Source organism: Kitasatospora sp. NPDC048545, assembly GCF_040651155.1.
Classification (GTDB): domain Bacteria; phylum Actinomycetota; class Actinomycetes; order Streptomycetales; family Streptomycetaceae; genus Kitasatospora.
Genome location: NZ_JBEZIQ010000018.1, coordinates 111,796 through 161,229 on the forward strand (window position 1 = coordinate 111,796; position 49,434 = coordinate 161,229).

A 49,434-nucleotide genomic window follows, 5' to 3' on the forward strand; every position below is an offset into this window, starting at 1 on the left:
GTTCGCATGACGGTCATTCCTCGTGGCGGTGTGCGGGACGGGCGCGGGAAGCGGGGGCGCCGGGCCCGGCCGCCTCGGGAGGGAGGACGGCCGGACCCGGCGTGGGAACCGAACGGTTCAGGTCGTGCGGCTCGCGGTCGTGACGCTCGGCGGTCGTGACGCTCGACGGTCGCAGTGATGACGGTCGCAACGGTCACGGCGGTCGCAACGGTCACGGCGGTCGTGACGCGCGACTGCCGCAGCGCCCCGCGGACTCGCGGACCTACCGGCTCACGAGGTCTTCAGCAGCGACCAGGTCTGGTACGGCCGGCCGTTCGCCTGCTGCAGCTCCAGCAGCCAACCGCCGTAGTACCAACGGTCGCTGAGCCCCAGCACCATCGAACCACCGTTCGCGGTGACGGTGAACCCGCCGTCCGCGGCAGTGAGCTGCCACTTCTGCGCGGCCGCGTCGGAACACGGCTGCTGGGCCACGTACTGGCCGGCGACCGGGGCACCGCCGAGCTGCAGGCACTTGTTGGAGCGAGCCGACTTGATCCGCACCGCGCCGTCGCCGGCGTCCTCGAACTGCCACTTCTGGTTGGCGTAGCCGGTGCGCTGGTAGGCGATGGCCACGGTGCCGTCGTTCATCGAGCTGCCCCACAGGTCGGCCGCCTGGCCGGTGAGGCCGTTGACCATGGTGTAGTTCGCGCCGGGCTGCGGACGACCGGCGTCGGAGACCGTACGGAAGGTGGCGGCGCGGCCGGGCTTGCCGACGGCGCCGGCGGCGTCGCGGACGGCGACCGCCACGGTGTACGAGGTGCCGGGGGCGAGGCGGACCAGGCCGACCACGGTCGAGCGGACGGTGCCGATCGCCTGGCCGTTCAGCAGCACGTCGTAGCCGGCCGCCGACGGAGCGGCCTTCCAGCTCAGCATGACGGAGTTCTGGGTGATCTGGCTGACCGCCACGTCAGGACCGGTGTTGCCCGCAGTCGGGGTCGCGGTCGGCGACGGGGAGCCGGTCGGCGTGGCGGTGGGGCTGCCGGTGGGCGTCGGGGACGGCGAGGGCGTGCGGGTGGGCGAGGTCGTCGAAGTCGGGGTCGGGGTCGGCGTGGGGGTCGGGGTCGGGGTCGGGGTCGGAGTGGGGTTCGGACCGGTGCCGCCGCCGGAGATGAGGAAGCGGTTGTTGGCGACGTTCCAGTGCGTGGTGAGGTAACTGCCCGGCGCAGGAGACGTGTTGTAGTAGTCGTCGTGGTTGCAGTCGAGCCGGTCGTCATGGGCGCGGTCCGGGCAGACGGTCCGCATCTGCGGGTAGTTGGGGGCGTCCGAGTAGCACATGATGTCCCACTCGTCGACGCAGTGCCCGGCCTTGCTGGAGTTGGGCGCGCTGTTGTTCACCGCGCCCAGGTTGTGCCCGAGTTCGTGGGCGGCGGTGCTGCCGCTCCAGCAGCCGGAGTCGGTCCGGCCGTACGAGGGGCCGAAGTTGCTCAGGTTGTCCTGGCTGGGGCGCTCGTCCCCGGCGAAGGTGCCGATCCCGCAGTACACCTTGGCGTCGGTGAACATCATGTACTTGCGGTCCTTGCGGTTGAACCCCTGCGCGGCGAGGGCCCGGTTGCTCGCGTTGAAGTCCTGGATCTCGGAGTCGGAGATCTGCACGTTCAGCACCGAGGCCGTGCAGTCGCCCTCGGTGACGAAGCGGACGTGCCGCTCGCCGCCGGTCTCCGCGGCGCTCGCGTTGTAGATGACGTCGACGTCGGCGGCCCACTTCTTGAACGAGGGCAGGTACTGGGCGAACCGGTCGCTGCCCGGGGCGTGGACGTACACCACCTGGACGCGGTTGCCGCTGCTGCCGTCACCGTCGCAGATCAGCTTCGACCCGGCGGGCGCGGCCCCGGCAGGCTCTGCGGCAGCGGTGCCGGAGCCGCCGAGCAGCGCCTTCTGCGTGGCGTCCAGGACGGGCGCGGAGCCCTTCAGCAGGTCGGCGGCGGCGGGCGGCTGGGCACCGGCCGCGGGGGTGAGCGCGGGTGCCTGCGCGGCCGGGGCCGCGACCGGCGCGACGTCCTGGTGGATGTCGACGCCCTTGGGCGGAACGTCCGGGCCGTGGCTGCACTGGGTGCTGCCGGTGACCTCCAGTGTGCCGCCACAGCGGTCGCTGCCCGGCAGGCTCAGTCCCGCGTAGACCAGGCCGCGATCGGGCTGGTCCTTGGGTATCGCCTTGAGCGGCACGGCCTTCTCGTCCCGCTTCGGCGCGGGCGCCTGGGTGGCGCCCTCGGCGGTGCCGGTCTCCCCCGGCCCGCCGTCGTCGCCGATCAACCCGGCCTGCGAGCCCGAGTTGTCGGCCACGTCCGCCGCGGCCGTGACGGCGCCGTGCACGCCCGCCGGCTCCAGCGCGGTGCGGATGCCGAGCGTCCCCGCCACCAGCCCTGCCGCCACGGCTGCGGCGACCAGGACGCTCCTGCGGGTGAGCCTGCGGCGCTTTCGCCGACGAAGCTCGCTGCTCCGGTGTCCCATCGCGTTCCTTTCCTCGTGCGACGACCCGCGCCCTGTGGTGAATGAGCGGCGCAGGCCTTCCGACACTCCGGAGAGCGGAAGGGACCCCAGGGAATAACAGAAACCTCTTGCGAAACTTTTCGATCCGTTCGATCGGGCGGCGTCGGCCGACGGCACGGGAGAACCGTCCGTGGACCGAGGAAACGGCACAGGAGGGCCGAAGACGCACCCGGAAGTGTGCGCACCGTCCGGACCGTGGCGCTCCGTCAGCGACGGACGAGAGTCAGGCCGCAGCCCCCACGGCACGTGCCCCCACGGCCCGCGCCCCGGCAGACACCGCCACGGCTGCGGCGCCGCAGCCGCCGTGCAGTCGGGCCAGCGCACCCGCCAGGGCGACGCGGTCCCCGGCGAGCCAGAGCCGCAGGGCGGCGGAGAGCGCGGCGCTGGCCGGCCCGGCCGACGGGCCGCCGGCACGGACGAGCCGCTCGCCGAGCAGCGGCAGCAGGTCCGCGACCGGGGCGGGCAGCCACAGGGTGAGGGCGAAGGGCGCGGGCCGGGCCAGGACCCGCATCAGCGGCAGCACGGACGCGTCGTCGTGCAGGGCGGGGATGACCTCCAGCAGGCCGTCCACCGCCACGTCGGACACGTCGCCGCCGTGCCCGCGCGCGAGTTCGCGCAGCAGTGCCCGTTCGGCTGCGGTGATCCGGACGGTCAGCATGACCTCGTCGCAGTCCATGGTCCCGGCCCCTCGTCGTGGAGTTCGTGGAGTTCGTGGAGTACTGGTGCTTCGTGCGGCACCGGCGTTCCGCGGAGCACCGGGGCCCCTTGGCCGCCGGGAGCACCGGAGTGCCGGGGTACCGGAGTTCGTGGAGCATCCGTGTGCGGTCGTGTCATCGCCGTGTCAGTCCCGTGCCGACTGGGTTCCTGCCCCGTTCCGGCGGCCCGACACCGGTTCGATCAAGCCGTAATGGCCGTCGTAGCGGCGGTAGAGCACGCGCAGTCGCTCGTCGGCGATGTCGGTGTACCCGACGAACGGGCGGCCGGTGAGCCAGAGCCGGCGGGCCGCCTCGGCGAGGTCGAGCGGCGGCACGGCGTCGCTGCCGACGGCGCACGGCTCCACGACACCGCTGAGCGGGCAGCGGTGCACCAGGCTGTCGCGTCCGGTCGCGGCGTCCGCGAAGAGGTGGAACCGCCGGTCCAGCGCCAGCAGTTCGCGTGCGGCCTGCCCGGGGGTGCGGGTGGCGAGCACCACCGTCTTGTGCCGGGCGATCCGCCGCCGGGCCAGCGGACGGTCGACGTACTGCGGGCGGTAGGCGCTCTCGTACGTGGCGGCGAAGCCGATGTCGCCCTGCTCGCGCAGCCGGACGACCCGTCCCGTGAGCGTTCCCAGCACCAGGTCGACGGACTCCCGTGCGGTCCCGGTGGCCAGTTGCACCCGGACCGGCCCGGCGTCCTCCAGTTCGACGTCCACCTGGACCAGCGCGGGCCGGCTGAGCCACCGGTCCCCGCTCACCGTCCGGGTGAGCCGCAGCCGCAGCGCGTGCGTGTCCGGCCCGAGCGCCGTGGCTGTGACCAGCGCCCGGGCCCTGGCATACTCGGCGTCCTCGCGCGGCAGCTCGCCGCGGATCTCCACCCGGACGTCGAGCGCGGGCCGGTGGCGCAAACGGGTCATCAGAGCCCTCCTTCTCCGCCACCATGCTGGCCTTCGGGCGGCCGCGCGGCGAGGGTCCAAAGACCCTGCGGTCGGGCCTCGCGGGGGGCCTTCGGGACCAGCACATCGGCGCAGGTCAACCCGGATCTCCCGGGCAGGCACGGAAGGGTCAGGGAGATCGGCCGTTGGAGTGATCCCCGCGCGTTCGGCGCAACGCCCGTGGAACGGGCGCGTTTGCCATGGCGTGCGCCCTCCAGCGGGGGTGCGCGCGGGGACCGCGCTGGCCGGTCCCCCGCCTCGCGGCCGACCCGCCGGTGCCCCTCCCGGCACCGTCCGCGCCGGCCCCTCTGTGAGAGGTAGTGTCATGACCCTGATGACCGAGACACGGAAACGGATCGTCCCCCCGAGAACCGCGCCGCGCCCGTCCCCCCTGGCCCGCGCGGCCGTCCCGCCGCTCGCCCCCGGCGCCCTCCCCGGCCTCGGGCACGCCGCCGCCCTGCTGCGCGACCCGCTCGGCTTCCTCGGCTCCCTCGCCCGCCACGGCGGCGTGGTCCGCATCCGGCTCGGACCACGCACCGTCTGCGTGGTCACCGACGCCCGGCTCGTCCACACCCTGCTCGTCGCGCTCGCCCACGACTGCCCGCGCGGCGCCGTCCAGGACACCCTCAAGACGGCCTTCGGCGACGGCCTGCTGATGTCCGAGGGACAGGCCCACCGTGACCGGCGCCGGATCATCCAGCCCGCCTTCGGCCCGGACCGGATGGCCGAGTACCTGGCCGTGATGCACCAGGTCACCGAGGAACGCGTCGGACGCTGGCGCCCCGGTCAGGTCCTCGACGTCGCCAAGGAGATGAACCACCTCGCACTGGAGATCGTCACCCGCTCCCTGTTCGGCGCCCGCCTCAGCGAGAACGCCACCCTCGCCTTCCACCGGGCGCTGCCGGACCTGGTGAAGGGCCAGATCGTCCAGTCCCTCTACCCGCACCCGTCGCTCGCCCGACTGCCCCTGCCCGTCAACCGGCGCTTCGACGCCGCCGTGCGGGTGCTCAACCGGGTCGTCGACCAGGCCGTCAACGGCCCTGCGGCGAAGGCCCGTTCCGCCGAGGGCCGGGGCACCCTGCCCGCCCTGCTGCGCGCCGCGACCGACCCGGCCACCGGCCGGCCGCTCACCGAGGCCGACGTCCGGTCCGAGGCGATCACCATGTTCGGCGCGGGCACCGAGACCGTCTCCACCACCCTGACCTGGCTGCTCGACGAACTGCTGCGCCACCCCGAGGTGGAGGCCCGCGTCCTGGCCGAGCTGGACGAGCACCTGCCCGCCGGCACCGTCCCCACCCCCGAGGCACTGGCCCGACTAACCTACACCCGCGGCGTCACCCAGGAGGTGGTGCGGCTGCACGCGCCCAACGCCTTCCTGATGCGCACCGCCCGGGTCCCCGTCGAACTCGGCCCGTACCGGATCCCGGCCGGCACCGAACTGCTCTACAGCCTCACCGCGTTGCACCGCGACCCCGTGCGCTACCCCGAACCGCTCGACTTCCGCCCCGAGCGCTGGCAGGACGGCGGTGGCGCCGGCCGGCCCTCCTTCCTGCCGTTCGGGGCGGGCAAGCACAAGTGCATCGGCGAGGCTTTCGCCTGGGCGGAACTGACCGTCGCGGCAGCCGGCGTTCTGCGCCGCTGGCGGCCGGTCGCCGAGCCGGGATCGCGTGCCCGGGAGGTGGTCTGGACCACGGTCCAGGCGCAGGGGCTGTGCGTCCGGCCGGTCCCGCGCGACCAGCGGACGTCCGGCGGGACACGGGCCCCCAGGACCGCTCGCGCCGAACGGCCGGCGCCCGGGAGCGGCGTGACGCCCTCGCCCGACGAGCCCGCCGCACCGGGCGGCTGCCCGTTCACCGCCGCCCCCGCAGCCGCACTGCCACCGCGCCCGCCCGGCGACCTGCGCGCCGCCGCCGACCGGCACGCCGACTGGGCGGTCCGCCGCGGCCTGCTCACCCCCGCGGAGCTGCCCGGCTACCGGGCCTACGCCCTGCACGAGCTGATCGGCCACGCCTTCCCCCGCACCCGGGGCACCGAACTCGACCTGCTGGTGGACGTACTGGGCTGGTTCACCATCCTCGACGACCGCTTCGACGGCACCCCCGGTCGCCGCCCGGCCGAGGCCCACGCCCTCGTCGACCCGCTGATCGCCCTCCTCGACGGCGACGACACCCCGCCGGACTCCCCGCTCCTCGACTCCTGGCGGGAACTGTGGAACCGCCAGAGCGCGTCGATGTCCCCCGCCTGGTGCGCCCGCGCGGCCCGCGAGTGGCGGGCGTGCCTGGCCACCTTCCCCGCCGAAGCCGACCACCGCGCCCGCGGCACCGTGCCCGCCCGCGGCCTCGGCCTGGCCGACACCATGCGGCTGCGCCGGCACGGCAGTTGCCTCTACCCGTTCATGAACATACTGGAACGGGTCCACGGCACCGAAGCCCCCGCCGCCCTCCACGCGGAACCCGCGCTGCACCGGCTGCGAGCCAACACCGCCGACGCCGCCACCCTGATCAACGACCTCTACTCACTGGAGCGGGAGGAACGGCAGGCCGCGGCCGCCTTCAACACCGTACTCACCCTGCAGCGGGCCCGCGGCTGCACCCGCAGCCGGGCCGTCCGCGCGGTCCGCGACCGGGTCGCACTGCTGCGCCGGGAGAGCGAGGAGCTGCGCCGCGACCTGCAGCGCCGCCACCCGGCGGGCCGCTGGTACCTGGACGGCACCCGGGAGCTGGTCGCCGGCGTGCAGGCCTGGACCAGCACCACCGACCGCTACCTGGTGCGGGACGGCAGGCAGCGGCGCCGGTGAACGGACGGGCGCCTGCGGCGGACCGACCTCCCCGGCCACGGGCGGACAGGGCCTACTTCCGGCCGCCGAGTGCGAACAGCAGCAACACGAAACCGGCGAACAGGTGCGTGGCGAAGATGTAGATGCCCGCGCGGATCAGCATCGCCTTGCGGCGCCGCTTCTCCTCGCTCGTGCTGTCGCTCGTGCTGTCGCTCATGGCGGACGGTTCTCCTCGGGTCGGCGGACGGGCCGGGTGCGGCTCAGCGGGGCTGCCGGACGCCGGACGCGCGCAGCTCGGTGAGCAGCGCGCCCTGGTCGGTGATCAGCTCGGTCAGGATCCGGCGTGCCGCGCGCAGCAGGTCGGCGACGTCCGGGGTGCTGAGCGCGTACACCACCGTGTTGCCCTCACGGGTGGCCGTGACCAGCTGGGTGCGCCGCAGCACCGCGAGCTGCTGGGAGAGGTTGGACGGCTCGACCTCGATCTCCGCCAGCAGCTCGCGCACCGGCCGGGGTCCGTCCTGGAGCAGTTCCAGGACCCGGATCCGCACGGGGTGGCCGAGGGTGCGGAAGAAGTCCGCCTTGGCCTGGTACAGCGGGACCGGCATCGTCCGCGCGCCTCCCTCGGGTCCGGCTCGGGCCGGCTCGGTGATCGTCCTGACCGGGCGGGTCCGTGCCGCGGCCGGTAGGCATCATCGCGGACAGATGAAGATTTCTTCAAGTCGTCACAGCCCGGCGGCTTCCCGTCGACGCGCGGGAGTGACCCACGCCACACCTGCAACCGCGCCCGGGCACGCCGACGCCGAGCCCGGGACGCTGCCAACTCCCGGGCTCGGCAGTCACGGTGACGAGCCGTCAGCAGACTACAGGCACATCGACCGTCACCGGGGCCGGTCCGCGCCAGATCGCCTCCACCGAGAAGGACGCGTGCACGGTCGAACCGCACGGCACGGTCGTGGAGATGCCGTCGACCCGCACGGTGCTGACCGTGAACACGGTGCGGCCGTTCACGGCGCCGAGCGAGGTGCCACCGGCCACGTCGGCCGACAGCCGGGTGAGCAGCTCCTGCGGCGCCGGCGGCCACGGGGTGCCCGGCGACGGCGGGCCGGCCAGGCCGATCTGCCCGTACAGCACGACACTGTCGCCGGTGACGTCGGCGCAGACCTTGGTCGACAGCCCGGCCTGCAGGCCGGACCACCCGCAGGTGGTGACGGTCGTCGCAGGGGCGGCGGCCGTCACGGCCGAGGCGAACGCCGGCACGGGCGCCGCGAAGAGGGCGACGGCACCGGCGGTGCCCGCCGCGATCCTGGCGATGCGGTTCATTGACTGCTCCTTGGGAGGCATGAGGACGATCAGGGACAGGTGGCGTGGCACATATGACATTTCATAGGTCCACGACAGAAACTCTGCCATGCGATTCCTATGCTCCGGACGCTTTTACCCTTGGAACGGCCGCCTCGACCGAAACCAGACCTTCGATGGCGTGATCACCCTCGACCGGCCGAACGACCACAACCTTCCAGGCGACGGCAGCGTTGACCCCAGGTGAACCGCTTCCGCACCGCCGCCGCGGGCCTCCTCACCCTCCCCGCCCTCCTCGCCCTGACGGCCGCCGGCCCACCGGCCGCCACGCCGACCGCCACACCAGCGGCACCACCGGCATCCGCCACACCGCCCGCCCCACCACCCGCCGCCCGGTCGGCCTCACCCCCGGCGTCCCTTCTGGGCACCGAGATCCGCCGGATCCCGACCGAGGAACGCGTCCTCGTCCTCACCTTCAACGCCGCCTGGGACGAGACCGGACTCGACACCGTCCTCGACGTCCTGCGCGACCGCGCCGCCCCGGCCGCGTTCTTCCCCACCGGCGACTTCGCCGACCGGCACCCCGGGGCGATCCGCGCGATCGCCGCCGCCGGCCACGGCCTGGGCAACCACTCCTACAGTCACCCGGACTTCTCCGCCCTCACCGCCGACCGGGCCCGCACCGAGGTACGGCGCGCCGACACCGCGATCCGCCGCGCCGCCCCCGGAACCGACCCGCTGCCGTTCTTCCGCTTCCCGTACAGCGAGACCACCCCGCAGGCCATCGCCACCGTCAACGAACTCGGCTACGCAGACCTGGAGTTCACCGCCGACACCAACGGCTACCTGGGCCCCGGCCACGGCATGACGGCGGACCGCGCGGTCGAACGCGCCCTTGCCGCCCTCACCCCGGGCGCCGTCCTCCAGCTCCACGTCGGCGCCACCGACGAGGGCGGACCCGACACCTGCCTCGACGCCGAAGCCCTCCCCCGCATCATCGACGGCGCCCGGGCACGCGGCTACCGCGTCATCGACCCGCGCACACTGCTCGACCCGTGACCGTCCGGCCCGGGGAGCAGCCCCGCGCGCCGGGGCAGTCGGCGGCGGCGCGTCCGCGCATCGCCGTCGGGTTCCCGCACCGGGCCGACGCCCGCCTGCTCCGCCGCCCACCCGCCGGCCGACCGCTCCGCTGCCCGGCCCGTCAGTCGAGGGCGGCGCGCAGGGCGTCGACGCGGGAGACGGCGGTGGCGAAGGCGTGGCGGTCGAGCCGGCCGGAGTCGAGAGCGGCGGCCAGGGCCTCGGCGGCGTCCTCGCCCTGCCGGGGGTCACGGGCGGAGCAGAGCAGCAGGTCCATGCCGGCTTCCGCGGCAGCCACCGCGCGGTCGCCGGTGTCGCCGTAGGGGACGAGCGCGCCGGCTTCCATCGCGTCGGTGACGGTGACGCCGTCGAAGCCGAGGCGGCCGCGGAGTTCGCCCTGGATGACGGCGGGAGACAGCCCGGCCGGGCGTTCCGGGTCCAGCGCCGGGTACACCGCCCAGGAGGCCATGACGAGCCCCACGCCCGCCGCGATGGCGGCCCGGTAGGGGGCCTCGTCCCGCGCCCGGATCTCCTGCAGCGGCGCGGTGAGGGTGACCGGGCGCTCGTCGGTGTTTCCGTCGAGCGGGGCGGCGCCCAGACCCGGGAAGTGCTTGGCGGTCGCGGCCACGCCGAGGCCCTGCTGGGCGGCGAGGAAGGCGCTGCCCAAGCGCCCGACCGTGGCGGGGTCCTGGCCGAAGGAACGCTCGTGGTGGTCGATGAAGTTGTCCGGGGTGTCGTAGACGTCGAGCACCGGGGCGAGGTTGACGTTGAGCCCGGCGTCGGTGAGGGTCCGGGCGGCGCCGGTGCCGGAGTCCACCGCGGCGGCGCGCGGGTTCGTCGCCGACCCGACGCGGCGGGCGGAGAGTTCGGGCGCACCGGGCAGCCGGCGGATCTTGCCGCCTTCCTGGTCGGTCATCAGCAGCAGCGTGCGGGGCTTCGGTGCCTCGGCCGCCGCCTGCTTCAACGCGTCGACCGCTTCGGCGAGTTGTTCCGGCCCGGTGATGTTCTCGCCGAACAGGATCACTCCGGCCGCCCGGCCTTCCCGGATCGTCTGCAGCACCTCGGGCGGTGGGGTCGGGCCCGCGTACGAGAGGACGATCCGCCGGCCGGCGAGCACGCGGGAGTCCTCCTGCTCCTGGGCGTCCATCGCTACGGTCCTCTCGGGGTGGATGAGGCGCGGCCCGGGCGCGGCCCCGGTCGGCACGGACCCGGGCGCGGCCCCGGTCGGCACGGGCCCGAGTGCGGCCCCCAGGACCGCCAGCATGGCCCCGAACTGGGCGACTCGCCGGAAGGGAGCCATCACGCCTCCTGGGTCGACAGCGGACTACGGCCCGTCAGCGTACCCAGGGCCCGGTTCCACCAGTCCGCCCTGCATCAGATTCATCCGATAATCCGACAGCTGCTTCACCGCAGGAACGCGGGGTGCCCGGATGCCCTTCCGGCCGGGACCAGAACGCTCCGCCGCGCCCGCGCGTCCCCGCCCCAATCCGGTACCGGTCAACGGAGAGGACCTCGTCGCCGGGCGGCCGGGCCGAGCTCACCCTGCGTGGCGGACCAGCCGCCCCAGGACGGCGATGCCCTCGGCGATCTCCGGTGGTGCGCCCGCCGCGTAGCCGAGGACCAGTCCGGGCGGGGCCGGGAGGCGGGTGTGCCAGGAGAGGGGCTGGACCTTCACGCCGCGGGCGAGGGCGGCGGTGGCCAGTTCGGTGTCGGTGCAGCCGAGGTCCTCCGGCAGGGTGAGCATCAGGTGGAGGCCGGCCGCCGCGCCGTGGACGGTGGCGCCGGGGAGGTGGCTGCGGATGGCGGCGATCATGGCGTCCCGGCGACGGCGGTGACGGCGGCGCAGCAGCCGTAGGTGGCGGTCGAGTTCGCCGGATTCCATCAGGCGGGCGAGGACCAGCTGGGGCAGGACGGGGTTGCCGAGGTCGGCGAAGCGCTTGGCGTCGAGGACGGCGTCGCGGAGCCGGGCCGGCACCAGCAGCCAGCCGGTGCGCAGCGCGGGGGCGAGCAGTTTGGAGACGCTGCCCGCGTAGCAGACCCGGTCCGGCAGGGCGGCCCGCAGGGCGGGGACGGGCGGCCGGTCGTAGCGGTGTTCGGCGTCGTAGTCGTCCTCGATGACCAGGCCGCCCTCGGCCGCCCAGTGCAGCAGCTCGCGGCGGCGGTCGCCGCCGAGGACGACGCCGGTCGGGTACTGGTGGGCGGGGGTGAGCAGGACGGCGGGGGCGCCGGTGGCGCGCAGGGCGTCGACCCGGATGCCCTCGGCGTCGACCGGGACGGGCGGGGTGGCGGCGAGCCAGTGGGCGAGGTGGCGGCGGGCGCCGAGGGAGCCCGGGTCCTCGACCGCGACCACGGTGATGCCGGTCCGCTCGAAGGCCCGGCCGAGCAGGGCGAGGGCCTGGGCCGTCCCGGCGACGATCAGGACCTCGTCGGGGTCGGCGCGGATGCCCCGGTTGCGGGCGAGCCAGTGGGCGACGGCCCGGCGCAGGGCGGGGGTGCCGCGGATGTCGCCGTAGCCGAGGTCGTGGGCGGCGAGGCCGTCCAGGACGGCGCGTTCGGCCCGCAACCAGGCGGTGCGGGGGAAGGCGGCGAGGTCGGGCATGCCGGGGGTGAGATCGATCCGGGCGGGGGTGCCGCGCAGCCGGTCGAACACCTCGGCGTCGGGGTCGTCCCCGAAGAGCTCGGGTGCCACCGCAGGGGGGTGGGGCGGCTCGGGTACGGGCGGGGCGGCAGGTGCGGCCGGGGCCCCGACCACGACGGTGCCGCCGCGCCCGCGCCCGGAGAGCTGCCCCTCTTCGGCGAGCCGCCGGTAGGCGTCGGTGACCACCCCGCGGGAGACGCCGAGTTCGGCCGCCAGCACCCGGCCGGCGGGCAGTCGGCTGCCGGCCGGAAGCCGGCCGTCGGCGACGGCCTCACGCAGTCGGCGCGCGAGCCAGTCGGTGAGGCCGCCGGGCGGGGCGTCCGCGGTGTCGAGCTGGAGGAAGTCGGCACCGGCCTCTTTGGACCTGTCGGACACGGCACGTTTGGACCTGTTCACCGGACCATAGTGGCGCGAGGGTGGGGCCCATGACCACGGAAACGGCACGGCCCGAGAACACGAACTACGTCCACGGCTACTCGGACACCGAGGCGCAGCGCCTCGGGGACCAGGCGGACACCCTCGCCGACCTGCTGCACGCGGGCACGGCGTACCCGGCCGGGAGCCGGGTGCTGGAGGCGGGCTGCGGGGTGGGGGCGCAGACGGTGCACCTGCTGGCCTCCGGCCCCGGCGTCCTGCTCACCGCGATGGACCTGTCGGCGGAGTCGCTCGCACAGGCCCGCGCCCGGGTGGCGGCGCAGGCGCCCGACGCGGAGGTCACCTGGCACCACGGCGACCTGCACCGGATGCCCTTCCCGGACGGCGCGTTCGACCACGTCTTCCTCTGCTTCGTGCTGGAGCACCTGCCCGACCCGGCGGCCGGGCTGGCGGCGTTGCGGCGGGTCCTGCGGCCGGGCGGCACGATCACGGTGATCGAGGGCGACCACGGTTCGGCCTTCTTCCACCCGCAGAGCCCGGCGGCCCGGCGCACGATCGACCACCTGGTCCGCCTCCAGGCGGAGGCGGGCGGCGACGGGCTGCTCGGCCGCCGCCTCCACCCGCTGCTGTCGGACGCGGGCTTCACCGACGTGGCGGTCCGCCCGCGGACGGTCTACGCCGACGACGGCCGCCCGGCCCTGGCGGAGGGCTTCACCCTGCGGACCTTCGTCGCGATGGTCGAGGCCGTCCGGGCGGAGGCGGTGGCCGCCGGGCTGAGCACGCCGGACGACTTCGACCGGGGCATCGCGGAGCTGCGCCGCGCGGCCGGGCCGGGCGGGACGTTCCACTACACCTTCTTCAAGGCGGTCGCGGTCAACCCGTGAGGCCGCGCCGCGGCGGACGGCCGCCCGGGCCGCGGCAGCGGGTGGTCCCCTCGGGACGGAATCGCCCGGCTACTCCTCGCCGTCCCCGAGGGTGGCCAGCAGGGTGCGCATCGCGTCGACCAGTGCGGCGGTGCGGACGTCGTCCAGCCCCTGGAGGAGGCCGAACTCGGTGGCGAGGTGGTCGGGCAGAGCGCGTTCGATCAGGGCGTGCCCCTCGGGGGTGAGGGCGACCTCGCGGCTGCGGCCGTCCTGGTCGCTGCGGGTCCGGGTGACCAGGCCGCGGGCCTCCAGGCGGTCGAGGCGCTGGGTGATGGCACCGGAGGTGACCATGGCGGACTGCATCAGGCCGGTGGGGGTGAGGCGGTAGGGCGGGCCGCTGCGTTTGAGGGTGGCGAGGACGTCGAAGGAGGCGGCGTCGAGGCCGTGCTCGGCGAAGGTGCGGTTGAGCGCCGCGTCCACCAGGCGGTAGAGGCGCTTGAGCCGGCCGAACACTTCCATCGGGGAGACGTCCAGGTCGGGGCGCTCGGCGGCCCACTGCGCGACGACGCGGTCCACATGATCTGCCACGGCTCCAGGGTAGGCGATGCGGAGCAGGTTCCTTAGCGGTGAGGTAGCTGTGAGCCACGTCACCGCGACGGCCGCGAAGAATGCCTTAGCGCTGAGATACATTGGCTTAGTGCTAAGACATCGCCTCGCCGTCGTGCTGGTGACCGCCCTCGCCCCCGCCGTCTGGGGGACGACCTACCTCGTCACCACCGAGTTGCTCCCGCCCCACCGTCCGCTCCTCGCCGCCGTCCTGCGCTGCCTGCCCGCCGGGCTGCTGCTGATCGCCCTCACCCGCCGACTGCCCCAGGGCAGCTGGTGGTGGCGCGCGCTGGTCCTCGGCGCGCTCAACATCGGGGCGTTCCAGGCGCTCCTCTTCATCGCGGCCTACCGCCTGCCCGGCGGCATCGCGGCCACCGTCGGCGCCGTCCAGCCGCTGATCACCGCCGGACTGTCGGCCGCCGTCCTCGGCGACCGGCTCACCCTGCGCACCGTGCTCTCCGGCATCGCGGGCGTGGCGGGCGTCAGCCTGCTGGTCCTGCGGGCCGGTGCGACATTGGACGCGCTCGGGGTGGCCGCCGCCCTCGGCGGCGCGGTGGTCATGGCCGCCGGCGTCGTCCTCTCCAAGCGCTGGGCGTCCCCCGCCCCGCTGCTCGCCACCACCGGCTGGCAGCTCACCGCCGGCGGACTGCTGCTGGTGCCGGTCACGCTGCTCACCGAGGGCGCGCCGCCGACCCACTACACCGGCGCCAACCTGCTCGGCTACGCCTACCTCTGCCTGATCGGCGCGGCGTTCACCTACGTGCTCTGGTTCCGCGGTCTGCGGGCGCTCACACCGACCTCGGTCTCCTTCCTCGCCCTGCTCAGCCCGGTGGTCGCCACCGTGATCGGCTGGCTGGCGCTCGGACAGGACCTCAGCCCGCTGCAGGCGCTCGGCGCGCTGATCGTGCTCGGCTCGCTCGTCGTCGCCCAGACCCAGCGGCCCCGCACGACCGGTCCGTCCGCGCCGGGGGCCCGGTCGGCCTCCGCACCACCGGTGCGCGAGAACGCCTGACCCCGCGCGGCCACCCCGGCCCCCGCTCCCGCAGACCCCGTCCCGCCCCCTCATCGCGCATCACGCGTCCCGCACGACGCGTCCCGCATCACACGTCCCGCATCACGTCCAAGGAGAACTCCCCATGCGCATCACCGTGTTCGGCGCCACCGGCAACGTCGGCGGCCGGGTCGTCGCCGAGGCACTCGCCCGCGGCCACCAGGTCACCGCCGTACTCCGGGACCCGGCCAAGCCGCACGGCCTGCCGTCCGCCGCCGCCATCGCGGTCGGCGACGCCCGCAACCCCGCGGACGTCGCCCGGATAGCCGCCGGGCAGGACGCGGTGGTCACCGCGACCCGCCCGATGCCCGGCAGCGAGCACGAACTGGCCGCCGCCACCACCGGACTGCTCGCGGGCATCGCCGGCACCGGCGTACGGCTGCTGGCCGTCGGCGGCGCGGGCAGCCTCACCGTCCCGGGCTCCGACGGGACGACCCTCGTGGAGTCCCCCGGCTTCCCCGCCGAGATCCGGCCGATCGCGCTGGCCTGCAACGAGCAGCTCGACCTCTACCGCGCGGCCGACGCCGAGGTCGACTGGACGTACCTGAGCCCGGCCGCGCTGCTGGAACCCGGCGCGCGCACCGGCCGGTTCCGGCTCGGCCTTGACGAGCTGCTGGTCGACGCCGACGGCAACTCGGCGATCTCCATGGAGGACCTCGCCATCGCACTCCTCGACGAGGTCGAGCGGCCCGCACACCGCCGCGCCCGGTTCACCGCCGGGTACTGAGGGGCCGCGGGCGACGGCCCCGGCGTCCCGCCGCCGGAGGGATCCCGGGGCCGGCACCCGGCCGGGGGTGTAGCCAGCACCACCCCGAAGACGGAAGCCCGGGTGATCGATCGTCAGGACGAACCGGGACAGGATCGTTCCCGTGACGAACACCGCATCGACCGACACCGCATCGAACGGCACCACCTCGAACGGCACCGAAGCGCCCGGCGCGGCTTCGGCCGGCACCGCTCCGAGCGCCGGCCCCCGCGTCCGGCGCGCCGCGCTGGTCGTGGCCGCCGCCCTCCTCGCCGGCCTCGCCGCCCCGGCCACCGCCGGTGCGGACACCGCCCGCGACCCGGGCGACGCCGACCCGGCACCCGCCCGGTACACCCACCAGACCCTGAACTGGCAGCCCTGCGCGAAGCAGCCCGCCCTGGACTGCGCCACCATGGCCGCCCCGCGCGACTGGCACCACCCGGGCACCGGGGCCGACCTGACCATCGCCGTCTCCCGACACCGCGCCACCGACCCGACCCGGCGCAAGGGCACCCTGCTGATGGCGGCGGGCGGCCCGGGCGGGTCGGGACTGCTGCGCCCGGCCACCCTGGCCGGCGCGGCCCCGGCCGTCGCCGCCGCCTACGACATCGTGGGCTTCGACCAGCGCGGGGTCGGCGCGAGCACCAAGGCCGTCTGCCAGACGCCGGAGGAGTTGCAGGAGTTCCTGGCCGGCGACTACCGGGACCAGTCCCCCGCCGCGACCGACCGCGTCCTCGCCAACGCCGAGAAGCTGGTGGCCGGTTGCCAGGAGCGCAGCGGCGACCTGATCCCCTACCTGACCACCGAGCAGACCGCCCACGACATCGACCTGTTCCGCACCCTGCTGGGCGAGCGCAAGCTCAGCTACTACGGCCCGTCCTACGCCACCATGATCGGTGCCTACTACGGGACGCTCTTCCCGCACCGGGTCGAGCGGATGGTGCTGGACAGCAACATCGGCTTCGAGGGCAGCTGGGAGAAGTTCCAACTGGGCCAGCCGATGAGCTTCCAGCGCCGCTTCGACGAGGACTTCGTGCCCTGGCTGGCGGCCCGGGACGCCACCTACCACTGGGGCTCGACACCGGAGCAGGTACGGGCACAGTGGGAGCAACGGCGCGCCGCGCTGCACGACGCGCCCATCGTCGAGGGCTCGCTGACGATCGGCCCCAACCAGCTGGACGACCTGGCGATCTCGGGGCTCTACAGCGCCTCCTACTTCCCGGACGTCGCCCGGCTCCTGACCACCGTCGACCACTGGGACGGTGCCGACGCCGCCACCAGGACGGCCACCGCGACCGCGTTCAACAGTTACCTCAGCCCCGACTTCCTCGCCGAGTACTTCTCGGTGACCTGCAACGACACCCCGTGGACCAAGGACCTGGACACCTGGGTCCGGCTCGGCGCCGAGAACACCGCCCGGTGGCCGCTGGTGGGCGCCCGGACGCTCGCCTTCAGCGCGGTCTGCGCCGACTGGCCGGTCGCCCCGGCGCCCGCGGTCACGGTCACCGGTGCCCACCTGCCGACCACGCTGATGCTCAACTCGGTCCACGACCCGGCGACGTACTACGAGGCGGCGGTCGGCGCCCACCGCGCACTGCGCGGCTCGAAGCTGGTCACCGTCACCGGGAACGGCGACCACGGCCAGTACCCCGGGCCGAACGCCTGCGTCACCGACGTGGTCGAGCGCTACCTGCTCGACGACCGGGCGCCCGCACGCGACCTCACCTGCGCCTCGCCGCAGGCGGGTTGAGGCTGCCCCTCACCGCGGACGGGTCGAGGCGGCGCCTCACCGCAGGCGGGTCGAGGTGCTCCTCGGTCAGCTCCGGGGCCGGGCCGACAGCCTGGCCCGGAGCCAGGCGAGGCCGACCGCCAGCCCGGCGAAGCCGCCGACGGCGAGCTTGATCCCCGCCTTGGCGACGATCCAGCCGACCCCGGGGGCGCTCCACCCCAGCCAGTGGAAGACCGCAAGCATGACGGCCGCGCCGCACACCACAGCCAGCACGGTGGCGCCGACGGCGGCGGCCCGCGAGAGTTCCTGCGGGTCGTCGCCCCGGGGCTCCGGCCCGGCCCCGTCCGCACCCTCGGCGGTCTCGTTCACCATGTCGTTCGCACTCCCCTCAGCCATGGGGTGATGATACGACCTTCAGCGCCGGGCCCGGTGGGTGTCCCCGAGGTGCTCACCGGTCTCGTCGTCGGGGAAGCTGACAGCCATGGTGACGCGGTACTCGTGGACGTCCTCCCGGTGCCCCGGCACCAGGGCCCAGGCCAGCGAGTGCACTTCGGCCTCGGGGGCCTGGCGGCACCAGGCGGCCGCCTCCTCCAGGGCGCGGGCGGCCGACAGGCCCGTGCACACCACGGCGGTGTAGGCGGCGACCGCGACGTCGCCACCGGAGCGACAGGTCCGCGACACCGCCCGGACGGCGGCGGCGGCCTGGGTCAGGTCACGGGCCAGGTCGTCCACCACCCGAGGGGGCGCCGGCAGGACGACCGCCCCCTCGACGACGGTCTCCGGCAGGTTCGCGCTCACGGTCCGGACCTCCATCCGCATCATCACGCGGCACAGCATGCCGGGCGGTGATTCCTGGCATGCCCACTTTCACCGGAACGTCACCCGTCCAGGGCCGAGTCGGGGGCGCACCCTGGCGTCCGGGGGCCCGCCCTGCTAGGGAGGCGGCCTCGCGCGCCGGACGACGTGGCAGGTCAGAGGGGTCGCTCGCGGGCGCTGCCGGGGAGCCCGAAACACCGGGCACGTACCACCCCCGTGCTCCGAACCGCCGGTCCGGCGCCGGGGCGCCCGTCCGACCGCCGTTGGGCCCTTGGTCAACTCCCGGTACCGGAAGGGAAGATGCCGCCGGAAGCCGGTGGAACAACCGCAGGCCGGCGGCCCCGGGCAACACCCCCGGGAGCGGCCGCACCCCCGCTGAAGTGCCGAGTCAACCCCTCGGTGGGCCCCGGGTCCCCTCCGGGTCACCCTGTCCCTGTCAGATCGTCGTGATACTAATCGTCCGGTCTGCGGGTGCGGGCGCCTGGCGGACGGGCACGATGACGACGGCTCAACCGTTCCGGGATCGTCCGGACGGCGATGGGGAGGGGACACGGATGACGGCGAGGTTCGGCAGCAGCGGGGGCGGGCGGAAGCTCCGGATCGGCAAGCGGGTCACGGGGACGGCGGCGGCCTTCGCCGCGCTGGCCGCCCTGACCGGCTCCCAGGTGACGGGCTTCGGGCTCGCGCCGGCCGCAGCCGCGGACACCGGTCCCAACGGCGGCGCCAGCGCCCAGGACACCGACCACGGGCAGGCCGCCGGCTCCCCGTTCGGCACCCCCGCGCCCGGCACCGCCGGCACGGGCGTCCCGGCCGACGGCGGCGGCACCCTCCAGTTCCCGCTGCCGCCCGGCGCGCTGCCCGGCGCACCCGTCGCCGGCCCGTTCGCGGCCACCGGGCCCGCGCTGCCCTCCACGGTGCTCGCCGCCTACCGCCAGGCCGAGGCCTCACTGGCGCAGCGCTCCCCCGGCTGCCACCTCCCCTGGCAACTGCTGGCGGCGATCGGCCAGGTCGAGTCCGGACAGGCCAACGGCGGCCAGGTGGACGCCTCCGGCACGACCCTGACCCCGATCCTCGGCCCGGCACTGGACGGCAACGGCTTCGCCGCGATACCCGACACCGACGGCGGCCGCTACGACGGCGACGCCCGCTGGGACCGCGCCGTCGGACCGATGCAGTTCATCCCCTCCACCTGGGCCTCCTGGGGCGTGGACGCCAACGGCGACGGCAAGGCCGACCCTAACAACGTCTTCGACGCCGCCGAGACCGCCGGACGCTACCTGTGCGCAGGCGGCCGCGACCTCGCCGACCCGGCCCAGCTCGACCGGGCGGTGCTCAGCTACAACAACTCGGGCGAGTACCTGCGGACCGTCCGCAACTGGATGGCCCACTACGGCAGTGGCACGGTGACCACCGTCCCGAACAGCCCGGGGTCCTCGCTCCCGACGTCCTCGCTGCCCTCGCCGTTCCTCCCGGTCCTCGGTGGCGGTGCGGGCAGTGGCACCACCGGCGGCGGCAGCGCCACGACCCCGCCGCCCGCGCCGACGCCGACCCAGGCACCGACCACGCCGACCACGCCGGTCACGCCCGCGCCGAACCCGTCGCCGACGGCGGAGCCGACGACGGCCCCCACCACGACGCCCACGCCCACCGGTTCGCCGTCGCCCACCGCGACGCCGACGTCCACTCCGACCGGCACCCCGACCGGGACGCCGACGACGACCCCGAGCGGCACGCCCACGGGCACCCCGACCGGTACGCCCACGGCCTGCCCGGACCCCACGGCCACGGCCACCCCGACCGGGGCGCCCACCGGAACTCCCACGGGCACGCCCACCCCGACGGGCAGCCCGTCCCCCACCGCCACGCCCACCGGCACCCCGACGGCGACGCCCACCGGCGCCCCCGGCTGCCCGACCCCCGCCCCTACGGCGACGGGCACCCCGAGCGCGGCGCCCAGCACCACCCCCAGCGCCTCGGTCTCACCGTCGGCCGCCGCGAAGAAGTGAACCGAGAGGGGCGCGGTTCCCGCACCGGGAACCGCGCCCCTCTCCGGGGCGGGTGCCGCCCCCGCCCGGACTCCTCGCGGAGCCCGGGGTCTCAGAGGTGCTTGACCAGCTCCGGCATCAGGTCCTGGAAGGTCCGCCCGCCGGCCGGCTGGCCGATCGCGGTCATCTGCCAACCCGCCGCCGTGCGCTGCACCTTGGCCATGATCTGCGCGGTGTACGGGCCGCCGCCGGTGAGCGTGTAGCGGGCCAGCTCCGCGCCGGTGCTCTCGTCCACGAGCCGGCAGAAGGCCGCCTCGACCTCCTGGAACGTCTGCCCCGTGAAGGAGTTGACGGTGAAGAGGATCTGGTCGACCTCGGCCGACACCGCCGTCAGGTCGACCGTGATCGACTCGTCGTCGGTCGCGCCGCCGGAACCGCCGACCAGGTTGTCCCCGCTGTGCCGGACCGAGCCGTCGTTGCTGGTGAGGTGCTGGAAGAAGACCACGTCCACCGGCCTCCCCTGGGCGAACAGCACCGCCGAGGCGTCCAGGTCGATCTCCCGGCCGGCGGCGAGCAGCTTGGCGAAGAAGCCCTTGCGCTCCGCCGCCTTCCAGCCGAGCCCCATCCGGACCACGCTCAGCTGCCCACCGCCCGGCTTCTCCAGGCTGATCTTCTGCCCCTTGGCCAGCGAAACGCTCATCGCGTCCTCCTCGTTCTGCACCGCCGCGTGCCGCGAATCTACAGCACTGTAGAAAAATTTCTGATCATCCGACGGCGTCTTGCGAGCACACCTACCCCGCGCTCCCCCGTGACTCACCCCCGACAACGGTCCGCACACTGAGGGAACCGGTGGTCCGACGTCTGACGTAGCCGTGGACCGGGACCGAACGACCGGGGCAGCCCACGGTCTAGGGTCGGCCCCGAGGCACCGCCGGTCGCGACGGCGGGCCGTTCGCACACCGTTCGTTCCGCCTCCACCACGCTCCGCTCGCCACCGTTCCCGGGTACGACTCACGCTGGGGGGACCACCATGCCCGAGCAGCACGAAGGAACCGAACAACGCACCGCCGCCGACCACCACGCCGCCGCCGACCGTGCCACGGGCCACCACACCGCGGCAGCGCCCACGAGCGCCGCCACCGCCACCCGCCTGGGCCGCCGACGACTGCTGCGGGCCGGCCTCGGCGCGGGCGGCGCCCTGGCCGCCCTCCGCCTGCTGCCCGGCGGCCGGGCCTGGGCCGCGACACCGGCCCCCGGGCCCGCTCTCGCGGCCGCACCGGCGCCCGCACCCGGCGCGGCCGCGGCACCCGGCGCAGCCGCGAGAGCCGCGCAGCCGGCCGCCGCCCAGGCCTGGCCCGACTGGGCCCGCTACGCCCGGATCGCCGACGGCACCTTCAACGAACCGGCCGACATGCAGAGCGCCGTCGACGCCCTGAAGGCGCAGGAGGTCAGCGTCGTCGAGCTGGACACCCTGCTCTCGAACTGGCTGACCGACGCCGAGTTCGCTGCCCACATGGCCGAGGTGAAGACCTTCACCGGCCTGGCCCACGCCGCCGGGATGAAGGTCGTCATGTACTACCCGTCGCTGGAGCTGATCTCCCCCGGCGGCGAGAAGGGCCGTTCCTTCTACAAGAACGACCAGGGCAGGAACTGGGTCCAGCGCGACCTCGCCGGCAAGCCCAACGTGTTCTACGGGAGCGTGGTGGTCTGGGTCGACCCGGGCGACGAGAGCGTCTGGCTCAGCCCGAACTCGCCCTGGCGGGACTACTACCTCAAGCGGATCAAGGGCGTGGCGGCGACCGGCGTGGACGGCATCTGGCCCGACGTGCCGATCTACTTCGACGGCGTGCTCTCCTGGTGCGACGCCTCCACCTGGGGCGCCGCCGCCTTCAAGGCCGACACCGGCCTCGCCCTGCCCAAGGCCGCGAACTTCACCGACCCGGTCTTCCGCCGTTACGTCGAGTGGCGCCACCGCAACCTGCTCCGCTTCCAGCTCGACATCGCCGACGCCGGCCGCTCCGTCAACCCCGACCTGGTCACCTTCGTCGAGACCGTCTCGATGGACTACCGCTACGCCACCTCGATCGGCCTCGACGGCGGCTACCTGCGCCAGGCCCCCGGCGCCGTCGCCCAGGTCTGGGAGGTGGACATCCTCGGCAACTACGACGGCATGCGGCACGCCACCGCCTCCGACTGGGTCTGCCTGATCTCGATGTACAAGTACGCCCGCGCCGCCAGCGGCACCAAGCCCGCCTGGGCGTTCTCCTACGGCTGGCAGCCGGACGACGCCTCGCTCGTGATGTGCCAGCTGATCGCCACCGGCTGCAACCCGTACGAGGTGAAGACCCCCTACAAGAACGACACCGTGGACGCGGCGATGCGCACCCGGATGTACCGCTTCGTGCGGACCAACCAGCAGAAGCTCTACGACCCGGCCTCCATCGCCCGGGTCGGGGTGTACCACTCCGCCCCCTCCCGGGACTACGTCGCCCCGGGCGATGGCAACGGGATGTACGTCAACGCCACCGCCCCGGCCGGGATCACCGACTGGTGGGGCGGCGACGACCCGCAGATGAGCTGCGCGCAGGTGCCCTGGCTGGGCGAGTTCCGGGGCACCGTGAAGGCGCTGGTCCACGCCCACGTCCCCTTCGACACGGTGACCAGCCCCGGCCTGACCGCCGACGACCTGGCCCGGTTCAAGGTCCTGCTGCTGCCCGACCTGCAGGCGGTGTCGGACGCCGAGGCGGCCCTGCTGCGCGCCTTCGTCGCGGCCGGCGGCACCGTCGTGATCACCGGCCCGACGCCCACCGCACTCGACGAACTAGGCAGCCAGCGGGGCGAGTTCGCCCTCTCCGACGTACTCGGCCTGCGTAGGGCCGACCCGCTGCCCGCCACCAGGCAGAACTCCTACGGCAACGGCACCTGCTGGTACGTCAAGGCGCGGGCCGGGCTCAGCTACCTGACCAGGACCGACCAGGCCTCGGCGGACCAACTGCTCACCGCCGTCCGGCAGTCCGCGCCACCCGCGGTCACCCTGGCCGGGGACCGGCGGATCTTCCTGGACGCCCGGCAGCTCGGCGGCGACACCGTGGTCCACCTGGTGAACTTCACCGCCTTCGGTGACACCCCGGCCGCCTTCGCCACGACGCCGGCCGACTGCACGCTCTCCTACGCCCTCCCGGCCGGGGCCGACGTCACGGCCGTCACCGTCGCGAGCCCGGACGGCATCGACCCCGCACCAAAGCCCGTCCCGTACACCGTCACCGGCGGCAAGGTCAGTGTGCCGCTGACCGTCGCCCAGTACGCGGTGGTGACCGTCACCGCGGGCTGACGGCCCGCCGGTCGTCGTCGGCCGCAGAGCCGTCGGCGGTGGCGACCGGCACCGCCGGTCAGAGCACCGTCGCGGGGATCCGCCGGAGGGCGGCGGGGTCGGCCCGGACCCACCCTCGGGCTCGGGGCCGGACTGCGGCCCACCCTCGGGCTCGGGGCCGGACTGCGGCCCACCCTCGGGCTCGGGGCCGGAGCCGGGGGCCGCGCCGACGGCGAGCAGCAGGACAGCGGTCGCCGGCACCGTCACGGGAGCGCAAATCCCCTTACGCCGAAGTCTGATTGACGCTCCGTCAGATTACCCGTACGCCGCGAGGCGGATCAGTCGTCGCCGTCCAGCAGGTGCTGCCTGACCTCGTGGAAGGTCCAGACCCCGACGGCCGACCGGGAGAGCACCCAGATCGGGTCGAACCGGTCCGGCCAGACGTGGGGCACACCGCAGTCGGCCGCGCCGAGCGCTTCGACGATGCGCGGGATCCGCGAATGCTCCCAGCAGATCAGCCCCGGTCCGGACCAGGACAGCACCTCCCTTGCCAGCAGGGACTCCTGGGACTCCGCGAACCCGGTGCTCACCGTCAGGCCGAGCCTGGCGGCCAGCGGGGTGACGGTCTGCCGCATCCGGTGTGCGCCGGCCGACGGGCCCCGGTCGGTGGCGGCGGTGATCCACGCCGGGGCGCGCAGGCCGGGCGCGGGGGGCGTGAACAGCGTGGGCAGGGCGTTGGCCCGGGCCCAGCCGCGCTCGGTCAGCGACTTGCCGTCCGGCCGGCCGGCCTCGTTCAGGCCGGGGTGTGCGGCGTCGGGCTTCTCGCCGTGCCGGATGACCATCACGAACGCCTCGCCGCCCGGGTCGCTCGGCCCGGACGGGGCGGCGGGCTGCCTTCCGGCGGCGCAGCCCGCCAGCGCGAGCGGGGCCGCCCCCGCCAGCCCCGCCAGCAGGGCGCGCCGGGTGGGCCGGATCGTCACGCGGTGCCCCGCTCCAGCCGGACCAGCGCGTCCACCGCGACACCCTCCGCGCCCGCGCTGCAGTGACCGGGTTCGCCGCCGACCGTCCGGTGCACCCGCTCGGCGCGGACGGTGCGCAGTGCGAGGTCGGCGAGGTCGGCGAGGACGTCCTCCGGGGTGAACAGCACCGCCGGGTCCTGCGGGCCGCCGACGCCCTCGGTGAGGTTGCTCAGGTCGTGTCCGACGACCAGCAGGGTGCCGCCGGGGGCGAGCGCGTCGGCGGCTCGGCGCAGCACCGTACGGCGGTCCCCGGCGGGCAGCTGGAGGTAGGCGACCAGGACGAGGTCGTACCCGGCGGCGCCGGCCTCGAAGGCGCGGGCGTCGCCGTGGCGCCAGGTGAGGCGGTCGGCGACCTCGTCGGGCAGGTCGGCGGTGAGCCGTTCGGCGCGCTCCAGGGCGACGGCGGAGAAGTCCAGACCGGTGACCTCCCAGCCCCGGGCGGCCAGCCAGATGGCGTTGCGGCCCTCACCGGCGGCGAGGTCGAGGGCGTGGCCGGGGGTGCGGCCGGTCAGTTCGCGGACCACCCACCGGTTGGGCTCGGCACCCCACACCAGCTCGCTCGCGGCGTAGCGGTCGTCCCAGTCCTGGCTGTCCATCGCGCCTCCTCCGTTCGACGGCCTGCTCGTAGCGGTCAACCTACCGGGCCGCCGCGGTGCGGGCCGGGAACGGTCCGGCGGGCGGACACCCTTGACGGCGAATATTGGTCCAGTCCAATCTGTTCAGTCGGGACGCGGCCGGGACGGCCGTCCGCCGCGTCCGCGCACCGCCCGTCAGCACGCGTCACCCGCCCGCGCGCCCCCACCGCGCCCGGGCCGGCTCCCCACGGCCCGTCCGGGCCACCGCACCGCCGGAACCCCCACACATCCGGAGGACCCACCGCATGCACGACCGCGTCCTGCCCACAGGGCCCGACCGCTCCGGCGAGGAGCGCACCGGGCGCCGGGCCGCCCAGCGCAGAAGGGCCACCGCGCTGGCCCTGGCCGCCACCCTCACCACCAGTGGCGCCGCCCTCGCCCTCACCTTCGGCTCCGCCTCCGCCGCCCCGGTCAACCTCCTGGCCAACGGCGACTTCGAAACCGGCACCCTGTCGGGCTGGACCTGCTCCAACGGCTCGGTCGTCACCACCCCGGTGCACGGCGGCACCCACGCGCTCAGCGGCGCCGCCTCGGCCTCCGACACCGCGCAGTGCCAGCAGACCGTCACCGTCCAGCCGAACACCACGTACACCCTGGCCGGCTGGGTGCAGGGCAGCTACGTCTACCTCGGCGCCACCGGAACGGGCGTCAACTCCTCGGCCTGGACGCCCGGCGGAACGGGCTGGAACCAGCTGAGCACCACCTTCACCACCGGCGCCTCGACGACCTCCGTCACCGTCTTCACCCACGGCTGGTACGGCACCGGCGCCTACGGCGCCGACGACCTCACGCTGACCGGCCCGGCCGGACCCACCTCCTCCGGCAGCCCGACGGCGACGTCCAGCCCCACGGCGTCCGCCAGCCCCACGGCCACGGGCAGCCCCACGGCATCCGCCAGCCCCACCGCGACCGGCAGTCCGACCGCGACCGGCAGCCCCACCACCGGCACCCCGACCCCGACGGCCACCTCCGGCGGCCCGGCCGGGGACGGCAAGGTCACCACCCCGACCGGCATCGCGGTCACCCGGACCACCTCCAACGCGGTCGTGCTCACCTGGCTGCCCTCCACGCTCACCGGCGGAGACGGCCCGGTCGCCTACAAGGTGTGGTCCAACGGCCAGTTGGTCGCCACCTCGATGGGCACCTCGGTCGCCGTCAGCTCCCTGCTGCCGGGCAGGGGCTACACCTTCAGCGTCCAGGGCTACTCGGGAGGCCACGCCTCCGCCCAGTCCGCGCCGGTGAGCACCACGACCATCGCCGCCCCCGCGCAACAGCCCGTCCGCTCGGCCTACTTCGACCAGTGGGGCATCTACGAGAACGCCTACTACCCGAAGAACGTGGTCACCAGCGGCGCCGCCGCCAAGCTGGACGTCATCCACTACGCGTTCGCCAACATCGACCCGGCCAGGTTCACCTGCTTCCAGGCGGTGAAGGCCTCCGACTCGACCAACGAGTCCAACCCCGACGCCGGCGACGGCGCGGGCGACGCCTACGCCGACTACCAGGCCGACTACAACTCCGGCACCAGCGTGGACGGCAGCAGCGACACCTGGGAGCAGCCGCTCAAGGGCAACTTCAACCAGCTGCGCCAACTCAAGGCCAAGAACCCGAACCTGCGGTTCACCATCTCGATCGGCGGCTGGACGTACTCCAAGTACTTCTCCGACGCGGCGGCCACCGACGCCTCCCGGAAGGCCTTCGTCTCCTCCTGCGTCGACATGTTCCTGAAGGGGAACCTGCCGACCGGGGTCGCCGGTGACGCCTCGGGCGGCCAGGCCTCGGCCGCGGGCATCTTCGACGGCATCGACCTCGACTGGGAGTACCCGGGCTCCGCCGGCGGCCACACCGGCAACCACTACGCGCCCGCCGACAAGCAGAACTTCACGCTGCTGCTCAAGGAGTTCCGCGCCCAGCTGGACGCCCTCGGCTCCGCGCAGGGCAAGCGCTACCTGCTGACCGCCGCACTGCCCAGCGGCCAGGACAAGGTCGCCCGGCTGGAGACCGACAGGATCGGCGCCTACCTGGACTACGCCGACGTGATGTCCTACGACATGCACGGCGCGTGGGACGCCAAGGGCCCGACCAACCACCAGGACCCGCTGCACGACAGCCCTGCCGACCCGACCACGCCGATCACCCCCGGCACCCGCAAGTACAACGTGGACACCACGGTCGCCGCGTACACCACCGGGCTGCCCGAGTACGGCATCCCCGGCGGCTTCCCCGCGAGCAAGCTGGTTCTGGGCATCCCGTTCTACTGGCGCGGCTGGACCGGTGTACCGGCCGGCCCGAACTCCGGCCTGTACCAGAGCGCGACCGGTCCGACCGCCGCCAAGCCGATGAGCCAGGAAGCCGGCCTGGCCGCTTGGAAGGAGCTCGACCCGACTGCGGCGCAGACCCACTGGGACCCGGTCACCGAGAGCAGCTGGGTCTACGACGGCACCAACTTCTGGACCGGCGACACCCCGCAGGCCGTCCAGGCACGCGGGGCCTACGCCAGGAGCAAGGGACTCGGCGGCCTGTTCGCCTTCTCCCTGGAGAACGACGACACCGCCGGCACGATGCTCGACTCGATGGACGGCAGCCTGCGCTGACGGTCTGCCGGTCGGCGCGCACGCCGGACGGCCCACGCGGGATTCCGCGTGGGCCGTCCGGGCGCCGATCCGTCCGGGCGCCGATCCGGGCGCCCTGGAGACGCTCGCTTCCGGGACCGCGGGGCCGTCAGCGCGGCGGCACCGGACGGTCACCGACGCCGCCCCATGGGGGTCAGCCCTTGAGGTCCAGCGAGGGGAAGAGGTCCTCGAACGGCTGGGTGGTCACCGAGACGCTCCGGGAGTACGGGTCGTCGAAGTCCCAGATCATGAACAACAGGAAGGCGATCAGCGCGCTGAAGCAGAGCGCCAGCACCAACTCCCGCCGCGTGCGCCGGATCTGCAGGGCGAACAGCATGCCGACGGTCACCACCGCGCCGCCGATCAGGCCGAACCAGACGATCCCCGGCATCCCCGGACCGGCGTTCTCACCCCGCGCGTGGCGGGCCTCGGAGGCCTGGCTGATCCGGTCCATGATCGGCTGGTACGCCTGCGCCTCCAGGTCGGAGGCCGGCGACCGGGTGGCGACGTCCGTCTGCAGCTTCTGCAGCAGCTGGTCGCCCTTCTCGGTGATCTCGCCGTTCTCCTTCATGGAGGCCCACTCGGTGTTCACCACGTACGTGACGTAGGCGTCCACGTCGGCCCGCACCTGGTCGCGGGCCTCGGCCGGGTAGACCACCGCCCGGTCGCTCACCTCGCGCAGCGACTGCGCCTCGCGGAACAGGTCGTCCTGGGCCGCGCCGCGTCCCTCCCAGACACCCGCGATGGCGAGACCGAGGACGATCGCGTAGACGACGCCGATCATCATCGTGATGTACTCGATGACGTCCGGGGTCTCGTCGGTCTTCTCCTCACTACTCGTCCGGCGGGTCCTCAGCAGCACCACCGCCACCACGACGGCACAGGCCGACGCCATGGCGATGGTCAATGCCACCCATTCGGACATGGGAACTCCCTTCTCTGGCTTGGCTTGTGACGGATCGGAAAGCTCAGGGGACGTGCGGAAAGCTCAGGGACGTACGGAAAGGCCCGGGACGTACGGAATTCGTAGGGAACTCGCACGGAAGACCGGGGGACGGCCGCGGACCGGAGAACGGCCACGGGGCGGACGGCGAGCGTGCGGCCCGCGGTCCGTCAGGACCGGCCCGCGCGGCCCCGGCTCTGACCCCGGCCCGGACGCAGGGCCGCTCCGGCGAGCACGCCGGGAACCATGATCAGCACGAGGGTGGTGGTCATCGGGGTGCCCTGGTGGCGCTGCGGCATTGCCACCGGCTTCGACGCCGGCACGCGGTACGTCGGCGGCGCGGCCGGGGTCGGCCACACCGGACTCGGGCGCGCCGCACTCGGTGGGGCGGGGCTCGGGGGCACCGGGTCGGCGGGCACCGGCGGGGCCGACGCGGCCACGGGCGGCACCGGCGCAGGCACCCGGGGTGCCGGCACGGGGGGCGCGGGAACGGCCGGTGGCGGTGCGGGCGCGGGCGGCGGCGGAGGGGGCGGTGGTGGAGAGGGGAGCGGCGAGGGCGGTGGCGTGGGGGTCGGCGTCGCCGTGCGCGTCGGCGTCGGGGTCGGTGTCGCAGTGGGGGTGGGTGTCGGCGTGGGTGTCGGTGTCCGGGTCGGCGTCGGAGTGGGGGTCGGACTCGGGCACGGGTGGTGATGCCAGTCGTGTCCCCCGTGCTCGTCGCCCGGTCGTCCGTACTCCGGCCGGAGGCCCGCCGAGGAGGAGGGCGCGGCCGGCAACGGGGTGGCCCGGCGTGTGTGGCACGGGTGGTGCCCGGGCCGGGGCTCGTGGTCGTGGTGTCCGCTGCCGGCGATCGGAGCGACGCTGACGCCGACCTGGACGTCGACGCCCACACCGACGCCCACGCTGCCGCCCGGCCCCAGCGACACCGAGACGTCAGTCCCGGTGCAGACGCAGATGTCCACGGCCGGGCCGTCCGGGTGCCCTCCGGTGTGCTCGGCGCCGGAGGCGGTCGCGCCGGTGACCAGCGCGCACATCGCGACCACGCCGACCGCCGCACCGGCCAGCCGGACCCGCCGCCGGGAGGCCGCCGTCCCACCGCCGGGCAGCGGTATCCGTCGTAACTGCCGACGCGGGGACATGGGCTCCACACACCTCTCGGGTCGCCTGGGAAGGACGGGACGGAACAGGACGCGCTCGGGTCGACCGGCCCCGCCACGGGGCAGGCGGAAAGGCCGCCGTCGGTCGACGTCCGGCCCTTTCCCGGCGCGCTCCCGGCCCGGACCGGTCTCGGCCGGTCGGGTCGATCGGTTCGGGGTCGATCGGGCACGACCGGAAGTGGCCGGACGTGATGAGGCGGACGGCCCGCCTCCGGGGGGCGAGCCGTCCGTCTTCAGGAGAAACGATCTTCGAGCCCGCCGGTTACGGCCCGCGCCCGCTGTTCCGCGCGTCCGCTCAGTGGCGGCGGTGCGCGATCTCCACGTTCTCCAGCACACCGACCGCGTCCGGCACCAGGATCGCGGTCGAGTAGTAGGCGCTGACCAGGTACGAGATGATCGCCTTCTCGTCGATCCCCATGAAGCGGACCGAGAGCGACGGCTGGTACTCGTCCGGGATGCCGGTCTGGTGCAGACCGATCACGCCCTGGTTGTCCTCACCGGTACGGATCACGAGGATCGAGCTCGTGTTCTCCTTGGTGATCGGGATCTTGTTGCAGGGCAGGATCGGTACCCCGCGCCAGGCCGGCACCTGCTGCCCGCCGAGGTCGACATGGGTGGGGTACAGGCCCCGCGCATTGAACTCGCGGCCGATCGCGGCGATGGTCCGCGGGTGGGCCAGCAGGTAGTCGGGGTCGCGGCGGCGGTTGAGCAGCTCGTCCAGGTCGTCCGGGGTGGGCGGGCCGGAGTGGGTCTGGATCCGCTGGTCGAAGTCGGCGTTGTTGAGCAGCCCGAACTCCGGGTTGTTGACGATCTCGTGCTCCTGGCGCTCGCGCAGGGCCTCGATGGTCAGCCGGAGCTGGTGCTCGATCTGGTTCATCGGCTGGTTGTAGAGGTCGGCGACACGGGTGTGCACCTTGAGGATGGTCTGCGCGACGCTCAGCTCGTACTCGCGAGGCTTCAACTCGTAGTCCACGAAGGCGCCGGGGAGCTCGTACTCGCCGTGGTGGCCGGCCGACATGGCGATCTCGGCCTCGCCGCGCTCGTTCTGGGCCTGCAGCGGCAGGGCCAGGAAGGCCTGCAGGTGCTCCTGGAGGCTCGGCGCGTTGTCCCGGATGCGGGCGAAGTCGTCCCGGCTCAGGGTGAGCGCGACACCGGCGGTGGCCGTCTTCGCGGTGAAGTCCCAGACGGCGTCCGGGTTCAGCAGCGCGTCGTCACCGAAGCGGTCGCCGTCGCCGGCCACGCCGACCACCGTCTCGTCACCGTACTTGCCGGTGCCGATCTGGTTGATCTTGCCGTGCGCGATCAGGAAGATCCGGTCGGCGGCCTCGCCCTGGGTGGTGAGCACCTCGCCGGGGCCGAAGTCCCGCTGCTGGCAACGGTCGGCCAGGGCGGTGAGCACCTCGTCGTCCTCGTAACCGCGCAACAGGGCCAGCTCACCCAGCTCGGCCGGGATCACCCGGACCTGGGAGCCGGTCTTGATGAACTCCACCACGCCGTTGCCCACGGCGTAGGTGAGCCGACGGTTGACCCGGTAGGCGCCACCGGCGGCCTGCACCCAGGGGAGCACCTTGAGCAGCCAGCGGGAGGTGATCTCCTGCATCTGCGGTGCGGACTTGGTCGTGGTGGCAAGGTTCCGGGCAGCGGCCGTCGCAAGGCTCTGCTGCTTGGCCTGCTCTGTCTCCGGGCTCGTGTCCACGGGCATCGGCAGGGGTCTCCATTCCTGTGGTGGGGTCACGCGGCCAGGGCCATGGGGAGCGCCACCGGCGCATGCCGTGACGGATCATCAGATCCGCAGACTGGTGGGGGCATTGGCGATAGTTCCGGCTGTGCGGCCGCCGTCTCCCGGCGACCCACCCGGAACCCTAGATCACCAGCACCCGGCCGGGCCCGTACGGACGCCCAGTACCCCCCGATAGGGTGAATCTCGCGCAGTCCGCCCCCATGGGCCCGCGAACCGGAGGAACATCCGTTCGCACCTGCGATCCCCGTGGCACCGCCGGCTTTCCCGCCCGGCCGCCACCGCTCCGGACGGCCGGGAAACCGTCACCGGGCGTCAACCCGGCACACCGGCCGGGCGGTTCGGATGCGGAGGTTCGAGGCGCGGGGTCGGGTGCGTCGGCTGGGGCCTGCGGGGGCCCGGTGCGGAGGTTCGGGCCGGCGGAGGCTGGGGGGGGGTCGGCCGCACGGGTCGGGCCGTCCCGCCATCCCGGTCGGCCCGCCCCGGCGCCGCACCCGGCTGCGAGCGCGCATGCGGACGGCCCGTCAGGTGCCGGAACGGGGGTGGCCGGCACCTGACGGGAGAACGGGGTGCGCAGTGGGGGCGCGCCGGTGGCGGTCGCGAGCCCGCCGCGGTCGGCGGCGGGTCAGGCGCAGGCCACCTGGGTGCCGGGGACGCCGATGATGCCCGAGTTGTTGTTCAGCCCTGCGTTGTACTCGTAGTACAGGTAGGAGTAGAAGTCGATCCGGGTGGCGGCACCACAGGCCGAGTCCGGAGCGACGGTGTAGGTCACGGTGAAGGTGCTGCTGGCACCGGGTTCGAGCGGCACGTTGTACCGGGCGATGCCGCCGTGGACGTTGTCGCTGCAGCCGTTGGTCTGGGTGCCGCAGGCCGTCGCGGCGAACTTGAGACCGGTCTGCAGGCTGGTCGCGTAGGTCTCCTGGACGCTCTGGTACACGAACTGGATCGGGGTGTCGTACGGGTTGGTGAGCGTCAGCGTGAGCGTGAACTCGCCGCCCCGGACGGTCGTCTGTTTGTCGGAGACGGCCGTGAGGGGCAACGGGGAGTCGGCCCGGGCGGGAGCGGAGGAGAGGAGCAGACCGACGACGAGGGCCGGGCACGCGACGAGCGCGGCGCGGATCGGATGTGTTCTGCGCATGACCAGGGAGCGTAGGCGGCGGTACCGCTCGGGTTGCCCTCCTCGGCCCGATTCCGTACCGACGCAGGAGTGGCCAGCGGACACTGCGGACCGGTCGGTCCCGTTCCCCCCTCATCGCGGCGCCCGGAGGCATATGCTTCTCCGCCCGTGCGGGCGGCGACTCCCACGCCCCTTCCCACCGGTTCCCCGGCCCCCTGGCCGTCGCGCCGCCCGGGCGGCCTCCCGGGCGGCCTCCCGGGCGGCTTCGGGCCGCCTTCGACCGCTTTCAGACCGGCGACGGCAGGATGTCGCAGAGCGCCGCGACCGCCGCCGCGTAGGCGTGGTCGGGCGGCGTGGCGTAGCCGACCACCAGCCCGTCGACGGCGGGCATGGCCTCCGGGGCGATCTCCGGGTGCCGGTAGTCGGCGAGGCCGTCGACCGCCAGGCCCCGGTAGGCGGCCGCCTTGAGCACCGAGCGCTCGGTGCCCGCTTCCAGCCGCAGCACCGCGTGCAGTCCGGCCGCGATGCCGGACACCTCGACGTGCGGGGCGCGCTCCGCGAGCGCGGCCACCAGGTGGTCACGGCGGTCCCGGTAGTGGCGGCGCATCCGGCGCAGGTGCCGGTCGTAGCCTCCGGAGTCGATGAACTCGGCGAGGGTCAGCTGGTCCAACGCGCTGGCCCAGCCCTCGCGTTCGCCCTTGGCTGCCAGCACCCGGTCGACCAGGTGGTCCGGCAGTACCATCCAGCCGAGGCGCAGCGCCGGGGTGAGGCTCTTGCTGGCGCTGCCGAGGTAGACCACCCGCTCGGGGTCGAGGCCCTGAAGGGCGCCGACCGGCTGGCGGTCGTACCGGAACTCGCCGTCGTAGTCGTCCTCCAGGACCAGTCCGCCGCGGCCGCGCGCCCAGTCGACCACGGCGGCGCGGCGGCCCGGGTGCAGCGGACCGCCGGTGGGGAACTGGTGGGCAGGGGTGAGCAGCGCCGTCCGGACGTCCGCGCTCTGCGCCAACTCCTGGACGAGGGCGCCCCGTTCGTCGATCGGCAGCGGAACGGCGGTGACCCCGGCGGCGGCCAGCAGCCCGCGGTGGAAGCCCAGCCCGTACGCCTCGACGGCCAGCGGCCCGTTCTCGGCGGGCGGCAGGACGGGCCGCGCGCCGTCGAAGAGCAGTCGCAGGGCGTGGGCGAAGCCGGAGCAGACCACGATCCGGTCCGGGTCGGTGCGCACCCCCCGCGCCCGGGCCAGGTAGTCGGCGAGGACGGTGCGCAGCTCGCGCCGGCCTTGCGGATCACCGGGCCCGAAGGCCTCGTTGGGCGCGGCGGTGAGGGCCCGGCGGGCGGCGGCCAGCCAGGCGGCCCGGGGGAAGGATGCGGCGTCGGGCCGGCCCTGGCGCAGGTCGTGCCGGGGTCCGGGCCGGGGCGAGGGCCGGCGTGCCCGGGTGGGCGGGACGGGTTCGGCACGTTCGGCGACGGCGGTGCCGGATCCCTGACGGGCGGTCAGCCAGCCCTCGGCGACGAGTTCGGCGTAGGCCTCGGCGGCGGTGTTGCGGGCCAGGCCGAGGTCGGCGGCGAGCACCCGGTACGGCGGCAGCCGGGTGCCGGGCGCCAGCCGGCCACTGCGGATCGCCTCGCGCAGGGCCGTCATCAGCGCGGCGCGACGGCCGCCGGTGGCGGGGAGGTCGAGGTGCAGGTCGCTGCCGGTCGGGTGGGCGGGCTCGGAGGGGAGCGTGCCCCGCGTGTCCGTCATGTTCACGCACCCTACCCGGCGCCCCGCCCGCACCCGTCGCGCGGTCGGCCCCGGCGGCCTCCGCCCCTCCCTCTCCCTCCACCTCCTCCCCTCTTCCTCTCCTAGGGGACGACGGTCACCGGCCAGCGGCCCGCCTTCACCAGCCGGACCGCCACCGATCCGATCACCTTGTGCCCGGCCTGCTCGGAGACGCCGACCACCACGGCGTCCGCGCGCAGCTCGTCGGCGAGCTTGGCCAGGCCGCCGTAGGGGTCGCCGCGCATGGTCAGGAAGCGCCAGTCCACCTTCCAGACCTCGCGGACCCGCTCCTCGGCCTCGCGCAGGGCGGCCAGCAGTTCGTCGGCGATCTCCTGGGTGGTCTCCTCCACGGCGGCCCCGGCCAGGGCGGTCGCGGCGCCGAGGACCGGCTGGATGTAGGCCACCGCGAGCACGGCGCCCTGCCGGCGGGCCAGCCCTGCGGCGTAGGCGGTGGCGCGCCAGGAGGAGTCGGAGCCGTCCAGACCGGCCAGGATCACGCCGGGCCCGTCCGTCCCCAGTTCGAAGCCCGCGGGTGCGGCCGCGGCCTCGTGCTCCCCGGCGCCGGACTGACCCCCGACCGCCGCCCCTCCCCTGCCGGTGTCCGCCGTTCCCGCGTCGGGTGCGTCCGTTGCGTCGCTGTCGTTGCTCATGATCCACAGGCTATTACCGGGACGGTGCGTAGGCGCAGGGGATACGTGGGGTGAGCCCTGTGGTGCGGGCCACCCGGGGCGGCGACGGGCGCGGCGGATTCGGCACCGGCGGCGGGCGGGCCGTCACGCGCTGTCGACGATGTGCGTGGCCTCACACGGTTTTCGGTGTGGCGGGGGCCACTTCTCCGCAGGGTTTGATCTTGGAAATAGGTGCAAATCGGGCGAAATCGGCACAATTCCTTGATCCTTACGCCCGGTAACAGCCCTCTGACGTGCCTGAACCTCCGAATCCTTGAACCGGCCGCCACCGCCCCCGTAACTTCGAACCCGTTGCACCGAGCGATCCGCTCCGGACCGGCCTCACCGCCCCCGAGCAGGAACGGTGCCGAACCACGCGAGTGACGTGCCCCCGAAACCGACGGCCTTCCGAAGGCCTGGTTCCGCGTGCTCGCAACCCCTCCGAAAGGAAATCCATGACCTTCCGTAACGAGACCGCCGCTGCCACCACCACTGCCACCCCGAAGCGCCGCAACCGCGTCCGGATGGCTCTGATGGCCGGGGCGCTCACCGCGCTGCCGGTGGCCGGCCTCGTCACGGCCACCAGCGCCTCCGCCGCGCCGGCCTCGGTCTGGGACAAGGTCGCCTCCTGCGAGGCCACCGGCAACTGGGCCATCAACTCCGGCAACGGCTTCTACGGCGGCCTGCAGTTCACCTCCAGCACCTGGGCGGCGTTCGGCGGCACCTCCTTCGCCCCGCGCGCCGACCTGGCCACCAAGGCCCAGCAGATCTCCGTCGGCGAGAAGGTCCTCGCGGCCCAGGGCCCGGGCGCCTGGCCGATCTGCTCCGTCAAGGCCGGTCTGAGCAAGTAGGACCGCCGAAGACCCCGAAGCCGCCGCACCCCCTCCCGGGTGCGGCGGCTTCGTCGCGCCCGCCCGCCGGCCCATCGGCACTCGGTCGCGACCGGGACGCGGTGGGTCCCCGGCGGGCAGACCGTCGACCGCGGAGCCGACGGCGGTGACCGAAACCCGACAGCCGGTGACCGGTGGCCGACTGTCGCCGGCCGATGGCCGACGGCCGGTGACCGGTCAGGCGGGCCGGGGCGGGAGCGGCAGCGGAAGGGCGGGCAGGCCGTCGATGCTGGTGACGACGAGCGGCTTGCGCTCGCAGTAGGCGCCGAACTCCTCCTCGTCCTTGCGGTCGAAGTACTGCGCGTGCAGGTCACGGTCGGCGCGGTAGTCCATGAACGGCACCGCGTACCCGCAGGAGTCGCTCACCCGCTCGGCCCTGACCAGCACGATCGCCCGCAGGCCCGACCCGTCGGCCGCCGGGTCGAACCGGCCGAGCAGCCCGGCGAAGCGCGGGTCGTCGCGGAAGACCGGCTCGCCCCGGCCGTGCACCCGCACCACGGTCGGCGGCCCCTCGAAGGAGCACCACATCAGCGTGATCCGGCCGTTCTCCCGCAGGTGGGCGACGGTCTCGGCCTGCGAGCCGCCGAAGTCCAAGTAGGCGACGGTGAGTTCGTCGATCACCACGAGGGTGCCGGAGCGACCTTTGGGCGAGAGGTTGACGTGACCGTCGGAGGCCAGCGGCGCCGTCGCGACGAAGTAGACCGGCTGGCTCTCGATGAACCGCCGCAGCCGGCCGTCGATGGATTCGTACTGCTTTCCCATGTGCGCGATTCTGCCCGCATCCCGGCCGGCAAGAAAGGAAGATCCACCGCATGAGACGCCCTGGGCGGGGCGGCGGGAGCGGGCGGGCGGACCCTAGAATGACCCGTGCACATGTCACCCACCCGGCCGAGCACGGGAGTTGAGATGGCCCGGAGCACCCTCCCGACGAGCGCACCGGAGACGGTCCTCGGCACTCCCGCCGCTCCGCTGCGCCGGTACGTCCTCGGCTACCGCGGCTACCGGATGGACCTGCGCCGGCCGCGCCGCCGCCTGGAGGTGCCCACGGACGTGGTCACGGTGGCCCTGGCCTTCGAGGGCAGCATGCGCCTCACCGACGCCGTCTCCCCCGCGCCCGCCGCCTCCTTCGGATCGGTCGCCGCCGGGCTGCGCCGCACCGCCACGATCGCCGAACACACGGGCGTCCTGCACGGGCTGGCCGTCTCGCTCACCCCGCAGGGCGCGTTCCGGGCGTTCGGGTCGCCGGCCGGCGACCTCGGCGGGCAGTGGGCCGAACCCGGGGACCTCCTGGGCCCCCGGCTGCGGGCACTGACCGACCGGCTGGCCGACACCCCGAGCTGGCCCGCCCGGTTCGCCATGCTGGACGGGTACTTCGCCGCGCTGTTCGCGTACGGCCCGGACTGGGAGCCGTCCGTCCTCTGGGCCTGGCACCAACTGCGGCGCTCGCACGGGCTGGTGCCGATCCACGCCCTGGTCGAGGGCACCGGGTGGAGCCGCCGCCGGCTGGAGCTGCGCTTCCGCGAACACCTGGGGCTGGCCCCCAAACAGGCCGCCGGAATCCTCCGCCTCCAACACACCCTCGGCGTCCTGGCCGCCCGGGAGGACCACCCCACCGGCGCCGACCTCGCCACCCTGTGCGGCTACTACGACCAGTCCCACCTCGACCGGAGCTTCCGCGGCATGGTCGGCTGCTCCCCCCGCGAGTTCCTGGCCTCACGCGGCGGCACCGCCCTGCCCGCCCCCACCGACCGGGTGGCGGGCCGGGTCACCAGCGCCGTCCTCGACCCGGGCGCCGCATGAGCGGACGCCACCACGCGGAAGGGGCGCCCGTCACGGCAGCGGCGCGACGACCGCGCCGCGTGCGCATTCGTACAAGACGCGCGGCGGCCCCGTCCGGCACCCTTCGAAGGATCCGGCCGGTACGGGGGTCCGGCCGGTCACGGGCGCGCGGACGGGGCCGGGGCCCGGGTCGGAGACCGACCGGGCCCGGTCACCGCGTCGGGTCACTGCTTCATGTAGACGCTGTCCATGAAGTCGATGATCTGCTGGTCCGTCAGTCGCTGGCCGTCGCGGTGGCCCATCGCGAGGTCGGCCTCGCTGATCATGCCCACCAGCCGCTCGCCGTCGATCACGGGGATGCGCCGGATCTGGTGCTGTTCCATCTTGCTCAGCACCGCCTCCATGCTGTCGTCGGCGCGCACGCAGTGCAGGTGGCCGGACAGCTCCATCGCCGTCATCGAGGACGGGTCCTTGCCCTCGGCGACACATCGCAGCACGATGTCGCGGTCGGTGATGATGCCCTTCAGCTTCTGGTCGTCGCCGCAGATCGGCAGCGCGCCCACGTTCTTGTCGCGCATCATCTTCGCGGCCTCGGCCAGCGTCTGGTGGGCGCCGATGCACTGGGCGCCGGTGTGCATGATGTCTCGGGCAGTGGTCACGGGGACTCCTTCGTCGGTGATTCCCCCCGCTTCCCCCCGGGCGGCGCTCCCCCACGCGCTCGACAGCGGCGCGAACGGGGTGACCGCGCCCTCACCTTAAGCAACACCGCGCCGGTCCGCGACCGCGCGGAGGGACGGCCGGCGGCCCCGGTGACGGTGGGCCCGCCGCCGCGACCCGGCCCCCGGCCGCGGGGACCGCCGATACTGGGAGCGTGACCACGGACGCAGCCGAGCACGACGCGGAGCCCCTCCGCGAGTTCCCCGACGCACCGGTCGACGGGTACGTCGACGAGGCCGTCCGGGCCAGGCCCGCGACCGCGTTGCGCCCGTACGTGGCCTGGTACTCCGGCTACCGGCAGCGCGGCCTGGCGCCCGCCGTCCACCGCGGGCTGCCGTCCCCACACCTGACCTTCATCCTGACCCTCGACGAACCGCTGGTGATCGCCGAGCACCCCGACCCGGCGCAGCCGCCCGGCAGCTATCCGACCCTGCTCGGCGGCCTGCACACCACCCCCGCGCTGATCACCCACGAGGGCGCCCAGTCCGGCGTGCAGATCGCCGTGCACCCGCTCGCCGCCCGCGCCCTGTTCGGCCTGCCCGCCGGGGAGTTGGCCGGGATCGACGTGCCCGCCGACGCGGTGCTCGGAAAGCTGGGCCCGCGGCTGCAGGAGCAGCTGCGGTCCGCGCGCGACTGGAAGGAACGGTTCGCCGCACTGGACGGGGCGCTGCTGCGCGCCGCCCGGCCGTCCGGGCAGGTGCCGCCCGAGGTCGGCTGGGCGTGGCGGGCGCTGCGGCGCAGCGGCGGTGCGCTGCCGGTGGCGGTCCTGGCCCGGGAGACCGGCTGGAGCGCCCGGCACCTGCAGGAGCGGTTCCGCCGGGAGATCGGGCTGAGCCCGAAGGCCGCCGCCCGGGTGATCCGCTTCGACCGGGCCCGGCACCTGCTCGCCTCCGTCGACCCGCCGACCCGGCTGGCGGAACTGGCCGTGCGCTGCGGGTACTTCGACCAGGCGCACCTGGCGCGCGAGTTCCGCGCGCTGGCCGGGGCGGCGCCGAGCGCCTGGCTGGCGGCGGAGGGGCCGGCCGCGGCGCGGTTCCGAAACGTCCAAGGCGGGGCGGCCGGTGCGGCCGCAGAGTGGGAGGCGTAGCGGACATCCGCACGGTCCCGAGCCCCGATCCGAGGAGAGAAGCCATGGACGCCACCGAGACCCCCGCCCCGCAGGTCTGGCCCAGCCTGCGCGCCACCGACGCCCAGGCACTGATCCGCTTCCTCGTCGAGGCCTTCGGCTTCCGGGAGGTCGTCGCCTACGGCGAGGGCGATTTCGTCGCCCACGCCGAACTGGCCTGGCCCGAGGGCGGCGGCGTGATGCTCGGCTCCGACCGCGAGTCACCGGAGGGCGCCGAGCTCTGGGCGGGCAAGCCGGGCGGCTTCACCGCCTACGTGGTCACCGCCGACCCGGACGCCGTGCACGCCCGCGCGGTGGCCGCCGGTGCCCGGATCACCACCGCCGTGCACGAGACGGACTACGGCTCGCGCGACTTCGCCGCCGCCGACCCGGAGGGCAACCACTGGTACTTCGGCACCTACCCGGGCGCTCCCCGGTCGGCCGCGGGGTGACCCGACGCCCGGGCCCGTGAGGGGGACGCCGAAGGAGCGGGTGCAGGGGACGCCCAAGGAACGGCTGGAGCGGCTGCGGGCGGCTGCGGGCGCTCTGCCTGGCGCTGCCGGGGGTCGACGAGCGGGTCAGCCACGAGGAGCCGGCCACCGGCCCCGTCCGGCGCCGGACCGGGCCAGGATCGATGACCTGGTCGCCGACGCCCACGTACTGGTCGGCCCCGGGCGCCGGCCGTCGAACCGGGGCAGACTGGCTGCGGGGGCACCCACCGGAGGCTTCGGAGACGGACCGTGCCGCAGATGACGGTGGACGGGCGCACCCTCGCCCTCTCCCACCTCGACAAGGTGTACTACCCGCGTACCGGCACCCTCAAGGGTGAGGTGCTGCGCTACTACGCCGCTGTCCACACCGCCCTGCTCCCCCACCTGCGCGACCGCCCCGTCTCCTTCCTGCGCTGCCCGGACGGCGTCGAGGCGGAAATCTTCGTCGCCAAGAACCCGCCCCCGGGCACCCCGGACTGGGTGCGCACCGTCGACGTCCCGAGCAACACCGGCGAACTGCGCCAGGTGGTGCTGGAGGACGGCGCGGCGCTGCTGTCCCTCGCCAACCTGGGCTGCCTGGAGCTGCACGTCCCGCAGTGGCACGCGGCCGCGCCCGCCCTCGCCGACCGGCTGGTCCTGGACCTCGACCCCGGCGAGGGCGCGGACGTCCTCACCTGCCGGGCGGTCGCACTGCTGCTGCGCGAACGGCTCGCCGCGGACGGCCTCACCGCCTGGGTGAAGACCTCCGGTTCCAAGGGCCTGCACCTGATGGTCCCGATCGAGCCCACGCCCGCCACCCGGGTCTCCGCCTACGCGAAGGCGCTGGCCGCCGCGCTGGAGGCCGAGCATCCGGAGCTGGCGGTGCACACCATGGCCAAGGCCCGGCGCCGGGGCCGGGTGCTGATCGACTGGTCGCAGAACAATGCCAAGAAGACCACCGCCGCGCCGTACACCCTGCGGGCCCGGCCGCTGCCGACGGTCTCCACCCCGCTGTCCTGGGCCGAACTGGAACGGGCGGGCGGCGAGCCGGAGCTGGCCTTCACGCTCGCCGAGGTCCCCGACCGGCTGGCCGCCCACGGCGACCTGTTCGGCCCGCTGCTGGACCCGGAGCGGGCCCGGCCGCTGCCGCCGACCCCGTCGACGGCGCCGCACCGGCCGGACCCGGCGAAGCCGGAGGACGCGGCGCAGGAAGCACGGCAGGACGCACGGCAGGACACGCCGCCGAACGCGCCGCGACCGCGCTCACCGCAACCACGCCCGGTCCTCGACCCGCCCGTCGAGGTGATGCGCCCCGCCGCCGTCACCGCCGTACCGCCCGCCGCCGGCCTGGGCGGCGGCGTGCAGTACGAGCTGAAACTGGACGGCTTCCGCTGCGTCGCCTTCGCCCGCGGTGACCGCCCACCGGTCCTGCAGTCCCGCACCGGCCGTGACCTCGCCCCCGAGTTCCCGCCGATCGCCGCCGCCGTCGCCCGACTGCCCGAGGGACTGGTGCTGGACGCCGAACTGGTCGCCTGGCGCGACGGCCGGTTCGCCTTCGGCGAGCTGCTGCGCACGCGGCAGGCCCGGGCCGCCGCCCCGGACGTCGTACTCGGCCTGATCGCCTTCGACCTGCTGGCCCTGCCCGGCCGCGACGTCCGCCGGCTCCCCCTCACCGACCGCCGCCGGCTCCTGCTCGCCGCGCTGGCCGACGTCCCGCCGCCGATCCGGCCCGTGCTGGCCACCACCGACCGGGCGGAGGCGCTGGAGTGGATGGAGCGGCTCGCCGACACCGGGGTGGAGGGCCTGGTCTGCAAGGCCTCCGCCTCGCCGTACCGGCCGCGCGGCGCGGGGCGCGCCTGGGTCAAGTACCGGCGCACCGACACCCTGGACGCCACCGTCCGCGCCGTCACCGGCCCGACCGCCCGTCCCCACGCGCTGGTCCTCGAACTCGACGACGGCCGCGTCCTCCTGACGACCCCCCGGCTCACCGCCGTCCAGTCCCGGGAGGTCGCCGACCTGACCCGGCCGCTCCTCGGCCCGGCCATCACCGACCCCGACCACGGCCCGGTCCGACCCCTCACCGGCCCCCTCCGCGCCGAACTCACCCTCAGCGGTCGGCCGCCCACCGCCACCTTCGTCCGTCTGCGCGGCGACTGACGGCGGGGCCCACCGACCGGGGCCGTCCGGGGCGCAGCCCGCGCCGCAGCGCCCCGGTCCTACGCCGCAGCGGCCCGCCCTACCTCCGCCGCTTCGCCCACGCGTGGGCGAACTCCGTCACGAACGCGTCCTCGAAGAGCGGCAGGTCGCCCGGCTTGCGGCTGGTGACGAGCGGGCCGGGGCCCTCGTGGCAGACGTGAACCGGCTCGTCGACCCAGTGGGCGCCGGCGTTGACCAGGTCGGTGCGCAGGCTGGGCCAGGAGGTGAGGGTGCGGCCGCGGACGGCGTCGGCCTCGATGAGGGTCCAGGCGGCGTGGCAGATCGCCGCGACCGGCCGGCCCGCCAGGCAGCAGGCGTGCACGAAGGCGACCGCCGACCGGTCCAGCCGCAGGTGGTCCGGGTTGGCGACGCCGCCGGGCAGGACCAGGCCGTCGTAGTCCGCCGGGTCCGCTCCGGCGACCGGGGCGTCCACGGCGAAGGTGTCGCCAGGGGTGTGGTGCCGGACGGCCTGGATCCGCCCCTCGGCGGTGGACAGCAGGCGCGGCGTGCCGCCGGACTCGGCGACCGCCTGCCAGGGGGAGGTCAGTTCGGACTGCTCGACACCGTACGGCGCGACCAGGAAGGCGATCGTCCGGCCGGTGAGCGTGGTGGACGGCCAGGGCACGGGTCGGCCGCTCAGCGCGGACGGGGCGCGGTCAGGTCGACCGCGGCGGGCGGGGCGGAGCTGAGCCTGGCCCGCGGGCAGTCGAGGTGGGCGGCGCGTTCGAGGTGGTCGACCCGGGCGACCAGGCCCACCGGGACGAGGACCCGGGTGCCCGGTACCCAGGGCTCGGCGTCGACCAGCAGGTGGTCCCCGCCGTCCTGCTCGACCCGGCCGACCGGGCCGTCGGTGGCCTGCACCTCGTACCCGACCAGGCCGAGGTCGGCGGCGGGGTGGGAGCCCGGTCGGTGCTCCCACAGGTCGGTGCTCATCGCCTCACGTCCGTTCGCCTCACGTCCGTCCTCATCGCGTCACGCCTCCGGCCGGTCCCAGGGCCGCCGTTCACGGCGTTCACGGGGCTCCTGCAGCTCCGCGGCCTCCGCCCGGCCGGACCGGGAGGCGCTGCGGCGGCGCAACAGCTCCGAGGTCGCGACCGCGGCCGCCACGGTGGCCGCCCAGACCATCCCCAACGCGGCCAGCACGGCCGGGGTCGGGGTCCGCGCGCCCACGCCGAGGCAGATCGCCGTCATCACCAGGATCGTCAGCACCACCCCCGCCGTGACCCGGCGCCCGACGGCACCGAGCCCGCGCCGGACCCGGCTGGGCCGCTTCGCACCCATGGTGCTCAGCCTCCGGTCGAGCTTGGTGTCCTGACGCAGATCGGACTCGATCTCCTCGAGGAGCCGCCGCTCCCATCCGCTCAATGCGGGACCGTCCATCTCGGTCACCTCCGACACTTCCGGTGACGTGCTCGCACCCGGCGGGTTGCCCGGCGCGGGCCGGCGCTAACCGTTCCGGGGACCACCTGTTCCGGCGCCCACGGGTCCGAAGGCCCGGGGACGGGCGAGCAGGCTGTCGTCCAGGACGCGCAGCAGCGCGGCCGCGTCGCGGTGGACCTCGACCGCACCCGCTGCCCGCAGCTCCGGGCCGACGTCCCCGCCGGCCTCCAGGGCGACGCAGGGCACCCCGGCCCGGCGCGCCGCCCGTACCTCGCGCACGCTCCCGGCGACGGCCACCGCGTGCGAGGACCCGCCGTCGACCAGTTCGAGCGCGGCGCGCACCGGATCGCCCCCGGGATCGGCCACGGTCAGGGCCGGGGCCCCGGCGGGACCGGGCCCGGTCAGCACGACCGTCCAGCCCCGGGCCGCGCACTCGCGCAGCAGCTCGGCCCCACCCGGCAGCGCGGGCCGCCAGTCGGTTCCGAAGAGAGCCGCCGAGATCACCGTCATGGCCACCGCTTCCGTTGGAAGGCCACGCACGTACGTGCCCTTCCAGGTTAGGCCGCTCCCCCGCGAGGCGCGCTGCCTGCCGGACCGGGAGGCCCGGCCCCGTGCTGCCCGGGCCGACGGCGGTACCGGGCTCACTCCGTCCCGGGCGCACCCGCCAGGAAGTCGGTGACGAGCCGGGCGAGCTCGGCGGGGCGCTCCTCGGGGACGAGGTGACCGCAGCCCGGCAGGACGACCCCCTGAGCGTCCGGGGCGAGGCGGCGAACGAAGTCGATCATGTGCTGCCCCAGGGAGTGCTCCCCGGCGACGGCCAGGACGGGGATGTCGAGCGGCCGCCGGGCCGCTTCGCGGACCTGTCCGGCGCTGACCCAGGTGTTGACGTAGTACTCGCAGCTGGAACGCACCGCGTCGTCGTCCCCGTACGCCTTCAGGTAGACCGCGATGTCGTCCTCGGAGAGCGAGCCCGGGGTGGCCCGGGCCATCCGGGTCAGGATCCAGGTGAAGAACGTCGTCTGCGCGCCGCCCCCGATGAGCTGTTGCGGGAGCCCGGGCGTCGCGAGGAACGGGAAGAACCACAGCGGGTTCCAGGACCGGGAGAAGTCCAGCAGGTCCTCGCCGCCGGCCCCGGGAATGCTCGCCTCCAACGCCGTGAACGAACGCACCCGGTCTCGCGCGGTGGCCGCCAGGTGGTAGCCGACCGGAGTGCCCCAGTCGTGTCCGACGACGTGCACTCCGTCCAGGCCGAGGCGGTCGAGCAGGCAGCGGACGTCGGTGGCCGCGGTGGCCACGTCGTAGCCGCCGGCGGGGCGCTCGGTCTCCCCCCAACCGCGCAGGTCGGGGGCGATCACCAGGTACTCCCGCGCCAGCACCGGGATCAGGTGGCGCCACTCGTACCAGGTCTGCGGCCAGCCGTGGAGCAGGACCACCGGGTCCCCGGCCCCCGCGGAGACCCAGTGCATCCGTATCCCGTTGACCTCGCCGTGGTGGTGCTGGATCGCCATCGCCCGTTCCTCACGTTCCGTCAGACGCCGTTGGAGCGCTGGCGATCATAGGGCCCCGCCGGCCCTTCGGGTCAGCCGAGGTCCGGATCCGGGTCCGAGGCCAGTCGGGCGTGCAGGTGTTCGTCCTGGTAGTCGCGGCCGTCGAAGCGCCAGGAGGCGCGCAGGGTGCCCTCGTACGGGAATCCGGCGCGTTCGGCGACCCGGCAGGAGCGGTCGTTGCCGACGGCATGGAAGAGCTCGATGCGGCGGGCGTCGGCGGTCTCGACGGCCCAACGGGTGACGGCGGTGGCGGCGCGGGTGGCCAGGCCGCGGCCGCGGGCGGCGGCGAGCAGCCAGTAGCCGACCATGGCGATGCCGTCGGCCTGGTTGTTCCAGCGCAGGAAGGCGTTGCCGAGGAGGATGCCGCAGGCGGCGTCGGTGACGGCGAAGGCGGCCATGGTGCCGTCGGCCCAGTGGGCGTCGCAGCGGTCGAGGTAGGCCTCGGCGGCGGCCGGGTCGGCGCTGTCGAGCGGGTTCCAGCGGGCGATGTCCGGGTCCGTCGACGCGGCGACGAGTGCGGGGACGACGCCGCCGGGCACGTCGAGGCCGCGTCCCCAGGGGCGCAGCAGGGCGTCGCCGAGGTCGAGGACGGCGGGGCGGAAGACGCGCCCGTCGGTGGGGGAGTCGCTGGTGGTGGTCACCCGGTCTTCCTATCCCCCGCGCCCCCGCTCCCGCCAGCGGTTTATCCGGGTTTCGAACGGGCCGTCCGGGTGCGAGGATCGGCCCGTGATCGAGCTGCTGACGGCCCACACGGCCGAGTTGGAGCACGCCGTGCTGACGGAGGCGCGGGAGCTGCTGATCGGGGTCTTCGAGGGCGACATGACCGTCGGGGACTGGGAGCACGCGCTGGGCGGGGTGCACGCGCTGCTGATCGAGGACGGGGTACTGATCGGGCACGCGTCGGTCGTCCAGCGGCGGATGCTGCACGGCGGCCGGGCGCTGCGGACCGGGTACGTGGAGGGCGTCGGGGTGCGGGCGGACCGCCGGGGGCGGGGGCACGGCGGTGCGTTGATGGACACGGTGGAGCGGGTGGTCCGGGGCGCCTACGAGGTGGGGGTGCTGGGCTCGTCGGACGAGGCGGTCCCCTTCTACCGGCGGCGCGGCTGGCAGCCGTGGCGCGGGCCGCTCTGCGCGATCACCCCGGGCGGCCTGCGGCCGACGCCGGACGAGGAGGGCGCGGTGTTCGTCCTGCCGGGTTCGGCGCCGCTGGACCTCGACGGCCGGCTGGCCTGCGACTGGCGCGACGGCGACGTCTGGTGACCGGAGGGGCGGTTCGCGTGCCCTTCGTGGCCGGTTCTGCACCAGGCGGTCGGATCGTCGGTTCGTCCGTCATCCTGCTCCGGGGCGGCCCGGCGGACCCGGGGTGCGGCGCTCACCTCCCCGGCGCTCACCTCCCCGGCGCGACCCGCCCGAGCAGGTGGAGCAGCCGGTCGAGGGCGTCGTTGGAGTTGGGCTCGGTCAGGTTGACCATGAGCCGGAACGCCACCTTCAGCAGGGCCGGGTGGCCGAGTCCGGCGGCCCCCGCGGTGCCGAGCAGCCTGGGGCGGCCGAGCAGGTCGGCGGCCAGCCGGCCGAGGGCGAAGTAGCCGGCGTAGGCGGACCGCAGGGCCTGCGGGTAAGCGCGCAGGGCGAGTTCGCGGCCGCGGTCGGTGCGGCGGGCGAGCGCCTGGACGACGGTCTCGGCGGCGAAGCGGCCGGATTCCATCGCGTAGGCGATGCCCTCGCCGGTGCCGGGGCTGACCGTGCCGCCCGCGTCGCCGACGAGCAGCAGGCCGTCCGCGTAGTGGGGCCTGCGGTTGAGGCCCATCGGGAGGGCGGCGCCGCGGATCGGCTCGGTGACGCCGTCGGGGGTGTAGCCGTACGCGGGCGGCAGGTCCTCGCACCAGCGGCGCAGCAGTTCCCGCCAGTCCACGTCGGTCTTGGCGGTGTCGAGGACGCCGAGGCCGACGTTGGCGGTGCCGTCGCCCATCCCGAACACCCAGGCGTAGCCGGGCAGCAGGCGCCGGGCCGGGTCGTCGGGGTCGCGCAGGTCGAGCCAGGCCTCCAGGTAGCGGTCCTCGTGGCGCGGGGTGTGGAAGTAGGTCCGGTAGGCGACGCCCATCGCGCGGTCGGTGCGGCGGTAGCGCTTCATGGCGACGGACAGCCGGGTGGAGTTGCCGTCGGCGGCGACCACGACCGGGGCCCGGTAGGTGACGGGCAGGCGTTCCTCACCCAGCTTGGCGGTGACGCCGGTGATCCGGCCGGTCCGTTCGTCCACCACGGGCCCGGCCACGTTGGCGCGTTCGACCACCCGGGCGCCGGACGCGGCGGCCTTGCGCGCGAGCAGTTCGTCGAAATCGGCGCGGCGGCGGACCAGTCCGTAGCCGGGGAAGGCGGAGAGCTCGGGCCAGTCGAACTCCAGCGAGCGCCGCCCGGAGACCAGTCGCAGGCCCCGGTTGTGCAGCCAGCCGGCCTCTTCGGAAACGTCGATGCCGAGGTCGGTCAGCTGCTTGACGGCGCGCGGGGTGAGGCCGTCGCCGCAGACCTTCTCGCGCGGGAAGGCGGACTTCTCCAGCAGCAGGACGTCCAGGCCGGTCCGGGCGAGGTGGGCGGCGGCGGTGGAACCGGCCGGGCCGGCACCGACCACGATGACGTCGGCGCTCTCCTCGGCGGTCTGCTCTGGGCCGGGCATCGCACTCTCCCACGGGTCGGGTCGGCTGCGCAGGCAGCGGAATCGGCGGACTGGGCGGTTCCAGACGGACGATAGAGAAACCTGGCCCCCGCCCGCCGCCCGACACGCAGGCCGTGCCCGGAGACCGGTCAATACCGGCCACCTCGGCGTGGTGGTTTCACCCGCGGGGGCGGGGCCCGGAGTTGACCGTCGCCGGAGGTCGTAACGGCTGGAGTGCACACGAAACCATGACAACCAGGTGATCGGATCGTTGTAACGAACTACATGGATCAACCGTGCACAGCAGGGCATTTCAGCCAAACCTCCCTTGCGTCACGTTTCTCTCTGCGGGAACTTTTGTGCCTCTCCCGTCGTACGGCACCGGCTCCCGCCGAAACGGCCGACCAGAGGCTCCCTCCCACTGCGCAGGCTCGTCCCGGCCTGCCGTACCCGATGGAACGCCCATGCACATCCGCTCCACCGCCGCGCGCTCCCTGGTGGCCGTCCCGACCGCCGCCGCCCTGATCCTCCTCGCCCCCGCGGCCGCGCACGCCGTCGCCGGTGGCGGCGGCAAGGGCGGCGCTCCCGGCAACAACGGCACCGTCAAGATCCACGACGCCGCCACCGGCCAGGAAGACGTCCGCAACGAGCCCAAGGTCTGCACCTTCTACCTGGACTCCTTCGGCTTCGACGCCGACCAGGACGTGATCTGGGCGATCACCACCGTCGGTGGCGGCCCCCAGGAGAAGCTCGTCGCGTACGGCGACCTCCCGGTCGACGGCCACGGCCACGTCCGCACCGAGGACATCCACCTGCCCGACGGCCACTACAAGCTGTACTGGCAGTCCGTCGAGCTGGTCGACGGCGAGCTGCCGAAGGACACCAAGCTCAACAACCCCAAGCAGAAGGTCTTCAAGGTCGACTGCGGTGGCGAGACCCCGGCTCCGACCGGCAAGCCCTCGCCGACCGTGACGCCGACCCCGACCAAGACCCCGTCGAGCAGCCCGACCTCCGTGCCGACCACCCCGTCGCACGGCCCGTCGACCCCGGTCGTCACGCCTCCGGTCACTCCGCCGGTGACGCCCCCGGTCACGCCCCCGGTCACGCCGCCGACCACCCCGTCGGCCCCGGCCACGCCGAGCGCCACCGCGAAGCCGTCCGGGACCCCGTCCGCGACGCCGACCACCCCGGCGGCCACCGCCCCGGCGACCGGTGCGCCGACCGGCGCCCCCACCGAGGTCCCGAGCGAGGGCCCGTCGACCCCGCCGACCGCCACCGTGCCGGTGCACAAGCCCACCACCGACACCCCGGTCAACCCGGCCGAGCCGATCCCCGTGCCCACCAAGGTCAGCGTCCCCACCCCGATCCCGGGCGCCCCGGACGGCAAGAAGCTGGCCAGCACCGGTAGCGACGGCACCCTGCTGTACGCGGGCGCCGGCACGGTCCTGCTGGCCGCCGGCGCGGGCGCGGTGGTCTACTCCCGCCGCCGCCGCACCTCCTCCTGAGGCCCTGGGCCTCCGGGGCACCCTCCCGGTGCTCAGCAAGCTCAAGGGGGCAGGCAAAGCCGTCGGCACCAAGCTCAAGGGGATCGCCCAGAAGATCCTCAAGGGCCTGGCCAAGGCTGGTCGC

At 74.5% G+C, this 49,434-nt stretch carries 45 protein-coding genes and 1 pseudogene (1 of these 46 only partly in view); 17 read left to right on the forward strand and 29 right to left on the reverse strand.

The features are described from left to right. From AB0D10_RS19085 to AB0D10_RS19100, 4 genes are all read right to left on the reverse strand, one after another. Positions 1-8, reverse strand: the beginning of a protein-coding gene (locus AB0D10_RS19085) for a hypothetical protein (protein WP_360257545.1). 655 nt of this gene lie to the left of the window's left edge; only the first 8 of its 663 coding nucleotides appear in the window; the start codon lies at positions 6-8; its stop codon lies beyond the left edge, outside the window. A 262-nt stretch (positions 9-270) separates the two neighbouring features. Further along, positions 271-2,487, reverse strand: coding sequence for an RICIN domain-containing protein (locus AB0D10_RS19090; protein WP_360257548.1), 2,217 nt, complete (start codon positions 2,485-2,487; stop codon positions 271-273). Between the two features lie 262 nt (positions 2,488-2,749). Further along, positions 2,750-3,202 (reverse strand): hypothetical protein, encoded by a 453-nt coding sequence (locus AB0D10_RS19095; RefSeq protein ID WP_360257550.1) that lies wholly within the window; start codon positions 3,200-3,202, stop codon positions 2,750-2,752. A gap of 165 nt (positions 3,203-3,367) precedes the next feature. Further along, positions 3,368-4,138: a sigma 54 modulation/S30EA ribosomal C-terminal domain-containing protein gene (locus AB0D10_RS19100; RefSeq protein WP_360257553.1), complete on the reverse strand. Its 771-nt coding sequence runs from the start codon at positions 4,136-4,138 to the stop codon at positions 3,368-3,370. Between the two features lie 352 nt (positions 4,139-4,490). Between AB0D10_RS19100 and AB0D10_RS19105 the strand changes: the two genes are divergently transcribed. Further along, positions 4,491-6,953: a cytochrome P450 gene (locus tag AB0D10_RS19105; RefSeq protein ID WP_360257556.1), complete on the forward strand. Its 2,463-nt coding sequence runs from the start codon at positions 4,491-4,493 to the stop codon at positions 6,951-6,953. Between the two features lie 52 nt (positions 6,954-7,005). On the opposite strand, the gene AB0D10_RS19110 is transcribed toward AB0D10_RS19105, so the two are convergent. From AB0D10_RS19110 to AB0D10_RS19120, 3 genes are all read right to left on the reverse strand, one after another. Continuing rightward, positions 7,006-7,149 (reverse strand): DUF6126 family protein, encoded by a 144-nt coding sequence (locus AB0D10_RS19110; RefSeq protein ID WP_360257558.1) that lies wholly within the window; start codon positions 7,147-7,149, stop codon positions 7,006-7,008. A gap of 43 nt (positions 7,150-7,192) precedes the next feature. Then, positions 7,193-7,537: a metalloregulator ArsR/SmtB family transcription factor gene (locus tag AB0D10_RS19115; RefSeq protein ID WP_360257560.1), complete on the reverse strand. Its 345-nt coding sequence runs from the start codon at positions 7,535-7,537 to the stop codon at positions 7,193-7,195. Positions 7,538-7,784: 247 nt separating this feature from the next. Continuing rightward, a complete protein-coding gene (locus tag AB0D10_RS19120; RefSeq protein ID WP_360257562.1) occupies positions 7,785-8,252 on the reverse strand; it encodes a hypothetical protein in 468 nt (155 codons plus the stop codon). Between the two features lie 222 nt (positions 8,253-8,474). Here AB0D10_RS19120 and AB0D10_RS19125 point away from each other — a divergent pair, with 222 nt between their 5' ends. Further along, positions 8,475-9,290 (forward strand): polysaccharide deacetylase family protein, encoded by an 816-nt coding sequence (locus AB0D10_RS19125; RefSeq protein ID WP_360257564.1) that lies wholly within the window; start codon positions 8,475-8,477, stop codon positions 9,288-9,290. A gap of 142 nt (positions 9,291-9,432) precedes the next feature. On the opposite strand, the gene AB0D10_RS19130 is transcribed toward AB0D10_RS19125, so the two are convergent. Beyond that, entirely contained in the window at positions 9,433-10,455 is a 1,023-nt protein-coding gene (locus AB0D10_RS19130) for a glycoside hydrolase family 3 N-terminal domain-containing protein (protein WP_360257567.1), read from the reverse strand. Between the two features lie 390 nt (positions 10,456-10,845). Next, positions 10,846-12,321: a PLP-dependent aminotransferase family protein gene (locus AB0D10_RS19135; RefSeq protein ID WP_360257569.1), complete on the reverse strand. Its 1,476-nt coding sequence runs from the start codon at positions 12,319-12,321 to the stop codon at positions 10,846-10,848. Between the two features lie 50 nt (positions 12,322-12,371). Between AB0D10_RS19135 and AB0D10_RS19140 the strand changes: the two genes are divergently transcribed. Continuing rightward, complete coding sequence (locus AB0D10_RS19140) at positions 12,372-13,205, forward strand: methyltransferase domain-containing protein (protein ID WP_360257571.1); 834 nt, start codon at positions 12,372-12,374, stop codon at positions 13,203-13,205. 69 nt (positions 13,206-13,274) lie between these two features. On the opposite strand, the gene AB0D10_RS19145 is transcribed toward AB0D10_RS19140, so the two are convergent. Continuing rightward, a complete protein-coding gene (locus tag AB0D10_RS19145) occupies positions 13,275-13,772 on the reverse strand; it encodes a MarR family transcriptional regulator (RefSeq protein WP_360257573.1) in 498 nt (165 codons plus the stop codon). Positions 13,773-13,881: 109 nt separating this feature from the next. Between AB0D10_RS19145 and AB0D10_RS19150 the strand changes: the two genes are divergently transcribed. From AB0D10_RS19150 to AB0D10_RS19160, 3 genes are all read left to right on the forward strand, one after another. Beyond that, positions 13,882-14,802 (forward strand): EamA family transporter, encoded by a 921-nt coding sequence (locus tag AB0D10_RS19150; protein WP_360257575.1) that lies wholly within the window; start codon positions 13,882-13,884, stop codon positions 14,800-14,802. Positions 14,803-14,926: 124 nt separating this feature from the next. After that, the gene (locus AB0D10_RS19155) at positions 14,927-15,568 is read left to right on the forward strand and encodes an NAD(P)H-binding protein (protein ID WP_360257577.1); all 642 of its coding nucleotides are present in this window, start codon (positions 14,927-14,929) and stop codon (positions 15,566-15,568) included. Between the two features lie 142 nt (positions 15,569-15,710). Beyond that, positions 15,711-17,336 (forward strand): alpha/beta hydrolase, encoded by a 1,626-nt coding sequence (locus AB0D10_RS19160; RefSeq protein WP_360257579.1) that lies wholly within the window; start codon positions 15,711-15,713, stop codon positions 17,334-17,336. A gap of 66 nt (positions 17,337-17,402) precedes the next feature. Here the strand turns inward: AB0D10_RS19160 and AB0D10_RS19165 are convergent, their stop codons facing one another. Together AB0D10_RS19165 and AB0D10_RS19170 are read right to left on the reverse strand one after the other, a co-directional pair. Continuing rightward, positions 17,403-17,711 (reverse strand): hypothetical protein, encoded by a 309-nt coding sequence (locus AB0D10_RS19165; RefSeq protein WP_360257582.1) that lies wholly within the window; start codon positions 17,709-17,711, stop codon positions 17,403-17,405. A gap of 18 nt (positions 17,712-17,729) precedes the next feature. Continuing rightward, positions 17,730-18,113: a hypothetical protein gene (locus AB0D10_RS19170; RefSeq protein WP_360257584.1), complete on the reverse strand. Its 384-nt coding sequence runs from the start codon at positions 18,111-18,113 to the stop codon at positions 17,730-17,732. 572 nt (positions 18,114-18,685) lie between these two features. On the opposite strand from AB0D10_RS19170, the gene AB0D10_RS19175 reads away from it, so the two are divergent. Further along, positions 18,686-20,137: a lytic transglycosylase domain-containing protein gene (locus AB0D10_RS19175; RefSeq protein WP_360257586.1), complete on the forward strand. Its 1,452-nt coding sequence runs from the start codon at positions 18,686-18,688 to the stop codon at positions 20,135-20,137. A 91-nt stretch (positions 20,138-20,228) separates the two neighbouring features. Here AB0D10_RS19175 and AB0D10_RS19180 read toward each other — a convergent pair whose 3' ends face one another. Beyond that, the gene (locus tag AB0D10_RS19180; protein ID WP_360257589.1) at positions 20,229-20,816 is read right to left on the reverse strand and encodes a TerD family protein; all 588 of its coding nucleotides are present in this window, start codon (positions 20,814-20,816) and stop codon (positions 20,229-20,231) included. A 330-nt stretch (positions 20,817-21,146) separates the two neighbouring features. Between AB0D10_RS19180 and AB0D10_RS19185 the strand changes: the two genes are divergently transcribed. Beyond that, on the forward strand, positions 21,147-23,447 hold the full coding sequence (locus AB0D10_RS19185; protein ID WP_360257591.1) for a hypothetical protein: 2,301 nt from the start codon (positions 21,147-21,149) through the stop codon (positions 23,445-23,447). A 317-nt stretch (positions 23,448-23,764) separates the two neighbouring features. On the opposite strand, the gene AB0D10_RS19190 is transcribed toward AB0D10_RS19185, so the two are convergent. Continuing rightward, complete coding sequence (locus AB0D10_RS19190) at positions 23,765-24,406, reverse strand: hypothetical protein (RefSeq protein ID WP_360257594.1); 642 nt, start codon at positions 24,404-24,406, stop codon at positions 23,765-23,767. Next, positions 24,403-25,041, reverse strand: coding sequence for a class I SAM-dependent methyltransferase (locus tag AB0D10_RS19195; protein ID WP_360257596.1), 639 nt, complete (start codon positions 25,039-25,041; stop codon positions 24,403-24,405). Before AB0D10_RS19195 ends, AB0D10_RS19190 begins: the two co-directional genes overlap by 4 nt. Positions 25,042-25,325: 284 nt before the next feature. On the opposite strand from AB0D10_RS19195, the gene AB0D10_RS19200 reads away from it, so the two are divergent. Next, on the forward strand, positions 25,326-27,674 hold the full coding sequence (locus AB0D10_RS19200; RefSeq protein ID WP_360257598.1) for a glycosyl hydrolase family 18 protein: 2,349 nt from the start codon (positions 25,326-25,328) through the stop codon (positions 27,672-27,674). 172 nt (positions 27,675-27,846) lie between these two features. Here AB0D10_RS19200 and AB0D10_RS19205 read toward each other — a convergent pair whose 3' ends face one another. The 5 genes from AB0D10_RS19205 to AB0D10_RS19225 all read right to left on the reverse strand — a co-directional run bounded on the left by AB0D10_RS19205 (position 27,847) and on the right by AB0D10_RS19225 (position 35,053). Beyond that, entirely contained in the window at positions 27,847-28,617 is a 771-nt protein-coding gene (locus tag AB0D10_RS19205; RefSeq protein WP_360257600.1) for a hypothetical protein, read from the reverse strand. A 1,467-nt stretch (positions 28,618-30,084) separates the two neighbouring features. After that, positions 30,085-31,491 (reverse strand): family 2B encapsulin nanocompartment shell protein, encoded by a 1,407-nt coding sequence (locus AB0D10_RS19210; protein WP_360257602.1) that lies wholly within the window; start codon positions 31,489-31,491, stop codon positions 30,085-30,087. Positions 31,492-32,152: 661 nt separating this feature from the next. Continuing rightward, positions 32,153-32,665, reverse strand: a complete 513-nt coding sequence (locus AB0D10_RS19215; protein ID WP_360257604.1) for a hypothetical protein — start codon at positions 32,663-32,665, stop codon at positions 32,153-32,155. Between the two features lie 265 nt (positions 32,666-32,930). Continuing rightward, the gene (locus AB0D10_RS19220; protein ID WP_360257606.1) at positions 32,931-34,385 is read right to left on the reverse strand and encodes a PLP-dependent aminotransferase family protein; all 1,455 of its coding nucleotides are present in this window, start codon (positions 34,383-34,385) and stop codon (positions 32,931-32,933) included. Positions 34,386-34,486: 101 nt separating this feature from the next. Continuing rightward, the gene (locus AB0D10_RS19225) at positions 34,487-35,053 is read right to left on the reverse strand and encodes a universal stress protein (RefSeq protein ID WP_360257608.1); all 567 of its coding nucleotides are present in this window, start codon (positions 35,051-35,053) and stop codon (positions 34,487-34,489) included. Between the two features lie 473 nt (positions 35,054-35,526). Here AB0D10_RS19225 and AB0D10_RS19230 point away from each other — a divergent pair, with 473 nt between their 5' ends. Then, entirely contained in the window at positions 35,527-35,922 is a 396-nt protein-coding gene (locus tag AB0D10_RS19230) for a transglycosylase family protein (RefSeq protein ID WP_360257610.1), read from the forward strand. 216 nt (positions 35,923-36,138) lie between these two features. On the opposite strand, the gene AB0D10_RS19235 is transcribed toward AB0D10_RS19230, so the two are convergent. After that, positions 36,139-36,723: a pyridoxamine 5'-phosphate oxidase family protein gene (locus AB0D10_RS19235; RefSeq protein ID WP_360257612.1), complete on the reverse strand. Its 585-nt coding sequence runs from the start codon at positions 36,721-36,723 to the stop codon at positions 36,139-36,141. A gap of 144 nt (positions 36,724-36,867) precedes the next feature. Here AB0D10_RS19235 and AB0D10_RS19240 point away from each other — a divergent pair, with 144 nt between their 5' ends. Continuing rightward, a complete protein-coding gene (locus AB0D10_RS19240) occupies positions 36,868-37,761 on the forward strand; it encodes a helix-turn-helix domain-containing protein (protein WP_360257614.1) in 894 nt (297 codons plus the stop codon). 203 nt (positions 37,762-37,964) lie between these two features. Here the strand turns inward: AB0D10_RS19240 and AB0D10_RS19245 are convergent, their stop codons facing one another. Next, entirely contained in the window at positions 37,965-38,399 is a 435-nt protein-coding gene (locus tag AB0D10_RS19245) for a CBS domain-containing protein (protein ID WP_360257617.1), read from the reverse strand. 212 nt (positions 38,400-38,611) lie between these two features. Here AB0D10_RS19245 and AB0D10_RS19250 point away from each other — a divergent pair, with 212 nt between their 5' ends. From AB0D10_RS19250 to AB0D10_RS19265, 4 genes and pseudogenes are all read left to right on the forward strand, one after another. Further along, complete coding sequence (locus tag AB0D10_RS19250) at positions 38,612-39,544, forward strand: helix-turn-helix domain-containing protein (RefSeq protein ID WP_360257620.1); 933 nt, start codon at positions 38,612-38,614, stop codon at positions 39,542-39,544. 44 nt (positions 39,545-39,588) lie between these two features. Beyond that, positions 39,589-40,014 carry a VOC family protein gene (locus AB0D10_RS19255; RefSeq protein ID WP_360257623.1) on the forward strand — a complete coding sequence of 142 codons (426 nt, stop codon included), beginning with the start codon at positions 39,589-39,591 and terminating at the stop codon, positions 40,012-40,014. Positions 40,015-40,311: 297 nt separating this feature from the next. Beyond that, positions 40,312-41,181 (forward strand): annotated as a pseudogene (gene ligD, locus AB0D10_RS19260) (non-homologous end-joining DNA ligase); the annotation flags it as partial. Positions 41,182-41,337: 156 nt separating this feature from the next. Next, entirely contained in the window at positions 41,338-42,189 is an 852-nt protein-coding gene (locus AB0D10_RS19265) for a DNA ligase (RefSeq protein ID WP_360257658.1), read from the forward strand. A 79-nt stretch (positions 42,190-42,268) separates the two neighbouring features. Here AB0D10_RS19265 and AB0D10_RS19270 read toward each other — a convergent pair whose 3' ends face one another. The 6 genes from AB0D10_RS19270 to AB0D10_RS19295 form a co-directional block, all read right to left on the reverse strand. Then, complete coding sequence (locus tag AB0D10_RS19270; protein ID WP_360257625.1) at positions 42,269-42,853, reverse strand: type 1 glutamine amidotransferase domain-containing protein; 585 nt, start codon at positions 42,851-42,853, stop codon at positions 42,269-42,271. A gap of 11 nt (positions 42,854-42,864) precedes the next feature. Then, positions 42,865-43,161, reverse strand: coding sequence for a PRC-barrel domain containing protein (locus AB0D10_RS19275; RefSeq protein WP_360257627.1), 297 nt, complete (start codon positions 43,159-43,161; stop codon positions 42,865-42,867). A gap of 39 nt (positions 43,162-43,200) precedes the next feature. Then, the gene (locus tag AB0D10_RS19280) at positions 43,201-43,608 is read right to left on the reverse strand and encodes a DUF3040 domain-containing protein (protein WP_360257629.1); all 408 of its coding nucleotides are present in this window, start codon (positions 43,606-43,608) and stop codon (positions 43,201-43,203) included. 66 nt (positions 43,609-43,674) lie between these two features. Then, positions 43,675-44,118, reverse strand: a complete 444-nt coding sequence (locus tag AB0D10_RS19285; RefSeq protein ID WP_360257632.1) for a hypothetical protein — start codon at positions 44,116-44,118, stop codon at positions 43,675-43,677. A 131-nt stretch (positions 44,119-44,249) separates the two neighbouring features. Then, positions 44,250-45,116 (reverse strand): alpha/beta fold hydrolase, encoded by an 867-nt coding sequence (locus tag AB0D10_RS19290; protein WP_360257635.1) that lies wholly within the window; start codon positions 45,114-45,116, stop codon positions 44,250-44,252. Between the two features lie 71 nt (positions 45,117-45,187). Next, a complete protein-coding gene (locus AB0D10_RS19295) occupies positions 45,188-45,796 on the reverse strand; it encodes a GNAT family N-acetyltransferase (RefSeq protein WP_360257638.1) in 609 nt (202 codons plus the stop codon). Between the two features lie 85 nt (positions 45,797-45,881). On the opposite strand from AB0D10_RS19295, the gene AB0D10_RS19300 reads away from it, so the two are divergent. After that, positions 45,882-46,415: a GNAT family N-acetyltransferase gene (locus tag AB0D10_RS19300; protein ID WP_360257640.1), complete on the forward strand. Its 534-nt coding sequence runs from the start codon at positions 45,882-45,884 to the stop codon at positions 46,413-46,415. A 127-nt stretch (positions 46,416-46,542) separates the two neighbouring features. Here AB0D10_RS19300 and AB0D10_RS19305 read toward each other — a convergent pair whose 3' ends face one another. Then, positions 46,543-47,826 carry a geranylgeranyl reductase family protein gene (locus AB0D10_RS19305; protein WP_360257642.1) on the reverse strand — a complete coding sequence of 428 codons (1,284 nt, stop codon included), beginning with the start codon at positions 47,824-47,826 and terminating at the stop codon, positions 46,543-46,545. A gap of 443 nt (positions 47,827-48,269) precedes the next feature. On the opposite strand from AB0D10_RS19305, the gene AB0D10_RS19310 reads away from it, so the two are divergent. Beyond that, entirely contained in the window at positions 48,270-49,310 is a 1,041-nt protein-coding gene (locus AB0D10_RS19310; RefSeq protein ID WP_360257644.1) for an LPXTG cell wall anchor domain-containing protein, read from the forward strand. Positions 49,311-49,434 lie beyond the last annotated feature (124 nt).

Coding starts and splice junctions, on each gene's coding strand:
- AB0D10_RS19175 (WP_360257586.1), top strand. CDS start 18,686: ATGACGGCGAGGTTCGGCAGCAGCGGGGGCGGGCGGAAGCTCCGGATC.
- AB0D10_RS19115 (WP_360257560.1), bottom strand. CDS start 7,537: ATGCCGGTCCCGCTGTACCAGGCCAAGGCGGACTTCTTCCGCACCCTC.
- AB0D10_RS19130 (WP_360257567.1), bottom strand. CDS start 10,455: ATGGACGCCCAGGAGCAGGAGGACTCCCGCGTGCTCGCCGGCCGGCGG.
- AB0D10_RS19105 (WP_360257556.1), top strand. CDS start 4,491: ATGACCGAGACACGGAAACGGATCGTCCCCCCGAGAACCGCGCCGCGC.
- AB0D10_RS19275 (WP_360257627.1), bottom strand. CDS start 43,161: ATGAGCACCGACCTGTGGGAGCACCGACCGGGCTCCCACCCCGCCGCC.
- AB0D10_RS19140 (WP_360257571.1), top strand. CDS start 12,372: ATGACCACGGAAACGGCACGGCCCGAGAACACGAACTACGTCCACGGC.
- AB0D10_RS19120 (WP_360257562.1), bottom strand. CDS start 8,252: ATGAACCGCATCGCCAGGATCGCGGCGGGCACCGCCGGTGCCGTCGCC.
- AB0D10_RS19220 (WP_360257606.1), bottom strand. CDS start 34,385: ATGACGGACACGCGGGGCACGCTCCCCTCCGAGCCCGCCCACCCGACC.
- AB0D10_RS19110 (WP_360257558.1), bottom strand. CDS start 7,149: ATGAGCGACAGCACGAGCGACAGCACGAGCGAGGAGAAGCGGCGCCGC.
- AB0D10_RS19255 (WP_360257623.1), top strand. CDS start 39,589: ATGGACGCCACCGAGACCCCCGCCCCGCAGGTCTGGCCCAGCCTGCGC.
- AB0D10_RS19215 (WP_360257604.1), bottom strand. CDS start 32,665: ATGCGCAGAACACATCCGATCCGCGCCGCGCTCGTCGCGTGCCCGGCC.
- AB0D10_RS19205 (WP_360257600.1), bottom strand. CDS start 28,617: ATGTCCGAATGGGTGGCATTGACCATCGCCATGGCGTCGGCCTGTGCC.
- AB0D10_RS19305 (WP_360257642.1), bottom strand. CDS start 47,826: ATGCCCGGCCCAGAGCAGACCGCCGAGGAGAGCGCCGACGTCATCGTG.
- AB0D10_RS19235 (WP_360257612.1), bottom strand. CDS start 36,723: ATGGGAAAGCAGTACGAATCCATCGACGGCCGGCTGCGGCGGTTCATC.
- AB0D10_RS19290 (WP_360257635.1), bottom strand. CDS start 45,116: ATGGCGATCCAGCACCACCACGGCGAGGTCAACGGGATACGGATGCAC.
- AB0D10_RS19310 (WP_360257644.1), top strand. CDS start 48,270: ATGCACATCCGCTCCACCGCCGCGCGCTCCCTGGTGGCCGTCCCGACC.
- AB0D10_RS19240 (WP_360257614.1), top strand. CDS start 36,868: ATGGCCCGGAGCACCCTCCCGACGAGCGCACCGGAGACGGTCCTCGGC.
- AB0D10_RS19210 (WP_360257602.1), bottom strand. CDS start 31,491: ATGCCCGTGGACACGAGCCCGGAGACAGAGCAGGCCAAGCAGCAGAGC.
- AB0D10_RS19265 (WP_360257658.1), top strand. CDS start 41,338: ATGCGCCCCGCCGCCGTCACCGCCGTACCGCCCGCCGCCGGCCTGGGC.
- AB0D10_RS19285 (WP_360257632.1), bottom strand. CDS start 44,118: ATGACGGTGATCTCGGCGGCTCTCTTCGGAACCGACTGGCGGCCCGCG.
- AB0D10_RS19090 (WP_360257548.1), bottom strand. CDS start 2,487: ATGGGACACCGGAGCAGCGAGCTTCGTCGGCGAAAGCGCCGCAGGCTC.
- AB0D10_RS19230 (WP_360257610.1), top strand. CDS start 35,527: ATGACCTTCCGTAACGAGACCGCCGCTGCCACCACCACTGCCACCCCG.
- AB0D10_RS19225 (WP_360257608.1), bottom strand. CDS start 35,053: ATGAGCAACGACAGCGACGCAACGGACGCACCCGACGCGGGAACGGCG.
- AB0D10_RS19180 (WP_360257589.1), bottom strand. CDS start 20,816: ATGAGCGTTTCGCTGGCCAAGGGGCAGAAGATCAGCCTGGAGAAGCCG.
- AB0D10_RS19195 (WP_360257596.1), bottom strand. CDS start 25,041: ATGGACAGCCAGGACTGGGACGACCGCTACGCCGCGAGCGAGCTGGTG.
- AB0D10_RS19165 (WP_360257582.1), bottom strand. CDS start 17,711: ATGGCTGAGGGGAGTGCGAACGACATGGTGAACGAGACCGCCGAGGGT.
- AB0D10_RS19280 (WP_360257629.1), bottom strand. CDS start 43,608: ATGGACGGTCCCGCATTGAGCGGATGGGAGCGGCGGCTCCTCGAGGAG.
- AB0D10_RS19185 (WP_360257591.1), top strand. CDS start 21,147: ATGCCCGAGCAGCACGAAGGAACCGAACAACGCACCGCCGCCGACCAC.
- AB0D10_RS19200 (WP_360257598.1), top strand. CDS start 25,326: ATGCACGACCGCGTCCTGCCCACAGGGCCCGACCGCTCCGGCGAGGAG.
- AB0D10_RS19155 (WP_360257577.1), top strand. CDS start 14,927: ATGCGCATCACCGTGTTCGGCGCCACCGGCAACGTCGGCGGCCGGGTC.
- AB0D10_RS19095 (WP_360257550.1), bottom strand. CDS start 3,202: ATGGACTGCGACGAGGTCATGCTGACCGTCCGGATCACCGCAGCCGAA.
- AB0D10_RS19100 (WP_360257553.1), bottom strand. CDS start 4,138: ATGACCCGTTTGCGCCACCGGCCCGCGCTCGACGTCCGGGTGGAGATC.